The 52469-nt window shown below is 54.2% G+C and carries 55 protein-coding genes and 1 tRNA gene; 31 read left to right on the top strand and 25 right to left on the bottom strand.

All coding sequences use genetic code 11. From position 1 onward, the window contains the following. The first annotated feature begins 407 nt into the window (after positions 1-407). From IGQ15_RS00980 to nagA, 5 genes are read left to right on the top strand one after another with little or no spacing between them, the layout of a single operon-like run. A complete protein-coding gene (locus IGQ15_RS00980; RefSeq protein ID WP_297047767.1) occupies positions 408-614 on the top strand; it encodes a DUF2839 domain-containing protein in 207 nt (68 codons plus the stop codon). A 7-nt stretch (positions 615-621) separates the two neighbouring features. Beyond that, positions 622-1869, top strand: coding sequence for a D-alanyl-D-alanine carboxypeptidase (locus IGQ15_RS00975; protein ID WP_297047766.1), 1248 nt, complete (start codon positions 622-624; stop codon positions 1867-1869). Between the two features lie 3 nt (positions 1870-1872). After that, a complete protein-coding gene (locus tag IGQ15_RS00970; RefSeq protein ID WP_297047764.1) occupies positions 1873-3504 on the top strand; it encodes a DUF87 domain-containing protein in 1632 nt (543 codons plus the stop codon). Between the two features lie 50 nt (positions 3505-3554). After that, positions 3555-3782 (top strand): ferredoxin family protein, encoded by a 228-nt coding sequence (locus tag IGQ15_RS00965; RefSeq protein WP_297047763.1) that lies wholly within the window; start codon positions 3555-3557, stop codon positions 3780-3782. Next, positions 3779-4942, top strand: a complete 1164-nt coding sequence (gene nagA / locus IGQ15_RS00960; RefSeq protein WP_297047762.1) for an N-acetylglucosamine-6-phosphate deacetylase — start codon at positions 3779-3781, stop codon at positions 4940-4942. The genes IGQ15_RS00965 and nagA overlap by 4 nt, the downstream gene beginning before the upstream one ends. Here the strand turns inward: nagA and IGQ15_RS00955 are convergent. Beyond that, entirely contained in the window at positions 4901-5170 is a 270-nt protein-coding gene (locus tag IGQ15_RS00955) for a CD225/dispanin family protein (RefSeq protein WP_297047760.1), read from the bottom strand. The two genes, nagA and IGQ15_RS00955, sit on opposite strands and share 42 nt — an antisense overlap. Before the next feature lie 226 nt (positions 5171-5396). Here IGQ15_RS00955 and IGQ15_RS00950 point away from each other — a divergent pair, with 226 nt between their 5' ends. Both IGQ15_RS00950 and IGQ15_RS00945 read left to right on the top strand, forming a co-directional pair. After that, a complete protein-coding gene (locus tag IGQ15_RS00950) occupies positions 5397-6263 on the top strand; it encodes a tetratricopeptide repeat protein (protein WP_297047771.1) in 867 nt (288 codons plus the stop codon). A 1-nt stretch (position 6264) separates the two neighbouring features. Next, positions 6265-6804, top strand: coding sequence for a GNAT family N-acetyltransferase (locus IGQ15_RS00945; RefSeq protein WP_297047759.1), 540 nt, complete (start codon positions 6265-6267; stop codon positions 6802-6804). Here IGQ15_RS00945 and recA read toward each other — a convergent pair. Further along, the gene (recA, locus tag IGQ15_RS00940; RefSeq protein WP_297047757.1) at positions 6771-7829 is read right to left on the bottom strand and encodes a recombinase RecA; all 1059 of its coding nucleotides are present in this window, start codon (positions 7827-7829) and stop codon (positions 6771-6773) included. The two genes, IGQ15_RS00945 and recA, sit on opposite strands and share 34 nt — an antisense overlap. A 78-nt stretch (positions 7830-7907) precedes the next feature. After that, entirely contained in the window at positions 7908-8675 is a 768-nt protein-coding gene (locus IGQ15_RS00935; protein ID WP_297047755.1) for a hypothetical protein, read from the bottom strand. Between the two features lie 122 nt (positions 8676-8797). Here IGQ15_RS00935 and IGQ15_RS00930 point away from each other — a divergent pair, with 122 nt between their 5' ends. Continuing rightward, complete coding sequence (locus tag IGQ15_RS00930; RefSeq protein ID WP_297047753.1) at positions 8798-9166, top strand: thioredoxin domain-containing protein; 369 nt, start codon at positions 8798-8800, stop codon at positions 9164-9166. 14 nt (positions 9167-9180) lie between these two features. Then, positions 9181-10338, top strand: a complete 1158-nt coding sequence (locus tag IGQ15_RS00925; RefSeq protein WP_297047752.1) for a DUF58 domain-containing protein — start codon at positions 9181-9183, stop codon at positions 10336-10338. Here the strand turns inward: IGQ15_RS00925 and IGQ15_RS00920 are convergent. Then, positions 10335-13025 (bottom strand): CHAT domain-containing tetratricopeptide repeat protein, encoded by a 2691-nt coding sequence (locus IGQ15_RS00920; protein ID WP_297047751.1) that lies wholly within the window; start codon positions 13023-13025, stop codon positions 10335-10337. The two genes, IGQ15_RS00925 and IGQ15_RS00920, sit on opposite strands and share 4 nt — an antisense overlap. A gap of 397 nt (positions 13026-13422) precedes the next feature. On the opposite strand from IGQ15_RS00920, the gene IGQ15_RS00915 reads away from it, so the two are divergent. Beyond that, the gene (locus tag IGQ15_RS00915) at positions 13423-13683 is read left to right on the top strand and encodes a hypothetical protein (protein ID WP_297047749.1); all 261 of its coding nucleotides are present in this window, start codon (positions 13423-13425) and stop codon (positions 13681-13683) included. A gap of 164 nt (positions 13684-13847) precedes the next feature. Next, a complete protein-coding gene (locus IGQ15_RS00910; RefSeq protein ID WP_297047747.1) occupies positions 13848-14063 on the top strand; it encodes a hypothetical protein in 216 nt (71 codons plus the stop codon). Here IGQ15_RS00910 and IGQ15_RS00905 read toward each other — a convergent pair. Then, entirely contained in the window at positions 14060-15517 is a 1458-nt protein-coding gene (locus IGQ15_RS00905) for a DUF58 domain-containing protein (protein ID WP_297047745.1), read from the bottom strand. The genes IGQ15_RS00910 and IGQ15_RS00905 overlap by 4 nt on opposite strands. Continuing rightward, positions 15514-16455 (bottom strand): MoxR family ATPase, encoded by a 942-nt coding sequence (locus IGQ15_RS00900; RefSeq protein ID WP_297047743.1) that lies wholly within the window; start codon positions 16453-16455, stop codon positions 15514-15516. Before IGQ15_RS00900 ends, IGQ15_RS00905 begins: the two co-directional genes overlap by 4 nt. Positions 16456-16585: 130 nt before the next feature. Here IGQ15_RS00900 and IGQ15_RS00895 point away from each other — a divergent pair, with 130 nt between their 5' ends. Next, a complete protein-coding gene (locus IGQ15_RS00895; RefSeq protein ID WP_297047740.1) occupies positions 16586-17317 on the top strand; it encodes a hypothetical protein in 732 nt (243 codons plus the stop codon). Between the two features lie 128 nt (positions 17318-17445). Then, positions 17446-19974, top strand: a complete 2529-nt coding sequence (locus IGQ15_RS00890; RefSeq protein ID WP_297047738.1) for a glycogen/starch/alpha-glucan phosphorylase — start codon at positions 17446-17448, stop codon at positions 19972-19974. Between the two features lie 69 nt (positions 19975-20043). Here the strand turns inward: IGQ15_RS00890 and IGQ15_RS00885 are convergent, their stop codons facing one another. Next, positions 20044-20406 carry a DUF6464 family protein gene (locus IGQ15_RS00885; RefSeq protein WP_297047770.1) on the bottom strand — a complete coding sequence of 121 codons (363 nt, stop codon included), beginning with the start codon at positions 20404-20406 and terminating at the stop codon, positions 20044-20046. A 112-nt stretch (positions 20407-20518) separates the two neighbouring features. Between IGQ15_RS00885 and IGQ15_RS00880 the strand changes: the two genes are divergently transcribed. Beyond that, a complete protein-coding gene (locus tag IGQ15_RS00880; RefSeq protein ID WP_297047736.1) occupies positions 20519-21169 on the top strand; it encodes an exopolysaccharide biosynthesis protein in 651 nt (216 codons plus the stop codon). A gap of 34 nt (positions 21170-21203) precedes the next feature. Next, the gene (locus IGQ15_RS00875) at positions 21204-21830 is read left to right on the top strand and encodes a hypothetical protein (protein WP_297047734.1); all 627 of its coding nucleotides are present in this window, start codon (positions 21204-21206) and stop codon (positions 21828-21830) included. A 43-nt stretch (positions 21831-21873) separates the two neighbouring features. Here IGQ15_RS00875 and IGQ15_RS00870 read toward each other — a convergent pair whose 3' ends face one another. The 4 genes from IGQ15_RS00870 to IGQ15_RS00855 all read right to left on the bottom strand — a co-directional run bounded on the left by IGQ15_RS00870 (position 21874) and on the right by IGQ15_RS00855 (position 25171). After that, a complete protein-coding gene (locus IGQ15_RS00870) occupies positions 21874-22731 on the bottom strand; it encodes an aminotransferase class IV (protein WP_297047733.1) in 858 nt (285 codons plus the stop codon). A gap of 12 nt (positions 22732-22743) precedes the next feature. Continuing rightward, positions 22744-23067 carry a DUF1825 family protein gene (locus IGQ15_RS00865; protein ID WP_011057879.1) on the bottom strand — a complete coding sequence of 108 codons (324 nt, stop codon included), beginning with the start codon at positions 23065-23067 and terminating at the stop codon, positions 22744-22746. An 84-nt stretch (positions 23068-23151) separates the two neighbouring features. Then, positions 23152-24177, bottom strand: coding sequence for a 4-hydroxythreonine-4-phosphate dehydrogenase PdxA (pdxA, locus tag IGQ15_RS00860; protein ID WP_297047730.1), 1026 nt, complete (start codon positions 24175-24177; stop codon positions 23152-23154). A gap of 1 nt (position 24178) precedes the next feature. Continuing rightward, the gene (locus IGQ15_RS00855; protein ID WP_297047728.1) at positions 24179-25171 is read right to left on the bottom strand and encodes a 30S ribosomal protein S1; all 993 of its coding nucleotides are present in this window, start codon (positions 25169-25171) and stop codon (positions 24179-24181) included. A 223-nt stretch (positions 25172-25394) separates the two neighbouring features. Between IGQ15_RS00855 and mscL the strand changes: the two genes are divergently transcribed. Together mscL and IGQ15_RS00845 are read left to right on the top strand one after the other, a co-directional pair. Then, on the top strand, positions 25395-25811 hold the full coding sequence (gene mscL, locus IGQ15_RS00850) for a large conductance mechanosensitive channel protein MscL (protein ID WP_297047726.1): 417 nt from the start codon (positions 25395-25397) through the stop codon (positions 25809-25811). Between the two features lie 12 nt (positions 25812-25823). Next, on the top strand, positions 25824-27095 hold the full coding sequence (locus IGQ15_RS00845) for a sugar ABC transporter substrate-binding protein (RefSeq protein ID WP_297047724.1): 1272 nt from the start codon (positions 25824-25826) through the stop codon (positions 27093-27095). A gap of 187 nt (positions 27096-27282) precedes the next feature. Here IGQ15_RS00845 and IGQ15_RS00840 read toward each other — a convergent pair whose 3' ends face one another. From IGQ15_RS00840 to IGQ15_RS00820, 5 genes are all read right to left on the bottom strand, one after another. After that, positions 27283-28500, bottom strand: coding sequence for an aspartate aminotransferase (locus tag IGQ15_RS00840; protein ID WP_297047722.1), 1218 nt, complete (start codon positions 28498-28500; stop codon positions 27283-27285). After that, positions 28501-29622 (bottom strand): iron-containing alcohol dehydrogenase family protein, encoded by a 1122-nt coding sequence (locus tag IGQ15_RS00835; protein WP_297047720.1) that lies wholly within the window; start codon positions 29620-29622, stop codon positions 28501-28503. A 78-nt stretch (positions 29623-29700) separates the two neighbouring features. Continuing rightward, positions 29701-29811 carry a photosystem II reaction center protein PsbM gene (gene psbM / locus IGQ15_RS00830; RefSeq protein WP_099799548.1) on the bottom strand — a complete coding sequence of 37 codons (111 nt, stop codon included), beginning with the start codon at positions 29809-29811 and terminating at the stop codon, positions 29701-29703. Positions 29812-29836: 25 nt separating this feature from the next. Then, complete coding sequence (locus IGQ15_RS00825; protein WP_297047714.1) at positions 29837-30928, bottom strand: FAD-dependent oxidoreductase; 1092 nt, start codon at positions 30926-30928, stop codon at positions 29837-29839. A 23-nt stretch (positions 30929-30951) separates the two neighbouring features. After that, a complete protein-coding gene (locus IGQ15_RS00820) occupies positions 30952-31305 on the bottom strand; it encodes a hypothetical protein (RefSeq protein WP_297047712.1) in 354 nt (117 codons plus the stop codon). Between the two features lie 191 nt (positions 31306-31496). On the opposite strand from IGQ15_RS00820, the gene tmk reads away from it, so the two are divergent. Then, the gene (gene tmk, locus IGQ15_RS00815; protein WP_297047710.1) at positions 31497-32216 is read left to right on the top strand and encodes a dTMP kinase; all 720 of its coding nucleotides are present in this window, start codon (positions 31497-31499) and stop codon (positions 32214-32216) included. Here tmk and dnaE read toward each other — a convergent pair. From dnaE to IGQ15_RS00800, 3 genes are read right to left on the bottom strand one after another with little or no spacing between them, the layout of a single operon-like run. Beyond that, positions 32136-35288 (bottom strand): DNA polymerase III subunit alpha, encoded by a 3153-nt coding sequence (gene dnaE, locus IGQ15_RS00810; RefSeq protein ID WP_297047708.1) that lies wholly within the window; start codon positions 35286-35288, stop codon positions 32136-32138. The genes tmk and dnaE overlap by 81 nt on opposite strands. A 30-nt stretch (positions 35289-35318) precedes the next feature. After that, entirely contained in the window at positions 35319-35777 is a 459-nt protein-coding gene (gene psbQ / locus IGQ15_RS00805) for a photosystem II protein PsbQ (RefSeq protein WP_297047707.1), read from the bottom strand. Between the two features lie 39 nt (positions 35778-35816). After that, positions 35817-37577, bottom strand: a complete 1761-nt coding sequence (locus IGQ15_RS00800; RefSeq protein WP_297047705.1) for an NFACT RNA binding domain-containing protein — start codon at positions 37575-37577, stop codon at positions 35817-35819. Positions 37578-37667: 90 nt separating this feature from the next. On the opposite strand from IGQ15_RS00800, the gene IGQ15_RS00795 reads away from it, so the two are divergent. From IGQ15_RS00795 to IGQ15_RS00775, 5 genes are all read left to right on the top strand, one after another. Further along, entirely contained in the window at positions 37668-38204 is a 537-nt protein-coding gene (locus IGQ15_RS00795) for an RDD family protein (RefSeq protein ID WP_297047703.1), read from the top strand. A gap of 35 nt (positions 38205-38239) precedes the next feature. Then, complete coding sequence (rpmG, locus tag IGQ15_RS00790) at positions 38240-38434, top strand: 50S ribosomal protein L33 (RefSeq protein WP_297047701.1); 195 nt, start codon at positions 38240-38242, stop codon at positions 38432-38434. Positions 38435-38447: 13 nt separating this feature from the next. Continuing rightward, positions 38448-38663 carry a 30S ribosomal protein S18 gene (rpsR, locus tag IGQ15_RS00785; RefSeq protein WP_297047699.1) on the top strand — a complete coding sequence of 72 codons (216 nt, stop codon included), beginning with the start codon at positions 38448-38450 and terminating at the stop codon, positions 38661-38663. A 122-nt stretch (positions 38664-38785) separates the two neighbouring features. Next, positions 38786-39835 (top strand): metal ABC transporter substrate-binding protein, encoded by a 1050-nt coding sequence (locus IGQ15_RS00780; protein ID WP_297047697.1) that lies wholly within the window; start codon positions 38786-38788, stop codon positions 39833-39835. Next, entirely contained in the window at positions 39832-40548 is a 717-nt protein-coding gene (locus tag IGQ15_RS00775; protein ID WP_297047695.1) for an ATP-binding cassette domain-containing protein, read from the top strand. Before IGQ15_RS00780 ends, IGQ15_RS00775 begins: the two co-directional genes overlap by 4 nt. 5 nt (positions 40549-40553) lie before the next feature. Here IGQ15_RS00775 and IGQ15_RS00770 read toward each other — a convergent pair whose 3' ends face one another. Further along, on the bottom strand, positions 40554-40994 hold the full coding sequence (locus IGQ15_RS00770; protein WP_297047693.1) for an NUDIX hydrolase: 441 nt from the start codon (positions 40992-40994) through the stop codon (positions 40554-40556). A gap of 342 nt (positions 40995-41336) precedes the next feature. Between IGQ15_RS00770 and IGQ15_RS00765 the strand changes: the two genes are divergently transcribed. Further along, positions 41337-41657 (top strand): DUF1815 family protein, encoded by a 321-nt coding sequence (locus IGQ15_RS00765; RefSeq protein ID WP_297047691.1) that lies wholly within the window; start codon positions 41337-41339, stop codon positions 41655-41657. Positions 41658-41742: 85 nt separating this feature from the next. Then, entirely contained in the window at positions 41743-42618 is an 876-nt protein-coding gene (locus IGQ15_RS00760; protein WP_297047689.1) for an alpha/beta hydrolase, read from the top strand. A 57-nt stretch (positions 42619-42675) separates the two neighbouring features. Here IGQ15_RS00760 and IGQ15_RS00755 read toward each other — a convergent pair whose 3' ends face one another. Further along, a complete protein-coding gene (locus IGQ15_RS00755; RefSeq protein WP_297047685.1) occupies positions 42676-43914 on the bottom strand; it encodes a DUF4912 domain-containing protein in 1239 nt (412 codons plus the stop codon). A gap of 303 nt (positions 43915-44217) precedes the next feature. Between IGQ15_RS00755 and IGQ15_RS00750 the strand changes: the two genes are divergently transcribed. Continuing rightward, a complete protein-coding gene (locus IGQ15_RS00750; RefSeq protein WP_297047683.1) occupies positions 44218-45468 on the top strand; it encodes a SufS family cysteine desulfurase in 1251 nt (416 codons plus the stop codon). Here IGQ15_RS00750 and IGQ15_RS00745 read toward each other — a convergent pair. The 4 genes from IGQ15_RS00745 to IGQ15_RS00730 all read right to left on the bottom strand — a co-directional run bounded on the left by IGQ15_RS00745 (position 45465) and on the right by IGQ15_RS00730 (position 48556). After that, the gene (locus tag IGQ15_RS00745) at positions 45465-46823 is read right to left on the bottom strand and encodes an OB-fold nucleic acid binding domain-containing protein (protein ID WP_297047681.1); all 1359 of its coding nucleotides are present in this window, start codon (positions 46821-46823) and stop codon (positions 45465-45467) included. The genes IGQ15_RS00750 and IGQ15_RS00745 overlap by 4 nt on opposite strands. Positions 46824-46850: 27 nt before the next feature. After that, positions 46851-47420, bottom strand: a complete 570-nt coding sequence (locus IGQ15_RS00740; protein ID WP_297047680.1) for a hypothetical protein — start codon at positions 47418-47420, stop codon at positions 46851-46853. Between the two features lie 59 nt (positions 47421-47479). After that, positions 47480-47665, bottom strand: coding sequence for a nucleotidyltransferase substrate binding protein (locus IGQ15_RS00735; RefSeq protein ID WP_363315753.1), 186 nt, complete (start codon positions 47663-47665; stop codon positions 47480-47482). Between the two features lie 363 nt (positions 47666-48028). Then, positions 48029-48556 (bottom strand): Npun_F5560 family protein, encoded by a 528-nt coding sequence (locus IGQ15_RS00730; protein ID WP_297047678.1) that lies wholly within the window; start codon positions 48554-48556, stop codon positions 48029-48031. A 59-nt stretch (positions 48557-48615) separates the two neighbouring features. Here IGQ15_RS00730 and rsmH point away from each other — a divergent pair, with 59 nt between their 5' ends. The 5 genes from rsmH to IGQ15_RS00705 all read left to right on the top strand — a co-directional run bounded on the left by rsmH (position 48616) and on the right by IGQ15_RS00705 (position 52452). Next, entirely contained in the window at positions 48616-49488 is an 873-nt protein-coding gene (gene rsmH, locus IGQ15_RS00725; RefSeq protein WP_297047676.1) for a 16S rRNA (cytosine(1402)-N(4))-methyltransferase RsmH, read from the top strand. Between the two features lie 88 nt (positions 49489-49576). After that, complete coding sequence (locus tag IGQ15_RS00720; RefSeq protein WP_297047674.1) at positions 49577-50017, top strand: hypothetical protein; 441 nt, start codon at positions 49577-49579, stop codon at positions 50015-50017. 9 nt (positions 50018-50026) lie between these two features. Further along, positions 50027-51793: a penicillin-binding protein 2 gene (locus IGQ15_RS00715; RefSeq protein WP_297047672.1), complete on the top strand. Its 1767-nt coding sequence runs from the start codon at positions 50027-50029 to the stop codon at positions 51791-51793. A gap of 24 nt (positions 51794-51817) precedes the next feature. Then, positions 51818-52369: a photosystem II reaction center PsbP gene (psbP, locus tag IGQ15_RS00710; protein WP_297047670.1), complete on the top strand. Its 552-nt coding sequence runs from the start codon at positions 51818-51820 to the stop codon at positions 52367-52369. 10 nt (positions 52370-52379) lie between these two features. Beyond that, positions 52380-52452 (top strand) — tRNA-Ala (locus tag IGQ15_RS00705). The last annotated feature ends 17 nt before the right edge of the window (positions 52453-52469 follow it).

Here is a 52469-nt window from a genome sequence, read left to right as displayed (position 1 = left end):
TGCAGATCCTGAAACCGTGGATCCATGAGATCCAGCACTGCTCCTGAACAGCCCCAACACCATCGCTGGGATTAAAGCCACTCGGAACCGCATTGTTGGTTCATCAATATCAGAAGTGTTGAATCCTGCAAAAAAACTTAACATTCTAAGCCACGCGTAGCTCTGGCGGCCCATTAAAGCTCCAGTGCACTATTGAACACCGCCGACTCAGTTTTAGCGGCACATGTCGTAACTGATCCAACCGCTGCCTCCCAAAGGATTCCGGTACATCCTCTAAGGAGAGTGCAGCTAGGGCATTGCAAAAGCTGCCGGAGTTGGCTGTGGTGTGCTCAATTGTTGAGTCCTAGGGGGTCGATCGCTCTCCAAAAACGTCTAGGATAAGGACTGTAACCGTTCAAGCAGCAACTATGGGTGAGGCAAAACGGCGCAAAGAGACCCTCGGTGATGCCTACGGTCAAAAGAAGGGGGGCTGGTTCAAGAAGGAGCAACTGCTGCTGATTCAACAGTGGGTGACCCGCGGCACCTGGGTGGGTATCGGCCTGCTGGTGGTCATTTGGCTCACGGTTCGTTTTATTGGTCCCAGTCTAGGATGGTGGCAATTGACGGCCAATTAGGACGGAGATGTTAGAGCTTTTGGCAACGCTGGCATGGTACTGGGGGCAACCGCGCATGGAGAAACTCCAGTTCCTGCTTTTTCCCCCAGAAGTGGCATTACAGCAGTATCGCGATCGCTACCTGCAAACACTGGCTGAAGAAGGCTTCTCCCCCAGTCAACAGGGGATTTGGGTCCAAAGTGCCCAACAGTTACTCGTGAATCACCAGGGCGATCGCCCCCTTTCCGCTGCCTCGGTCACTAAAATCGCTACGAGCCTCGCTGTTCTGGATAAATACCCCTTTGACTATCAGTTCCTGACTCGCATCGGCACCACAGGCACGCTACAAAATGGTGTCCTCAGGGGGGATTTGGTCTTGATTGGCGGCAATGATCCCCTCTTTGTCTGGGAGGAGGCGATCGCCATCGGTAATGCCCTCAATCGCTTGGGAATTCGTCAAGTGCAGGGGAATTTAGTCATCGTTCCCCCTTTTGTAATGAACTTTTACCCTGAACCCCAGACCGCCGCAGAGCTATTCAAACTCGCCCTAGATCACCGCCGTTGGACGCCCGAAATTCAAACGGCCTATGAACAGTACCTCAAGGGGCAACCCCGCCCCCAACTCAGTATGACGGGTGAAACACGCTTCCAAAGCACGATCCCTGCTAGTGTCACCCTTCGCCTCGAGCATCGCTCACTTCCCTTGAGGGAAATTGTGCGGCAAATGAATATCTACAGCAACAATGAGATTGCGGAAACGCTAGCAAAACTGGCAGGGGGTGCTGCAACCGTGGCTCAAGTGGCCGCCCGTAAAGCCAATGTGCCCCCCAGTGAAATTCAACTGATCAACGGCTCGGGTCTGGGGGAGGAGAATCGAATTTCTCCCCGGGCGGCTTGTGGGATGCTTTTGGCGCTTCAGGAGATGCTCGCCCAGAAAAACCACAGTCTGGCGGATGTGCTACCTATGGCGGGGCGCGATCGCGGTACGTTAGAGTATCGTCAATTGCCTGCGGCAACGCTAGTGAAAACTGGGTCTCTGTGGAATGTCAGTGCGTTGGTCGGCGTCTTACCCACAGCGAAATATGGCACCGTCTGCTTTGCGCTCCTCAATCGCGGTGGCAACCCAGAAGGGTTTCGGCAAAGCCAGGATCGCTATGTGCAGCACCTCAGTCAAACGCTACAACCGACTCAAAAACCGGGGGCAGAATTCCACAGCCAAGCTGCTTCTCCTCGCCTGGGGGATCCGCAGCGGATTCAACTTCTGACGGCTCAATAGGCAATGACGGCTCAACAACTGGGAATTGTTGTCCAAGGTTCCCTCAGTCAAGGCCTTGAAGTGCGGCTCAGTGGTAACGTCTCCGTTGAGGAACTGCGGGTTGGTCAATTTTTGGTGGTGCAAGGCCAGCGATCGCGCTTCTTTTGTCTGCTGACGGATGTTGTGCTGGGTACGGCTAATCCCCGCATTCTCCTCAATCCCCCGGCTCTTGAGGATACCTTTTTACAGGAGGTACTGGCGGGTACGGGCACGTTTGCGACGCTGAGTGTGGCACCAATGTTGATGATCCTCAACGATGAGCAGGATTTACTGCCCGTAAAAACCATCCCTGCCCATTTCAGTCCTGTCTATGAGGCCAGTGAACGGGAGTTTCGCGCCGTATTTGGCTGGGAAGACGATCCGCAGCGGCGCAATTTTGCCATTGGTACTCCCTTGGATATGCAGGTGCCCATTTGCTTGGATTTGGATCGCTTTGTCGAGCGGAGCAATGGCATATTTGGCAAATCGGGTACTGGCAAGTCCTTTTTGACGCGGCTGTTGCTGTCAGGGATTATCCGCAAACAGGCGGCGGTGAACCTGATTTTTGATATGCACTCAGAATATGGCTGGGAGGCGACCCGCGAAGGCAAGCAACTGAGTACCGTTAAGGGATTGCGGCAACTGTTTCCCCGCCAAGTAAAGATCTATACCCTTGACCCTGAATCCACCCAACGGCGAGGGGTGCGCGATGCCCAAGAACTCTACATTGGCTTTGATCAAATTGAGGTGGAGGACTTGGCTTTGGTGCAGGCGGAACTGAACCTCTCGGAGGCCAGCCTTGAAAATGCAATTATTCTGCGAAATGAGTTTGGCAAGGGCTGGATTAGTCGCCTCTTGGTGATGACGAATCAGGAGATTCAGGAGTTTTGCGAAACGAAGATGGGCAGCAAAGCCTCGATCATGGCGCTGCAACGCAAACTGACACGGCTAGAACAACTGAAGTATCTACGCAACACCTGTACCAAGAACTACATTGGCCAGATTTTGGACACCCTTGCGGCGGGTCAACATGTCGTGATTGAGTTTGGCTCCCAAGCGAATCTGCTCTCCTACATGCTGGCGACGAATATTATTGCCCGCCGCATTCACCAAGCTTATGTGCAGCAGTCAGAGGTATTTCTGCAAACGAAAAATCCCAGCGATCGCCCGCGTCAACTGGTAATCACAATTGAAGAGGCTCACCGCTTCTTGGATCCAGCGACGGTGAAGCAGACGATCTTTGGCACAATCGCCCGCGAAATGCGCAAGTACTTTGTCACGCTCCTTGTTGTTGATCAACGGCCTTCGGGCATTGATAGCGAGATCATGTCGCAAATTGGCACCCGCATCACAGCGCTCCTCAACGATGAAAAGGACATCGAGGCCATTTTCACTGGGGTGGCGGGTTCGCAGCAGTTGCGATCAGTATTGGCCAAGCTGGATTCCAAACAACAGGCGCTTGTGCTGGGACATGCGGTGCCGATGCCTGTGGTGATCCAAACCCGCAGCTATGACGAAACCTTCTATGCCGAGATTGGCGATCGCGATTGGGAGGAACTACCTACACCAATGTTACTGGAGGCGGCTCAAGCGGCAAAGTCAGATCTGGGAATCTAGCCTAGAGCTTTAGAATTGATCCTGAATCAACTCTCAGTGAGGACAACACTGTGGCCCACACCATTGTCACGAATACCTGCGAAGGGGTTGCCGATTGCGTTGAGGCGTGTCCCGTGGCCTGTATTCATCCGGGGCCGGGCAAAAATGCCAAGGGCACCGATTGGTTTTGGATTGATTTTGCCACCTGTATTGACTGTGGCATTTGTTTGCAAGTGTGTCCTGTAGAAGGGGCAATCATCCCTGAAGAACGGCCTGATCTGCAAGCAACGCCGGCATGATCACTGAGCAATGGCTCGATCGCGTGCGGCTTTTGGGGAGCGATCGCTGGCAACAAGTACAACTCACGAATGGCAAAGTGACGGCGATCGGCACTGATCTGATTCCCCCCGATTGCTCTGAGGTGCTGGACTTCGGCGGCGATTATCTCTCCCTTGGGGGCGTCGATCTGCAAATTAACGGTGCATTGGGTATTCCCTTTCCTTGGTTAAAAACAACCGAACCACTGCCAAAAATTGGCCGCTATCTTTGGCAAGAGGGGATTGATGCCTACGCCCCGACGATTGTGACCGCTCCCCTCGCTGAAATTCACACTGCCTTGAGGGTGATCCACGAATACGCACCCAATGGAGAAGAACCTGAAGCCAAGATTTTGGGTGTGCATTTGGAGGGGCCTTTCCTCAATCCTCAGAAGCGCGGTGCCCATCCCCAGTCTCATCTTCAGCCCTTGAACCTAGAAAGGGTGCAAACGGTTCTAGGGGAGTTCAGTAACACCGTTCAGATTCTCACCCTTGCTCCGGAATTAGATGCCAGTGGTGAAGTCCTGCCCTATGTGCGGCGGTTGGGGATCACCGTGAGTTTAGGTCACTCTTTGGCCACAGTGGCAGAAGCGCAGGCGGCTTTTGATGCCGGTGCCACAATGATCACCCATGCCTTTAATGCCATGCCCCCTCTGCATCATCGCGAGCCCGGGTTGTTGGCGGCGGCCTTGACAGATCAGCGGGTCTGGTGCGGTGTGATTGGCGATGGGGTTCATGTGCATCCACAAATGCTGAAGGTGTTGTGGCAGTGTGCGGGCGATCGCCTGTTTTTGGTCAGTGATGCCTTGGCACCCCTTGGCTTGGGGGATGGCATCTACCCATGGGATCAACGGCACATTGCAGTGAAAAATGGCACTGCTCGCCTTGAGGATGGAACCCTCTGTGGCACCACGGTTCCCCTCTTAGCAATGGTGGGGCGCTTGGTGGATTGGGGCGTGTGTGATTTTGAGGCGGCTCTTGCCTTGGCAACACTGAACCCTCGCCGTGCCGTTGGCTTGACGACGGCGTTACTTGGGCAACCGGTGAGTCATCTCCTGCGCTGGCGATCGCCCCACCACTACGAGCGATTGGTCAATGATCTACATGCCACCTTGATCGGCAACGATCGCAAGAATCATTAGGATGGCATAAATCGCTGAGCCAAGAAATCCCAAGATAAAAGCAATCAATGTGAATAGCTTTGCTTTATTTGAGGCATCCAATGCCCCAGCGCGATCGCCTGCCGCTAACCTTGAATTGACTTGGGAAGCAAAAATAATAGCGACAATACCAAAAGGTAAACAGCAGCAAATCGTGGACAGAATTGCTGGAACCATATAATTGGGAATATTTTCATTTGAAGGGTTCATTATTAAATTTCCTTAAAAATGGGGTTTGAATAGGGTTTAGAAAAGTGACAGCAATTGATGAGCTATCTTTGAACAAGCATAGGCTAGCCTATTTTCTCTCTAAAGGCAATCATCTCCCTTCCACTTTTGCCAAAAGCCGCCCTCAGTCACCGCAAACGTCGGTAGGGTATGGCAAACTAAAGAGGAATTCCCTTAGCTTGCAACACGGAAACAGATCGTGCCTAAAATGCTTGCCCGTTTAACCCTGAGTCTGGGTCTTGTTCTCCTGAGTGGCAGTCTGGCAACGGCACAAGTGGTGTTACCACGCACCCTTGAACTCAATGCCAAGGAGATGGAGCAAAATGGCTTTATCGTGGCGCAAGAAGCTCTGCAACTGGCGCAGTTCCAGCAATTTCAAGATGCTTTGGTGCGGGCAAAACTGGCAGTGCAGTTGGCACCCCAAGCCCACGAAATTTGGGCATTGCTGGGGGGACTCTACCTTACCGTCAATCAACCCAAGGATGCAGTGCCAGCCCTAGAACAGTCTTTGAAACTCAATGATAAAAATCCGGCGGCTTATTTCAACTTAGGCTCTGCCCATTTTCGCCTAGGGCACTATGGAGCCTCAGTGCGGGCGATCGAGCAGGGATTGGCACTCAAACCCGACGCCACAGAGGAATGGTTCAACCTTGGCAATGCCTATCTCAAATTGGGACAACAGGATCGGGCGATCGAGCAATACCGCCGCTCATTGCGCTTGGATCGACGGTTTTGGCCGGCCTATACCAACATTGGCCTCGTGCTCTATGAACAAGGCAATATCCGTCAAGCCGCCAAGAACTGGGAAGAGGCGGCAGCCATTGACCCCAAGGCAAGTGAACCGAAACTGGCTCTAGCAACCGCCCTGCTGCAATTAGGGAATGAAGCAAGAGCACTCCAACTGGCCGAGGAAGCCCTGCGCCTCGATAGCCGCTATGGCACTGTGGAGTTTCAACGGGAAAATCTCTGGGGCGATCGCCTAGTGGCCGATACACAAACCCTATTGGCCAAGCCCCCCCTGCGGGCACTGATGAGCCAGCTCCAGCCTGAGCAATCTGCCCTTCCTCAGCCCTAAGATGATTGAGATTCGTGCGGCAGAGATCATCGACCTGCCCAGTGTGGCTCAACTCGTGGCACTGAGTTTTCATCCCGGTGGCGGTTGGCAAGCCCTTTGGCGCAGTTTTGTCCAGCTGGGGATTGAGCAGGATTTGCGCGATCGCTGGCAGCGCGAGCGGCCCTACTACCACTGTTGGCTAGCCGTCCTATCCACAGGTCGATCTGCTCTATGTGTGGGGAGTGTGGAAGTGCAGCTCCGCGAGATCAAGGGTGCACCAAAACCTTATCTGTCCAATTTGGCTGTACATCCCGACTACCGGCGGCGCGGCATTGGTCGTCGCTTGCTGCACACCGTAGAGGGCAGCCTTTGCGCCACCTATTACGATCTCTATCTTCACGTCCTTGCTCGCAATCAAGCGGCGCAACAGTTATATGCCCGCTGTGGCTTTGAAGTCCTTGAGGAAGGCTTCACATTTTGGGGAGAGCGGAAATTGCTCCTACGGAAGTCCCTCGCGGGCGATCGCCCCTATTCCCCGTCACCCATTTCCTCGTGGGTATGAGTCACCGTATTGGCAGAGACGGCTACCCCTTGATCTAGCTTTTGCCGCACCTGCTGTTCAATCTCTTGGGCAAAGGCAGGGTTCTCCTCCATATATTTAATTGTGTTGTCGCGGCCTTGGGCAAGATTTTCGCCGTTGTAGGAATACCAAGCCCCTTTGCGGGTAATCACACCAGTTTCCTCGGCCATATCGAGAATGCAGCCAAGATTGGAAATGCCCTTACCAAAAATAATGTCAAACTCAGCAATGCGAAAGGGCGGTGCCACCTTGTTTTTGGCCACCTTGACTTTGGCGCGAATGCCAAATTCTTCCGTTCCCTTCTTCAGGGTTTGTACCCGCCGAATATCTAGGCGCACTGAGGCATAGAACTTGAGGGCGTTTCCCCCTGTCGTCGTTTCTGGGTTACCGTAGGTGACGCCAATTTTCTGCCGCAATTGGTTCAGGAAAATCAGGGTGCAGCCTGTTTTACCGATATTGCCGGTAATTTTGCGCAGGGCTTGGCTCATGAGGCGGGCTTGCAATCCCACATGGCTATCCCCCATGTCTCCCTCAATTTCGGCGCGGGGCACCAATGCGGCAACGGAGTCCACCACCACAATATCGACGGCTGTCGAGCGCACCAGTTGATCAACAATTTCTAGACCCGCTTCCCCGGTGTCTGGCTGGGAAACCAGTAGGTTTTCAATGTCCACGCCGAGGGCAGCCGCATAGGTGGGATCAAGGGCATGTTCAGCATCGACAAAGGCAGCTACCCCACCCGCTTTTTGGACTTCGGCCACGGCATGGAGGGCCAAGGTGGTTTTCCCCGAACTTTCAGGGCCATAAATTTCAATGATCCGCCCCTTCGGCAGTCCACCACCCAAAGCAAGGTCAAGGGTGAGTGCGCCACTAGAAATGGTCTCCACCTTCATGCGGGTGGCATCCCCAAGGCGCATAATGCTGCCCTTACCAAAATTGCGTTCGATTTGGGAGACGGCAAGCTCAAGGGCTTTGCGCTTTTCGGGGGAAAGGGTGGTGTCACTCATAGAAAGGAAAGCTGAAGAAGTTGGCACTTTTCTAGGTTAGCGGATTGGCGAAACTGATGGCTGAGCTGCGAGGGTGAGTTAGATCAGCTTGCGACGGACAACGATGGCATTGTCACCCACCACTGGATCGCGGACAAGCAAGCGACCCTCGGTATCCACCACCATGATGGTCTGATACCCCAAGTCATGGGCGGTTTGCCACAGGTTCTGGGCTAGTTGATCCTGGGTTGTAGGACTGAGATCATACCAACTGTCGGCCAGCATCAGTTCCAATCGCTGTTCGCTGGGGGTGAGGGTCAGGGTGGGATCAAGGGCATTGCTGTAGCGATCGCAAAGGGCCAGCAATTGCTGGCGGACGGTGAGGCTGTCACTGACGAAGGTGGAAGGCGCGATCGCCCCTGGTGACGGAGGGGGTGTCGGTGTCGGCTGTGGTATTGGGGTGGGTGCTGGGCGGGGTTGCACAAGGACACTGGGTTGGGGACGCTGGGTTGCTTTTACCGTTGGTTGAGGGGGAGATTGAAACCAAGTAAGGGGATTTAACCAGAGCAAAATGAGAAGTAAAGTGATCGCGATCGCCGTCAATGTGGCGCGGTTATAACGCTCCTGTAGATGGTTTGGCAGCCGTTGCTGCACCCAGCCCATTCCCTGCCACCATAGGGCTGCCCCTCGACTGACCCATGAACGTTCCGGATTCAACTGCTCTGGGGCGATCGCCCGTTGTGTGGCCACCCCCTTGAGTTGCTCTGTGGCCTTGCTGAGCAGTTCACTGATCCCCTGAAGGATGGCGATCGCTTCTCGTAACAGTAGGGGGAAAAGTTTTTGCCAAAGGGTGGGCTTGGGGGTCATTTGGGAGCGCCAATCGATCGTATGAGCTATTTTTGATCCTACGGCATCACATCGCCGCAAATCGCTGCTGCAAAACCGCCGCTGACTGCTACCATGATCCCAAGACAAAATGAGATAACAACGTGAAGGGCATTCAGCAGTTTAATATTGAAGGATTCCAGCGGCAAATTCGCAGTGCTCCCGTGCCTGTGATCGTGCATTTTTGGGCCCCTTGGTGTGGCCTGTGCCGCCTGATTGATCCCCTGCTGGATCAACTGGAGCAGTCGCTGCCCCAACGGTTGCAAATTCTCAGGATCAATGCTGATGAAAACTTTGCCCTCAGTCGTCACTTCCAACTGACGAGTCTGCCAACCCTTCTTTTTTTCGATCGCGGTGAATTGGTGCAGCGGTTTGATCCTGCCCTTGTCAAGGGGGACTTTCGTCAAGCCTTGCAGCAACTGCTGGCCCACTCCTTTCCTAGCCTATTGCCCGCTGAGTCCCACCGCTCCTAAGACCCGAATTTGCGATGACCAAGCTGCGTCGCCTCAGTCAGTTTTTAGAGGAACGCTGGGTGACCCCCGCCTATGGGGGACTGCTGCTATTGGGCATGAATCTGTTTCTTTTTGCAGCAGCCATTAATTCGATGGCGGGTTGGCTGTACGTGATTACAGGGATCATTTTTAGTCTCCTTTTGGTGGCCGCGATTCTACCGCCGCGCTATTTGCGGGGATTGGTGCTGGAGCGAGCCAAAGTGGATCCAGTTCATGCGGGCGATCGCCTCCGCCTGACCGTCTTGCTCAGCAATGCCACTCAAACGCCTCACCACAATTTGCAAGTGATTGATCCCGTTCCCCGTGGCCTCTGGTCAGCCACCCAGCGCGAATGTCCCCAACAGGCGATTGAGCGGCTGCCACCACAGGAAACAATCACTTGGCAGTACGATCTCATCCCACCGCGTCGGGGGATTTATGAGTGGCAACACCTGCGGCTGCGCACCGCCGCCCCCTTGGGACTCTTTTGGTGTCAGCGCGCATTTCCCGTGCCGCAACAGGTAGTGGTTTATCCCCAAGTTTTGCAATTGCAACAGTGTCCTTTGCTGGATCAACTGGGGCAAGAGATTTCCCAAGAGTGGCGCGATCGCCAACATCATCTTCACGTCGCCCAAGAGGGCATCACCCGTGCCTTACGTCCCTACCGTTGGGGAGACCCTTTGCGTTTGGTGCATTGGCGCACCAGTGCCCGTTATGGAGAACTGCGGGTACGCGAGTTTGACACCTTTAGCGGTGGTAATGCCGTGACTGTTGCCCTAGATACCCATTCCCACTGGAGCGGTGAAGACTTTGAGCAGGCGGTGATTGCGGCGGCTAGCCTCTACCTTTACAGTTTGCAACAGCAAATTCCTGTCCAGTTTTGGAGTCCCGCCACGGGGATGCTCCACGGTCAGCCAACGGTACTGCGAGCACTGGCGGCGATCGCTCCGTGCGACACCTATGCTAAGTATCCCCTTGATTCCCTTGTTTGGCTCACCAGTCAATGGCCTAGCCCTGAACCTTTGCCCCCCGGTAGTATCACTGTGCTCTGGGGAGAGCCCCCCTCGCGGCGGCAAGGAGCCATTCTTTGGATTGATCGCGATCGCCCCCTCGGCATCCAATTACAAACCCCTATCAGCTACCCCCTGTCTTAGGGCAGCGGGCGCCACTCGCCACTGCTAACAAAAGCAGCCCAAAAATAGGGAGTGTGCTTACTGGGGTCATTCATTAACTGCAACTGCGCTTGCCGTAGGGCTTCACTGCGTCCCTTACCAGCCGCCAGATTTTGGTAAAAGGCAACCATGAGTTGTTGGGTTGTGGTGTCATCCACCTTCCAGAGGGAACTCACTTGGGTACGTGCCCCCGCCAAGGTAAAGGCTCGCCGCAACCCATAGACACCCTCACCATTGAGAATATCACCGCGTCCCGTATCACAGGCGGACATCACCACCAACTCGGTGCCATCGAGGTTGATGCCGGTGACTTCAAAAGCCGTTAACACGCCATCATCCACCCCACTCTGCCGTTGATTGAAACCGGCCAACGCAAGGCCAGAGCGCAAGAGGGGATTTTCACCACCAAAGGGGACATAGGCATTAAGACCACGGGTATTTTGCAGGACTTGGGGAGAGACGGGCGGACTCTCCAAGAAAAATCCATGGGTAGCCAAGTGGAGCACCCGGGGGCGGCGGGTTTCTTTGATCGCGGTTTCGGTGGCATCCCTGCCCGTGAGCACTTGGGCTTGGGGCAACAGCGTACTCAGGGTTTTCACCTCAGTGGCCGTCCCTGGCAATTCTGTAAATGTCAGGCTGCGCAAATCCAGCGATCGCGGGTTGATCCCCCGCTGACCACCGGCCACGGCACGACCACTCCCTTGACTAAACGTGGGATTACCCACCACCAAGGGTGGATTTGGCGGTTTGCCCCGCTGTTGTAGCCGCAGCAAGTCGCGTCCTGAGGTCAACAGTGTGATTGTATAAGACTGCACCAGATAGCGATCCTGCCGATCCACCAAGGCCTCAAAGGGCAGGGTATTCAACTGGCCATCGGGAGCCACTAGCAGATGGGTACTGCCCGTTAGGAAGGGTTCGAGAGGAGCCAAGAGACGCTCATAGGCCGCCTTCAAAGAGGGCTTCGTTACGGTAGCGGGCAATCTTGGATCCGCTATCCGCTGGCGTGCTGCCTTAATGACCGTATCGAGATCAGCGACGGTACCCAAGTCTCGCCATTGGGGGGGACCACTATTCTTCAGGGCATAGAGGGCGTAACGGGGAGCTTCCCAGCGGTTGGTTTTCGGGTTGTAGGGCACATACTCAATAAATTCCAGCAGCACGGCATTCGCGGGAATCGCTTGCTGCACCGCACTGAGGGTGACGGGGGTGACTTCCAAACGGAAATTGGCATTTTGGTTCACCAGTTGCGCTTCTAGTTGGTTGGCACGCTGTTCTAGTTGGCTAATTTGGCTGGCCGGCGGTGGGCGATCGCGCACAAAGGTGAGGCTGGCAATCTGTGTTCGCACACGCATTAATTCATCCAGTTGCTGCTGCCCCGAGGCATCCAGTTGATTGCGTAGGCGGCTGGCCGTTGCCGCTAAAACATCCAACAACCGACCTTTACGGCGCAAAATGGTGGTTAAGGCTAGGTTGGCCACTGCTGGATTCTGGGGATTCCCCTGCAAATGGAAGGAAATAGCGGTGTTGGTGGAGTCTTGAAACGTGGCCAGATAGTTGCGTTTATATTCCTCGGAGCCAACCACGAGGTTACGGCTGAGGTTGACCTCTTCAATGTCAAGGGCACGGTTGAGAGCCGTTAAGGCCTCATTGATCGTCCCCTGCCCCCAGTAGGCTTTTGCTAAATTGGCAAGACTCAGTGCCAAATAGGGATGCTCGCCACCGAGGGTACGCTGCCGCAGGGCAATACTGCGTTGATAGAGGGGAAGCGCCGCCCCGTAATTCCCCTGCACCCGGTAGAGTTCAGCCAAGTTGTTGAGGCTAGTGGCAACATCGGGGTGATCTGTCCCCAGCACCTTTTCACGGATCGCCAAACTGCGTTGGTAAAGGGGAAGCGCCGCGCCATAATTGCCCTGAGCACGATAGAGTTCAGCAAGGTTATTCAATACCGTTGCCACTAAGGGATGTTCCGCCCCTAAGGCGGGTTCGAGCAGGCCAAGACTGCGCTGGTAGAGGGGCAAGGCTGTGGTTAGGCTGCCCTGCAAATGGTACATCACTGCCAAGTTGTGCACACTCAAGCCCACATCGGGATGGGTCTTGCCAAGGGCTTGTTCACGGATGGCAAAGGCGCGCTGATAGAGGGGCAGCGCCTCGCCGTAGTTGCCTTGATCGCTGTAGAGGTTGGCGAGGTTATTGAGGCTGGTGGCAACATCGGGATGATTTGCGCCAAGGGCTTTTTCACGGATGGCTAAGCTGCGCTGGTAGAGGGGAATCGCCTCACTAAAGTTACCCAGTTCCTTGTAGGTGACAGCAAGATTATTCAAGGTTGCGGCAAGGGTGGGGTGATTGGGGCCTAGAACCCGCTCGGCGATCGCCACTAATTCCCGTGAGGGGGCCACTGCTGCGCCATAATTCCCCTGTTTTTGCAACTGCTCAATCTGATTTGTGAGGGCAATGACATTATTACTATCGCCGCCAAAAGAGGTTTTGCGAATCACGTCTAGTTCACTGACGGCAGCACTATAGCGCTGTTGCAGGGCATCCAACCGCTGCATAATATCGCGCAACTGTTGGGCTTCATTTTGTGCGAGTCCCCGCTGGTCAAGTCCTGTGGTTGTGGCGATCGCCAACAGAATCGCAAAACAACACCAATGGCTCAACAACTGTTTCATAGGGCACCTGCCGCTGTTGCTACTTCCATCCTAGATAGTGACGCTTGAAATGCGTTCTGGTGTAACAACAAATTACAGTTATCCCGCAATTCATGGCGGTTGCTTATAATAGGAAGTGTTACGGTTGTTAACAATTTCCAAAAATCTCTCAGCTTGATGCGGTCTCAGCACAATCAATCACAGCCCTCAGCCCGTTTCTCAAACTTCCTAAACGTTAGGATATGGTCTTCAGCAGGGGGATACGAAGGGCTTTGTACAGTATTGATTCCAAGTTCAATTCTTGTGCACAAGCTTGTCAATACCGACTCATTTAAGTCTGTTCCATACCTATGAAACAGACTGTATTTAAGCTGTATTGAAGATTATTTTCTGCGTCAACCTATCTGAGAACACTGTTATGGAAAGTGATGGTTATTTATCAGAGATTTTTAGCCTGCTGCGGCAGTTGTTGCCTTTGCTGATTAGTCTTTTGGATGATGCCTTTGCTGTTGTCCTCACGCGCCTCGGTTGCCATCTTCCTTGGCTGGAGAAGATCATGCCTTTTGTCCTCAGTGGAGTGACGCTCTATGTGATTATTCATGGTGGTAAGGTGATCTACGCGTTTTGCCAGCAGAAATGGGAATCCCCCCAATCCCCGAATGTATCCCCGTTGCAATAGTGTTAGGAAATCCCCACAAATCCCCCTGCATTTTGGTAGTTATTTTTACAATCGCGGGCGATCGCCGTTAAGATCAAGTTAAGGCCTATGACCAGTTGAATGTGAGTGTGGGAAGCGCACGGAAGCCTGTGTTGCCGTAAACAACGGTGGATTGGAGGCAACCTATGGAACTGCAACGTTTAGTCCCCCCAGCCATTGAGCAAGAATTTATTCGACGTCAGGTGGTGAGTCAACTCCTGCAAGCGCGTTTGCGGGCAACTTGTGGGCTGACACAGACCTCGACACCCCTTCCCCTGGGGACGCCACCGGGCGATCGCCCGCCCCTATGGCCATTGCAGGAACCAAGGAATACCAGTGTGATCGAGGCTAGCCAGCCCTAAAGTCGGCCACGGGCTTTCAGCAGCAAATAGCGATCCACCAGTTGCTCACTCATTTGATCCGCAGGAGCGTCGAGGACAAGAACCCCCTGTTGCTCCAAACGGGCAAAGGCACGTTGTCGCTGATGGAGCAGATCGAGGGCGACAGCCTGTTCATAGAGGCTGGTCACTTGATCCACGGCAGCCAAGGGCTGTGGCATCAACGGGCGGTGGGCAAGGGTTTCAATCTGGCGATCGCGCAAAGCGACACAGAAGGGTAGAAAACGCGGCGTGAGGCGAGCCATGGCGGCGAGGAGTTCTTGGGAAGCCACCTCATCAATCACCTCTGTCAGAACCACCACAAGGGCACGGCGGGTATAGTGTCCCAAAATCGCGCTGACGGTGCCCACATAGTCGGATTCTTCGAGAATGGGTTCACAGCGATACACCTGACTAAGAATCTGCCCCAGATGGGAATCCCCACTTTGAGGCGCAATCCACGTGTGCAGTTGCTGATCAAAAATCCCCAAGCCCACCTTATCCCCCCGTCGCAAGCCCGTCAGAGCCAGTGCCAATGCCGCGTTTAAGCCCCAGTCAAAGCGTTTCAAACCTGCCACCGTAGCGGTCATCAAGCGGCCTCGATCCAGCAGAATGATCAAGGGTTGATCCCGTTCTGGCTCCATGGCGCGCACAAGAGGCCGGCCGCGGCGGGCACTCGCTTTCCAGTCCATGAGGCGCAGATCATCCCCCAAATGGTACTCTCGCAATTCGGCAAATTCGGTGCCCCCCAAGGCATAGCGTCGCCGCCGCAAGCTGCCACTGGATTCTAAACTGAGGCGAATTGAGAGCGATCGCAACCCAATCAAATCGGGATAAACTTCCACTGCAGTCACAACGGGTGCAAACCAGCGTCGCCACGCCAAGCCCCAAGAACTGCGCAGCCGCACATCACAGCCTGACCATTGAAAGGCACCCCGTCGCGGTGGGAATACATGGTACAGCAATTCCAACGTACTCTGGGCTGAGGCGGTAAAGGCAAAGTAGGGGGTTTCACCCGTAAACTCAGCAGGCACATCGTCGTAGAGTTCAATCCAAATCTGCGCATTCAAGGAAACCTCACCACGGGTGTGGAGCCTGAGGCGAATCGGGTTTTGCCGACCAATGGAGAGCCGTGACTCACAGGCGCGATCGAGGGTCAGTTGCCAGCGACCAATGCAGATGTAGTCCCACAGGGACAGGCCGAAAACAACCAGATTGTACAGCCCCATCAGGAGCAATCCCAGCCCCAGAGGCCAGTAGCGCAACCATTCCCGCAGATTCCCTTGGGGAACCGCCTCGGCGATCGGCCATAGCTCTGCTGGCAGCAAGCTGGTCAGCGCTGGCAAGAGAACCCCCAGCAGCAAGAGGCCATAGAAGCGAACCGTGGGCACCCAGCGGGGGCGATGGCGACCAAACTGATAACTAGCAGGTGCTTTCATCGGGGAACAGCAACTTTAGCGAGAATACCTTGGATCACTTGGGGCAGCGTAGTGCCGTCTAACTGGGCTTCGGGCTTGAGGATCAAACGGTGTTGCAGTAGCGGGGTGGCGATCGCCTTCACATCTTCAGGGGTAACATAGGGACGATCCTCTAACCACGCCTGTGCTTGGGTGGCGCGTAACCAGCCCACCGCCGCTCGTGGGGAAGCCCCCAACAGCAGTTCAGGATGTTGACGACTGGCCTGCACCAACGCCAAAAGATAATCCAGCACCGCAGGCTCCACATGGACTTGCCGCACTTGCTGCCGTGCTACCAAGACTTGCTCAACGGTAATCAAGGGCTCCAAATTGAGTTGATCGAGATCCCGTGCCTCAAAGCCCCCAAGGGCATTTTCAAGCATTTGCCGTTCTGAGGTTGGCTCTGGGTAGGGCACGACCAGCTTAAATAGGAAGCGATCCAGTTGGGCTTCTGGCAGCGGATACGTCCCTTCAAATTCCAAGGGGTTTTGAGTAGCCACTGTCCAAAATAGACCAGAGAGAGGGAGGGTGGTGCCGTCGAGGGTCACCTGCCGTTCTTCCATGGCTTCGAGGAGAGCTGCTTGCGTTTTGGGCGGTGTGCGGTTAATTTCATCCGCCAGCAGCACTTGGGTAAAAATCGGCCCCTTGCGCAAGCGAAATGTGCGGCTGTTGAAGTCAAAGATACTCGTACCGAGAATATCGGCGGGGAGGACATCGGGGGTGAGTTGGATACGGCGAAATTCCGCTGCAATCAGGCGAGCGAGGAGCTTTACAAGGAGGGTTTTGGCAGTTCCCGGCACCCCCTCGAGGATGACATGGCCTTCGGCGAGGAGGGCCACAATTAACCCCTGGGCGATCGCCCCTTGACCGACAACAATCTCATTGAGACGCTGCTGAACGCCACGAAAAAGCTCTTTCACACCTGTTTTGTCACTGCTAGACTCTCCCAATGCTAGCAGAGGTCTTTACAATCCCCCCTTGACTACAATCAATAAATTATCGTCTAGGAAAATTGGCTAAAATACAGATCGAGGGACTTTTGGCAAACCTGTGACGACAACGACTTCTCCAATTGCCACCGCTGCCCAACAAATCGTCCAGCACCCGCAGCACAACCGTCTTTTTAAGCTACTGTATGCCCTGCAGCAGAATCAGTGGCCGACCCAAGCACCGCCGTGGACCGTGAGTGAGGTGCAACAGGCCGTGATCCAAATCCTTGAGCGGCTGAAAAGCCCCACCCTCTTGGGACAACGCCTAACGACCATTGTCAATAGTCTCAACAAAGCACAGGCCTATCAGGTTCTCTCAGCGGCACTGCTGCAAATTTTGGTGCCCCTCTACACCCAATCCCCGACGGCCACACTGACCATCGAGGCGCCGACCCTCAGCACCGCCGATCTCTACGATTTGCGCTTGGAAGTCACCCGCTACTGTACGCCCCTGCATATGAAGCTCCTCGTGGCCGCGCTGTTGACCAACAAACCGGTGCATGCCCAAGGCCTAGAGCGGTTTACCCTCATCGATTTACTGCAACGGCTGACCCGTCGCTATGGGGATTTAGAGATCTTGCAGACGCAGATGTCCGCTGCTTTGGCGCGTTTGCCCGATGATCCTCTCTATGCCAGTGGCGGCGATCGCCTGATCAAACTTCTGATTACGCTCTATCAACGCTATCAACAAAGCCCAGCCCCAGAGGTGCCCCTTGGCACCACCCCACCCACCGTTGCCCCACCAGAGGCCGAGGAAGAACTGACCTGCCAACTGTTCCCCCACAGTCAATGAACGCTAGGGAAAGACTTGCCTGCTGGTAAAGAGATTCTGTACTTAGCGGGGGATTCTGGGCGATCGCGGTAGAACAGAAGGGAGGGGCTAACTACTAATCGCGTTAATTTTTTGCGAGGATTCCCACAATGACTAGTCTCATTCCGCCCGGTTGTCCCACAGTGCTCACGGAAGACGATCGCACCGGTACGAGTATTGAAACGCTGCGCCGCGCCTTTATGGATAATCTCTTTTTTATCCAAGGGCGATTCCCCGAAGTGGCGACGAAAAATGATTACTACTTGGCCTTGGCCTACACCGTGCGCGATCGCCTGCTGTTGCGCTGGTTGAATTCTGCCAAAACCTATCGAGAGCAAGAAAGCCGCACTGTTTGCTATTTCTCCGCCGAATTTTTGCTAGGGCCCCACCTCGGCAATAACCTGATTAACCTTGGACTCTATGAGGCTGTTGAAGAAGCCATACGGCAAACAGGCTTGAACCTCAAGGAACTCCTCGATCAGGAGGAAGAGCCGGGCTTGGGCAATGGTGGCTTGGGTCGCTTGGCCGCCTGCTACATGGATTCCCTCGCCACATTGGAAATCCCCGCCATTGGCTATGGCATTCGCTACGAGTACGGCATCTTTGACCAAGAGATTCGCGATGGCTGGCAAGTTGAGATTACGGATAAGTGGTTACGCTACGGCAACCCTTGGGAAATTCCGCGACCAGAGTTGATTTTGCAGGTGAAGTTTGGCGGCCATACCTACAGCTACACCGATGATCAGGGTCGCTATCGGGTCGTTTGGGAACCCCACCAAGTGATTCAAGGGGTAGCCTATGATACCCCAATCTTGGGCTACAAGGTGAATACCGCCAATCTTTTGCGCCTGTGGCGGGCAGAGGCGGTGGAGTCCTTTGACTTTCAAGCCTTTAACACGGGCGATTACTACGGTGCCGTCAACCAAAAAATTGCCTCAGAAAACATCACCAAAGTTCTCTATCCCAACGATGAGCAATTGCAGGGCAAAGAACTGCGGCTGATGCAGCAATATTTTTTCTGCTCCTGTGCTCTTCAGGACATGATCCGCCTTTACAAGCAGTCGGGGAATCAGGATCTCAGTCGCTTCCACGAGAAGTTCACGGTGCAGTTGAATGATACCCACCCGGCGATTTCGGTGGCAGAACTGATGCGCCTGTTGGTGGATGAGCATCTCATGCCTTGGGAGCAGGCGTGGGACATTACCTGCAAGACATTTGCCTACACCAACCACACCCTCTTGCCCGAGGCACTGGAAAAATGGCCGCTGCATCTCTTTGGCTCACTCCTACCCCGCCACTTGCAAATCATCTACGAAATTAACCAGCGCTTCCTCGATCAGGTGCGCCTGCAATATCCGGGGGATAACGATCGCCTGCGGCGGCTGTCGATTATTGATGAAAGTGGCTGTCGTTATGTGCGCATGGCACACTTGGCAGCGGTGGGGAGTCATGCCATCAATGGGGTGGCGGCGCTGCACTCAGAACTCTTGAAACAAACGGTGCTCAAGGATTTCTATGAACTGACGCCGGAGAAATTTTCCAATAAAACCAATGGCGTCACCCCTCGACGCTGGATCGTGCTCAGCAATCCCGGATTAACTCGTCTGATAAGCGAACGCATTGGCGAAGATTGGGTGAAGCACTTGGAGCAACTGCGACAATTAGAACCCTTGGCAGAGAATCGTGACTTTGCTGCCCAGTGGCGATCAGTGAAGCATGGAAACAAGGAACGTCTGGCGGAATACATTCGCAATCGCGTGGGAGTAACGGTGGATCCCCATTCCCTCTTCTCCATCTTGGTAAAGCGCATCCACGAATACAAACGGCAGCACCTGTGTGTCCTCAATATCATCACCCTCTATCAAATGTTGAAGGACAATCCGCAACTGGAGATGGTGCCCCAAACGTTTATTTTTGGCGGTAAGGCGGCGCCGGGCTACTACATGGCCAAGTTAATCATTAAGCTCATCAACTCGGTGGCGGATGTGATCAATCGTGATCCAGTGGTGCGCGATCGCCTGAAGGTGGTCTTTTTGCCCGACTACAACGTGACACTGGGGCAGCGCGTCTATCCTGCAGCAGATTTGTCCCAGCAAATTTCAACGGCGGGCTACGAGGCCTCAGGCACAGGGAATATGAAATTTGCCCTCAATGGGGCATTGACGATTGGCACCCTCGATGGTGCCAATGTGGAGATTCGCGAAGAGGTGGGGGCAGAAAACTTCTTCCTCTTTGGCCATACGGTGGAGCAATTGCAGGAATTGTGGCGCAACGGCTACCGTCCGTGGGAGTTTGCCAATAGTAACCCAATGCTGAAGCGGGTTCTTGACCTCATCGGCTCTGGTTACTTTTCCCATGGGGATACGGAACTCTTTCGCCCGATTGTGGAACACCTCTGGCAAAATGATCGCTATTGCCTCTTGGCAGACTACCAAAGCTACGTGGACTGCCATCAACAGGTGCTTCAGGTGTATCAAGATCAAGCCCAATGGTCAAAAATGTCGATCCTGAATGTGGCACGGATGGGCAAATTTTCTAGCGATCGCGCCATTCGCGAGTATTGCCAAGACATCTGGCACGTTGAACCGGTGAAAATTGTTCTACCGCAAACGTCCTATATGACGCCTGCTGTGCAGTAGGCTGGCCATCTCTGGCTCAATCTCAAACCACCCCGCTGCTCCCGCGAGGGGATTTTTGACAGTAGAAGGCTATGGTTCTCGAGGCCGGTAATCTCGACAGTTTTGGCAGGAGCCTTGAGGGTTCACAGCACAGCGCAACAAGGGTGAAAGCGCATTCCAGCGACAGGTGGGATCTCCAATCACCCACTGTCCATTGACGAGATGGCGATCGCTCGTGGTGTCACTATGCTGCACATAGAGGGCAATTTTTTCCAGTTGATAGCGTCCGCCACGAAAGCAGTAGCGATGCCGGCGTTCTAACACTGTATAGGTTTCCCCTTCATGATCCACATGGCAACCGGGTTGGGGTGTCCAGTCGAGATAAACATGCCCCAGCGATCGCCGGGGGTTGATCAGGTGCAACTCTGTCGGTAAGTCAGATGGGGTTGCCATGGCTTCAGGTTGATCGCGGCCTTGGGATCGCCTGTCAACTGTGTTGGGCATAACTAACGATCAATCTATCGTATCCTAGCAGTGGCAACATTTTCACCTCCCGTCATTTTTTATGGCAAAACTGTCCACTGACCTCGAACGTGCCTTTTTGAGTCCTGTGCCCAGCCCCAGCGATGGCGAGGTTTTAAGGCAGCAACTGGTATCCTTAGGGGATATTCTGCAGTTGGCGGGAGAGCGAACCTTCGGCTTTTTGCTGGCTGTGCTTTCGTTGCCATCGGCGCTGCCTATTCCAGCCCCCGGTTACTCCACTCCCTTTGGCATTGTGCTGTTACTGTTGGGCTGGCAATTGCTCGTGGGTGTCTCAACCCCTTGGTTGCCTCCCCAGCTGCTCAAGCGCACGATGCCGCGATCCCAGATTCAAAAGATTGTGCGCACGGCTTTGCCTTGGCTGCGACGGATTGAAGTTATCTCCCGTCCCCGCTTGCACCCCATTTGCACCACCCGAGGCGGACGTTTGGGCTTGGGAGTTGCCGTGTCGCTGATGGCAAGCTCAATGATTTTGCCAATTCCTGGCACGAACACGATTCCAGCGATGGGCATTTTTACGATTGGCTTTGGTCTTTTGGATGACGATGGTTTGATTAGTCTAGCGGGAGTCGTCATCTCTCTGCTGGGTTTAGCGGTGACCACCTCGATTCTTGTTGCCCTTGCATGGGGGGGGAATAGTCTCCTCGATGTATTGAAGGCTTGGCTGCATTCGTAACATAGGGATGAATCTCCTTCACGACTCAAAGCAAATGAGAACCCTATCCCCTCTCAAGTCCTGTGGCCGATGGTTGAGTGCCGTGGGGACGATCGCTCTATTAGGGTTGCATCCCCTCAAAACAGCCGCCAATACCTCGACAGAAGACTTACCGCCAGCAGTTGCGGGGGCGATCGCGCTGCCCGTCAATGAAAAGCAAGCTGTGGTTAGCGAGCAACCCTCGGCAGTGGGCTTAACGGTACCCAGCCTATGGTGGGCTGTACAGCAGTTTGGTGACGAGGTGATTCAACGCTGGCAGGCCTTTCCAGCCATTACAGCACCGGGAGGCAGAATTGAAGCCTTTGTCTCCCCCGCCGCTTGGGGACGCTTGCCCTATTTACGGCGTTTTGCCCTGATCAATCAGTTGGGCAATGCCAGTCGCAGCTTTGGCTATCAGTTGATCCTGCGCGATCGCGGAGCGCGCCCTTCGGGCGATCGCCCTCAGGTCATTTATGGTGCCTACACCTGTCAATTTGATACCCTGCCCCTTGAATACCTGCCAGACGTCACCGATGCAGCAGGCAACCCGATTCCTTTTTTCCCACCCAGCACGGAACTCGAGTGTCAAGTATGGGTCAACCCCAATATTCCCGTCACGTTCCCAACTCGGGGACTTCGCTAACTTTCAAATACTGACTCGAGACTTGCGGCTGAAAGGACTGTATCTAGGCCAGAGCGGCCTTTTCCATCACTGCTAATAATTCCTGCCATAGCTTTTGGGTCACAGGTCCCGGACAGGCTGGAAAGATGACCTCATCCACTTGGCGAATCGGCATTAGAAGGCGCACCGATGAACTAAGAAAGCCCTCACTGGCCGTCGCTAGATCCGGTGGGGTGAGCATCACTTCGCGATGGAGCATGCCCAAGTCTGAGAGGATCTGCAACAGCGTCGCTCGCGTAATTCCGTGGAGTATACCAACAGCGGCGGGGGGTGTCTCGACCACACCCTCACGGACAATCCAGAGGTTACTGGTCGTGGCCTCGGTCATTTGCCCTTGGGCATTGAGAAGCAGGGCGTCGTCAAAACCAGCCTGCTGCGCCTCCAATAGCGCCAAGAGATTGTTGAGGTAATTGCCCGTTTTGGCCGCTGGATCAAGGGCAGCGGTGCTCGTGCGTTGCCGCTTGGCAATGGTCAGGCGAATTCCCTGTTCACTCAATGTTGGTTCGGGGGCGATCGCCATCAACATAATCAATAATCTGGGCTGGGTCGTTGGTTCTGGCAATAGCCCAATGCGGCGATCGCTCCCACGGGTCACGACAATCCGAATGTAATATTCTCCCGCTGGGGCAGCCGCTAACGTGCGTTGCACTTCTTGGGTAATGTCCTCATCAGACCACGGCACGGTCATGTAGAGATAGGCCGCTGAGGCGCGCAACCGTGCTAGGTGCTCTGGTAGGGCAAAGGGAATCCCTCGATAGGTACGAATCACTTCATAAACGCTATCGCCGTAGAGAAACCCGCGATCAAAAACAGAAATCGAGGCCTCTGGCGTAATCACCCCATCCAAATTGCAGAGCAACACCCGCTGTCTCCCCTAGGGTTGGCGTTCCACTTCGGCTTTCATGCGCTCAAGGGTCTGATGCATTTGATCAAACATAGTTTGGGGAGACATACCAAACTGGCTGAGTTGTGTTTCCAGTTGTTTGATGGTCATCTGCGCCATAAAGTCATCGGACAACTCAAACCGCTTCATAAAAATACGGTAGCGGTCCATGAGTTCTTCCATTTTTTCGATATAAATTTTCTTCCCTTCGCGGTCAAACTTGCCGTACTCGGAGCCAAGCTGCATCAACTGCTGGTAGTCCTGAAACAGGCGTTGTGCTTCCTGTTGAACAATTTCTGAATCAAAGAATCCCATAGACTCTGCCCGATACAGCAACAACCAAAATGCCAATGATTGACCATTTGGTTTGTTATCTAGTTGCATTCTATCAAAGGCACTTTAGGCGCGGGTAAGAGGGAAAACCGATCCTTCACTCAGGGTCTGTGCCCAAGCAATCGCCGCCAGAAAACTCTGTGGGTCTGCCATCCCTGTACCCGCAATATCAAAGGCCGTACCGTGATCCGGGGACGTGCGAATAAAGGGCAGGCCAATTGTGGTATTCACCGCTTCCCGAAAAGCGAGCATCTTCACGGGAATCAATCCCTGATCATGGTAAAGCGCGAGGTAGGCATCGTAGGCAGTTGCCGGGGCAGGGCGTCCCCACCATGCATCGGCAGCCCCAATCCAGAGGGTATCGGGGGGCACAGGGCCAATCAGTTCAACTTGAGGGTACTGCTGCTGGGCTGCTGCGAGCCATGGAATCAGCCAAGTCACTTCCTCTTGGCCTAAGTGTCCCTGCTCACCACTGTGGGGATTCAAGCCAGCAATGGCAATGCGAGGCCGCTCCAAATGCCGCTGCTCCCTCAGAAACTGCACAAGGAGCGCCAGTTTTTCATGAAGGCGTTCGGGGGTCAGTGCTTTGGGAACGTCTTTCAAGGGGATGTGGGTAGTCGCGAGTAAAGTGGTCAGTACCCAGTTGGTTACGGGCGATCGCCCCAAGAACACCATGCCCACATTGGCAGTGCCTGTGAAGTGAGCCAGCACTTCTGTTTGGCCGGGAAAAGCATAGCCTGCCGCCTGCCAACTCGCTTTAGAAATGGGTCCAGTAACAATGCCTGCTACGTCGCCGGCGATCGCCCGCTGAATTGCTGTTTCTAAGTAAGCAAAGCTGGCGGCCCCACTGGCAACACTAGGCTGCCCCGGTACAATCCTCTCATCGAGGGGATGCTGCCAAATCTGAAGCTGAGTGGGATCAATGGCCACCTGTTCCTGCTGACAGAGGCGAGCGTAGGTGTCCTGCAATACCTGCTGCGTCCCCGCAATAAAAAACTGCCCTAACATTTCTGAGGGCAGGTGAGCTAGGGCTTTCAGGAGAATTTCTGGGCCAATGCCCGCTGGATCCCCAAGGGTGAGGGCAAGGGACATCCTAGGCTTCTTGAAGAATCGGCTCAGCCGTATCGTCTTCAGTGGCTTCGGGAATGTCTTCAATGACTGCCTCAGTGGTCTCTGCGGTGGCCTGCTGCTGTTGTTGCAGGAGTTGCTGACGATAGCGCTCTGCCATCTCTTCAGCCTTTTCGTAGACCAACTGCGGATTTTTCACCATGTCACCGGGTTCTGGCTCCAGTTGCTTGGTGGAAAGGGAAATGCGACCCCGCTCAGCATCAAGGTCAATAATCATTACCTTGACTTGGTCATTGACATTGAAAACACTGTGGGGAGTATCGATGTGATCGTGGGAAATCTCAGAAATGTGCAGCAGACCGCTGACACCCCCAATGTCAATGAAGGCACCGTAGGGCTTGATCCCACGCACAGTTCCAACCACCACTTCGCCCACTTCCAGTTTGTTCATCTTGCGCTCGACAAGGGCACGGCGGTGGCTGAGAACAAGACGGTTGCGCTCTTCATCCACTTCTAAAAACTTCAGGGGCAGCTCTTCACCCACCAATTCTTCCTTGTTAACACGGGTGCTGATGTGGGAACCGGGAATAAAGCCGCGCAGCCCTTCAATGCGCACAAGGGCACCCCCACGGTTGGTGGCAAAGACCTGAGAACGAACGGTGGCATCTTCCGCTTGTAGTTGGCGAACGCGCTCCCAAGCCCGCATGTACTCAATACGACGAATCGAGAGGGTAAGCTGTCCTTCTTCGTTTTCATCCGCCAAGATAAAGAATTCGCGGGTTTCGTTCGGTTGCAGCACCTCTTCCGGACTGTCAATCCGGTTGATAGACATTTCTTGGATGGGGATGTAGGCAGCGGTTTTCGCACCGATGTCAATCAGGGCACCCTTCGGTTCGATACTAAAGACGGTGCCAGCAACAATGTCGCCGGGGTTGAAGTGGTAATCGTACCGGTCCAGTAAGGCTGCAAAATCAGCATGCGTAAAGCCCACGTCTAACGTTTTTTCCTGATTGACCATGCGAGTGTTTTCCTAGCTCCTTTAACGAAAATGGGGGTGTATAGTGAGTTATCAAGCGGGCAAAAGTGGGTGCCATACGCAATCATACCAGCGATCGCTCGAACACTTTCTGACTGGATCTACAATGTTAGCCTAGAGTTTGCCCGTTGGCTAGCGGCATCGATAAAATTTTGGTCATTGATGAAGATAAATGTTAATTTTTGTGTACTACTGAGGAGTGGGCATGGGGCGATTGAACCGCCGACAGGCCAAGAAATATTGGCAGGAGTTCCGCGAATTTGCCTTAAAAGGGAATGTGATTGATCTGGCGATCGCTGTCGTGGTGGGGGGTGCCTTTGGCCGCATTGTCACTTCCGTTGTTGAGGACCTCATCATGCCCTTGGTCAATCCTCTAATTCCAGGGGGCGACTGGCGTGAACTCACTGTCGGGTCAGGCATTAGAATTGGCAAGTTTTTGGGCAGTTTGCTCGACTTTGGGGTGATTGCCCTTAGCTTGTTTATTCTCCTGAAACTAATTTTGCCCTTGCTGCCCAAGAAGCCCCCTGCACCCGAACAACGGGAGTGCCCCTACTGCTTAGAATCCGTGCCCCTCAAGGCGAGCCGCTGCCGTGCCTGCACCTCTGAACTCCCCCCCCTGTAGGAGTCCTCAGCAATGCGATCGTGGCCACGCTGGATCTTTGGGCTGTTGGTGGGGCTATGGCTGGCCATCCTAACCAGTTGTGGAACAGCGCCGCCGACCCAAGGCACCCAGATTGAATTCTGGACAATGCAACTGCAACCGAAATTTACTGATTACTTCAATCGCCTGATTGCGGAATTTGAAGCTCAACATCCCGATGTCCAGGTGCGCTGGGTGGATATTCCTTGGACTGCAATGCAGACCAAAATTCTCATGGCAGTATTAGCAGGCACTGCTCCCGATGTGGTGAACCTGAACCCCGACTTTGCGGCCTTGTTGGCAGGACGTAATGCGTGGCTCAATCTCAATGACTATGTGCCGCCAGCCGTGCGTGAGCGTTATCTACCCAATATTTGGCAGGCAACGACGTTAGAGGGCAAGAGTTTTGCCGTGCCCTGGTACCTCACTTCGCGGATAACGATTTATAACAAGGCGATCCTTGCCGCCGCTGGGGTTGATCGCCCCCCCCAAACCTTTGCCGAACTTGCCAGTGTCGCTAAAGCCGTGAAGGAGAAAACGGGCAAATACGCCTTCTTTATCACGATGGTGCCCGAGGACTCTGCCGAGCTGCTGCAGGCCATGGTGCAGATGGGGGTGAAGCTTGTAGATGATCAAGGCCGTGCTGCCTTTAATTCCCCGGTGGGCAAAGCCGTTTTTCAGTATTGGCTGGATCTCTATCGTCAGGGACTCTTGCCGCCACAGGTGCTGACTGAAGGCCACCGCCAAGGCATCGAACTCTATCAAGCAGGACAAACGGCTCTACTGATGACGAGTCCGGAATTTTTGAACGCGATCGCCACCAATGCCCCCAGTATTGCCGCCGTTTCAGCCCCCGCCCCCCAGTTGACCGGAGCCACTGGCAAGAAAAATGTCGCCGTGATGAATTTACTTGTCCCCCGCCAGAGTCGCCATCCTGACCTGGCCGTAGAATTTGCCCTCTTTGTTACCAATAACGAAAACCAACTGGCCTTTGCTAAGGAAGCGAATGTCCTACCTTCTACACAAGCAGCCTTAGGGGATCCCTACTTCCGCACCATTGGCGAAAATGCCACCCCTGTAGACATTGCCCGATCCGTCAGCGCTGCTCAAATGAACCAAGCAGAGGTTCTCATTCCCCCCCTGCGGGATATTAAGGAGCTACAACGACTCCTCTACGAGAATTTACAGGCAGTTCTCTTGGGACAAAAGACAATTGATCAGGCGCTCAAGGATGCGGAAACCGCATGGAACAGTCGTTTGGGATAAATGCTCCCACGATCCACTCTCTCCCTGTATGCCCAGCTCCACGCCTTGCTCAGGTGGCAGACGAGAGTAAGTCATGGCCTCCTCGGCATTGCGATATAGCCAAGCAAAGACGACCTTTTGCCAGTAGGTCATGCCGGGGGCGGGGGTGGCGATGATTGTCCGATAAGCAGGGCAGTATTCGTTTTTGTCATGGCTGGATGGAGTGAGTTGAGCGACTTAAGCTATCGAAGCGAATATTGGCTTGAGTCATGCGTTTGAGGGCTTCACCTAGGCGATCGCGATCGGCAATGAGGCTAATGCGCACGTATCCTTCACCGCCTTCCCCAAAAGCATTGCCGGGCGTCACAACAACACCCGTTTCCTGCAGCAGTTTGAGGGCAAAATCTGTCGAACTCATGCCCACGGGCACGGGCACCCACAGGTACATGGTTGCTTGGGTTGGGGTGAGTTGCCAGCCCAGTTCATTCAAGCCTTGAATCAGAAAATCCCGCCGTTGGCGATAGCGATCGCACACAGAGGCAATGTAGCTATCGGGTAGGCTCAAGGCCACCTCTGCCGCTTTCTGTAAGACGGAAAAAACCCCATAATCTAAGTTTGTTTTCAGGGTACGCAAGCCCTGAATAATGTGGCGGTTGCCCACCACAAACCCAACCCGCCAACCGGCCATATTGTAGGTTTTCGAGAGGGTATGGAACTCAACGCCGATTTCCTTGGCACCGGGAATTTCCAGCAAGCTCGTGGGTTGATAGCCGTCAAAGGCCAGTTCGGCGTAGCAAAGGTCATGCACCAGTAGGATTTGATATTCGCGGGCAAAGGCAACGACTTCTTCAAAGAAAGAGCGAGGGGCGATCGCCGCTGTGGGATTGCTGGGATAGTTGAAGTACAAAACCTTCGCTTGGCGAGCAATGTCACTGGGAATTTCACTCAGATCAATGAGCCAGCCCTTTTCCCGTTTGAGAATGAGGGGATAGATGTTGGCACCGGCAATCGCGGGTCCACGAAAATGGGCAGGATAGGCTGGGCTAGGCACAAGGACGACATCCCCCGGATTCACATAGGCAAGGGCGAGGTGCGTCAATCCCTCTTTTGATCCCAATAGAGGTAAGGCTTCACCATCGGGATCAAGGGAGACATTGTAGCGGCGTTGATACCAACGGGTAATGGCTTGACGGAAAACCGCTGTGCCTTCAAAGGGGGGATAACCATGGTAGCTGGGTTCCTCAAAGGCGGCGATCGCTGCTTCAATGACTGGACGCGGGGCGGAGCCATCGGGGTTGCCCATACCCAAGTCAATTAAGTCCAGTCCCTGCTGGCGGGCTTTCAGCTTCAGTTCATCCAGACGCGCAAAGACGTAGGGCGGCAATGACCCAAGGCGATCAGCCGGCTGAATCCACTCTAACCCCATCTAACGGGCACTCCCATCCACGACTTTGGCACTGTAGCCGACCACGGTGGACACCATTGCTTCTAGCACCAGATTAGGCGTCACGGGAAAGGGCAGATAGTGAATATCGGAGTGGGGCGCACAGGCAACCGTAGCAGCGTGCTGAAGCTGAGCTAGGCTGGCCTCTTGGAAGCCTAAGTCCTCTAAACTCAGGGGCAAACCCACCTGTTCATAAAACTGACAAAGTTGATGGCGAGCGCTGGTGGCCAGTTGACTGCCCTGAACCATTTCTTCCAAGCGTAGTTGAACAAGAATGCCGTAGGCCACTTTTTCGCCGTGGAGTGTGCCCTTGCTTTGGGGCAGTTGGGTCAAGCCATTGTGAATGGCGTGGGCTGCTACCGTGCGGCATTGGGCACCCCCCAATCCACCAATCATGCCTGCCATCAGGACACTGGCATCAACGACATTTTCCCAAATGGGACTGCCCACAGTGGCCAAGGCTTCGGCAGACTGCTGCAAGAGAATATCGCGCAATACTCGGGCTTGCTGTACCGCAGCGACAATCAGGGTTTCTTGCCGGTGACCACTACTCACCGAGGCCTCATACCACTTGGCAAGGGCATCGCCAATACCGGCAAGCAGGGTTCGCCGCGGCGCCGTTTGAATTAGGGCGTAGTCCAGGAGCAGCAGATCTGGGCAACGGGGGAGTGCCACATCATAGGCAAAGGCACCGGCCTCTGTATAGATATTGGAGAGGGCTGTCCAAGCGGCACAGGTGGCTGCCGACGTGGGGATCGTCACTACGGGCAAGTGCAGTTGGTGCCCCAAGAGCTTAGCGGTATCTAGGGCTTTACCACCGCCAATGCCAATGATCAGATCGCTGCCCTGCGCCTCTTGGCGGAGCTGGGCAAGGGTGGATTCACTGCACTCGCCATGGAATGTTCCCACAGCAAAGGTGAGATCATGGGAGTGGGCGATTGCCTGCCACTCCTGCTCAAGCTGCTGATACCGCTGCGGTGAAACCACTAAAAGGGGACGCTGCCCCAACTGAGCAATGGCTTCTCCCGCTTGGGAGAAAATTGACCAACCGCGATAGATGTGGGTAGGTGCAATACTAAGGGGTGAAAACGAAGCAGCAGTCACAGGCTGTACAAACAAGGATTATTTAGGGACTCTCTAGCACAATAGAGCTATTTTCGCTCTGAGCTATAGAGATCCATCTTAATTACTTTTCTGCTGACTCTCCGTTTGCACGTACAAAATAATCAAGAACACCGTTGGCACCAAGACAAACATAGCCGTTGCCACTAAGCCGAGATCATTGACTTCCATGGTATCTATCCCACAACGCTGAGATTTATTTTATCAATGCTGTGCCCCCCTTGCGGCGATCGCGCTCCGCCAAGGTCATGATCACAGAGTGAGCAATCTTTTGGGCGGTTACGGGAGCCAGCAAAATACCGTTGCGGTAGTGGCCAGTGGCCAGCCAAGTGTGGTCGTCTATTTTTTCGATGATGGGGGCCGGGCGATCGCTCGGGCGGGGTCGCAGTCCTTGCCACTGTTGGGTTAAGGGAGCCGTTTTCAGAACTGGCCAAAGCTCGATGGCTCTTCCATGCAGTTGAGCAAGAGCTTGCGGATTCCCGGTGAGGGTGTTGAACTCCACGGTGGCACCCACCCACACCCGTCCCCAAGGCAAGGGGACAAAATGAATCCCTTCCGCCGTCATCACTGGCGTATTCGCCTCACAGGCAAACTCTAGGGCTTGTCCCAAAACCGGTTCGACAGTGACAGAGCGATCGAGGGCTTGCGTCAGGGGTGTTGTCCCTAGACCTGCCGCTAAGATCAGGGATTCGGTCTCGATGGCTGTTTGACCGAGCTGTAAAGTCCATCCCCCTTGGGGCGATCGCTGGAGCTGTCGGACAGGGCTTTGATAAAAGAACTTTACCCCCCGTTGACGAGCGGCTTGGCGCAGAGCTCGAGTGAAGGGTTTTGGTGTCACTTGGCGATCGCCGGTTGCCCAGAGGGCGCCGTGAACAAGCTGAGTATTGATCAGGGGCAATTGATGCTGTACTTCCTCTGGAGAAAGCCACTGCACCCCTTGGGGAGCCTCTGCTTGTAACCATGCTCGGGTGGCGATCGCCTCCGCTTCCGTGGTACAAATTTCAACAATGCCTTGGCGCTGGTAGGGAATCTTAACCCCTGTTTCTGCTTCCAGCTCCGGAATCAGGGTCTCATAACGTGCTAGACTCGCTTGCCGTAGTTGAAAGTTGCGTCCACGTCGCCGCCGACTGAGGTGGACAATGAGCACACCAAGGGCCGCACCCGTCGCTTGCCAATCTTCCTCCCCCTGCACCTCAAGGACAAGAATCGGTGTTTCCGCTGGGTCAAGAACACGACTCAGTTCGTAGGCGATCGCTGAGCCAACCACCCCGGCACCCACAATGGTCACTGTTGCATTTGCTGGCAGCGCTGTCACAGTGTGGCAACTGTATTAACTAATTCCCAGTTTTCATTTTCGGCAATGGCGCGGCTCACACGGTCAAACCATTCATAGCAGTGATTCTTTTTCTTGAGGGTCAGTTCCTTATTCTTGAGCACCAGATCAAACTTGGTGACATCGTTTTGGGGCGTGGTTTTGTCAATGAGAATTTCAACTGTAACCAGTTGGGACATTGAAATGGCATCGAGCGCGCTCTCCCGTGCCACGACATAATCATCCCCCACATGGGTTACCGTCAAATCGCAGGCTTCTAGGGTTTGAACCAGCTCTTCCTTTAGCCGTGCCCGGGGGAGTGCAATAGTAACAACACGAGCATATCGAGCCATAACCGCCAAGTGGTAAACTAATTATTCGCGAGCAATGCTCCTAGTGTAATCCCGCAACAGATGGGGCGCTGTCACTGCTAGTGTTCCTAGGAAATCACAGGGAATTGAGCATTATCCCCATTGTAAGGTGACCTGCATCGTATGGCAGGATGCCGCAATTGTATCAAACTTTCTTCAAAATTGCTGGATTCATGCATCCCTACACTGGTTTGTTTATTGTCCTAGAGGGGGGAGAGGGTGCCGGTAAAACCACTCAAATGGGGGCGATCGCCACATGGCTAGAGGAACGTGGCTGGCTAGCAAAATTACGATCCGCTGACATTGATCCGCCCCTGCTCCTCACCCATGAACCAGGGGGAACGCCCCTTGGCCAAGGTCTGCGGCAATTGCTGCTCCATAGTGATTTAGAGATTGATCCTCTAGCGGAACTGCTTCTCTATGCCGCCGATCGCGCCCAACACGTGGCTACTAGCATTCGTCCCCAATTGCAACGGGGGGGCATTGTTCTATGCGATCGCTATACGGCTTCTACCGTTGCCTACCAAGGGTATGGGCGAGGGCTGAACTTGCAGATAATTCAGCAAATCAACCAGATTGCTACGGGAGGTCTAGGAGCAGATTTAGTTCTCTGGTTAGATCTCCCCGTCAGTGTTGGCCTTGCCCGTACCCAACGGCGGGGGACAGCGGATCGCCTAGAGCAGAATGCGGTGGCCTTTCATGAGCGAGTTCGTCAGGGATTTATCGCCTTGGCTGAGGCAGGGGGCGATCGCTGGCAGCGAATTGATGCCGATCACCCCTCAGATCAGGTCAGTAAAGCTATTCAAGATTGCCTAGCAGCTCATCTGCACCGCTGGTTTCAGACTTTGAACGACCGCCGGCGGATGACTGGGGGCGATCGCGAATTGGAATAGCTCCAGTCCTTCCTGAAAAATTTGCTCAATGGGCAGCATCTGGCCACGGGTGGTCATAAAGCGGTGATCGGGTGTCGCACAAATGGTTGAGCCATCCTCAAGTTCATACTCATACACGGGACGGAAGCCCTGAAAGTGCCATTGGGCAATGGGCTGGGTATAAAGATGCCCTTGGAGATCAAGGCTGTACACTTGACAGGCCAACTGTTCCTGCACCAAACGGCGAATGGGGACAGCACCATATTCCACCGTCATTACCGCTGTCTCACCACTCAAACAGTATTCAGCAAAATCCAGCATCTGCTTAAAGAGTTCTTGGGCGACGGCGCTGGGCACTCCATTTTTAGCCGCTCCCTCAATAAAGCGGGCTTCATGTTTTTCCATTTCCTCTTTTTTCTTTTTGCCCATTGCGCGGCGCAGCAGATCCGCTTGACCAAGGGAGTAGCCCGCCAAGTCCTGTGCCATCCGCATGATCTGCTCCTGATAGCAATTGTGAGTCACAATGCCATTGGCAAGAAAGTAAGGAGAGGCTTGGTCTACCATTTCTAAGTCAAAGCAGTCTGCTTCTCCCCAAGGTTCGACGGCTACTACAAAGACTGGACGGACATCCTGTCGGTCAGTTGCAACACCTACCTCTTGAGCCACCCCAACCGCTCCTGCCAACTCCTCTCTCATTCTCTGAGAAGTCAAGTACGCGTTCTTACTGTGTTGCCATGCCTCATAAACGATTGAAACCTGTAAACGGGCATTCTTAACATTACTCACGGGTTTCAACTCAGAAGCTGGGCGATCGCCATCGGGTGTGAGAAAACGATGCTCTGGCGTGCAGTAAATTTGAGTCCCACTTGCAAGAGTCATCTTTACAATGGATTTTTTACCGCTGTACCATTGCTTTGCGACTTTGGCAGGCCAAACCCGTTGACCATCCGAAGAGAGTACCCAATCACCTGCGCGGATCCCCTCGATGGGAGTTTGCGTTCCATCGGGCCGGGCAATCAAAGTCCCCTTGGCAAGACAGAGAACGCCGTAGGTTTCCTGCAAAATGGGCTTCAAAAGCTCATGTTGGTATTGAATCGGTTCCCGACCATGCTTGCGGTTAATGAATTTGGGGATCAGGCCGGCATCCAAAGGCCCCGGTCGATAGAGCGCCAGCACCGAGGAAATGTCTTCCAGATTTGAGGGCTTGAGATCTCGGACAATTTGGCGCATCCCCGAAGATTCCAATTGGAAGATGCCCTCCAGTTTACCTTCCGCCAGAATTTGGTACGTCTTGGCATCGTCGAGGGGCAATGCATCCAGATCAAGGGTTTTGCCGTGGTTTTTCTGGATCAGTTCCCGCGTCTTTTGGATCATTGTCAGGTTCTTGAGACCCAAAAAGTCCATCTTCAAAAGGCCAAGGGATTCCAGATCCTCCATGAAATACTGGGTAATCACGGCACCATCGTTGTTGCGTTGCAACGGCACCAGTTGATCCAAGGGTTCTGAGGCAATGACGACGCCGGCCGCATGAACGCCATAGGTTTTGTTGGTGCCTTCAAGGCGCATCGCCATATCAATCCAGCGGCGCACCCTCGGATCGCTGTCGTACTTTTCCTTAAACTCCGGCGAGGGGGTGTCCTCGGAGATCATTACTGCCAATTTAACGGGTTTGCCCCGCACCACCGGAATCAGCTTTGCCATTTGATCCGCTTGGCTATAGGGAATATCCAGCACCCGTGCCACATCCTTGAGCACTGCCTTTGAGGTCATGCGGTTAAAGGTGATGATCTGGGCGACGCGATCGCTGCCGTATTTTTCGGTAACGTACTGGATCACTTCCTCGCGGCGGTCAATGCAGAAGTCCGTATCAATATCGGGCATGGACTTGCGCTCAGGGTTCAAAAACCGCTCAAAGAGCAAGCCGTGGTGTACAGGGTCAATGTTGGTAATGCGCAGGGCATAGGCCACAAGGGAACCCGCCGCCGATCCCCGCCCTGGCCCCACGGGAATATTATGATCGCGGGCATATTTGATGTAGTCCCAAACCACAAGGAAATAGTTCGAGAACCCCATCTGTTGCAGCATTTTTAGTTCATATTCCAGTCGCTGCCGATAGGTGACCTGCAACTGCTGGCGATCGCTGAGGTGAAATCGTTCCAACAGTCCTTGCCAGGCTACTTGCTCTAGGTAGGTATCCGCTGTATGACCAGCAGGTACCGGAAACTGTGGACTTTGGGGTTCACGAAAGATGTTATAGGGTTCAATCTTGTCGGCCACTTCAAGGGTATTCGCCAAGGCCTCTTCAATGACCTCAGCGGGCAAGTGATCCCGAAACAGCCGAGCCATTTCAGCAGCAGATTTCAGGTACTCCGTACCGCTATAGCGCATCCGCTTGTCATCGGTGAGCAGCTTGTTGGTCTGGATACAAAGCAGGGCATCGTGGGCTTCAACGTCATTGCAGGAGATAAAGTGGGAGTCATTGGTGGCAATAATTTTGATCCCCAACTCGCGGCCAATGCGCACCAGTTCAACGTTGACCACCCGATCCTCTTGACTGCCGTGGTCTTGGATCTCAAGATAAAAATCCTCCCCAAAGGTCTCTTGATACCAAGCAGCCACACTGCGTGCTAAATCCGGCTTGCCCTGCAAAATCGCTTGGGGAATCTCACCGCCAAGGCAAGCACTGGTGACAATGAGTCCGTCGCGGTATTGTGCCAAGAGTTCTTTGTTGATGCAGGGGCGAGCAAAAATTCCTTTGCCTTGGAAGCCTTGCAGGTGGGAGATGGTGGTGAGTTTGCAGAGATTGTGGTAGCCCTGTTGATTTTTGGCCAGCACTACTTGGTGAAAGCGAGGTTTACGCTCCTGCTTGGTGATGTCGCCATTGATGACGTACATCTCATTGCCGATGATTGGCTTCAGGGGTTTGCCGCGACACAGCTTTAACAGTTCAACGGCACCATACATGACCCCGTGATCCGTGAGGGCGATCGCGGGCATTCCCAATTCCATTGCCCGTGCCACTAGGTCGGGAAGCTGGCTTGCACCATCAAGAAGACTGTAATCACTATGAATATGCAGACCGACGAAGGACATGGGCAACGGCTATCCACCTAGCGCAGGGAACTAGGACAACTCAGGCAAGCTATTGAGATAGGCCTTGAAGTCCGCTTCAGCATCACGGAAGCCCTCTTGAGCCACGGTGACACTATTAAGATCCGCCCCCTGATCAATTTTCAGGAAGTCATCCGTCAGGGCACGGGTCAAGGCCGTGGGGGTGGGTTGATCCTTTGCCAAGAGATTGCGGTTGAGGGCACGCATATCCATCAGCATTTCACCGAGAGGGCCGCGCATAATGTTGCGGGCTTCCTGCCAATCACCTTTGGCTATACTGACCTCTAGGTCGGCAAAGCGTTCGGCATTTTTCTCAATGTCACTCAGGTAGTCTTGAATGCGAGTAATTTGCAACTCACTATAGGTGGGTGGGGGGGTGGTTGTGGCACTGGGGCCGCCACAGCCGACTAAAATAATGGCAACAATGCTGAATAAGATTGAAATTAGGGACTTTCGATTTAGGCGCAACATAGAACCTCAGCAGTCAATGGTGTCGTAAAAAACACGGTTCTATTCTGCCATGATCTCGTGGCGATCGCCGCCAGCACTGCCTTGGGGCAGATTTGAAGGCCCATCACTGACCCTCAAAGGGCATCCCCACACCACTGTCGCCTGATCATAAATGACCATCCCCGGATTGGCGCCCTTCGGTTTTTGTACATACTTGCGGCGAGTATAGACCACAGGCACTTGAGCACTGGCACGGGCTTGACTATGGTAGGCCGCTAAATCCGCCACGTATTGAATATCTTTGTCACTGGGCACCTCCCCCGCTTCGAGGCGGAGAATCACATGGCTACCGGGAATCTCTTGGGTGTGAAACCACCAATCGTAGGGACTGGCAACGCGAAAGGTGAGATCGTCATTCTGACGGTTGTTGCGCCCCACGAGAACAGTGAAGCCACTCGGTGTCGTATAGCGTAGGTAGGGACTGGGGGTTGTGGGGGGACGATAGTAATCGGGCGCCGTCAGGTATCCCTGTTGAATCAGTTCGGCGCGAATCTCCTCAAGGACATCCAAGGATGTGGCCGTAGCAAGGGTGGCCGCTACCTGATCCAGATAGGCCAGTTCCCCTTCAGCAGCCGTGAGGAGTGGCGTAATGTGCTGCTGGGCGCGTTTAAGTTTTTGCTGTTGCTTGTACAACTCCTGAGCGGTTTGGATGGCGCTTTTTTCGGGGGAGAGGGGAATGGCAAGGGGTTCTTGGGTGGTAAAGTCCATCACAATCAGTTCGGTCATGCCGGGTTGCCACAGGTGGGCATGGGCCATGAGTAAATCTGCTAGGTAGCGCTGGCGATCGCCCCCAGCAGCGGCAGCCAATCGTTCTCGAAAGCCCTCAATTTTAGCGATGAGTTTTTGCCGTTGTGCCTGTAGGCTCTGGTGCAACTGTTGCTGAAGCTGCTGCGTTTGCTGTTGCTGTAGTTGGTTTTGGTAATAGGTGGCGAGAATCTCATGGATGCTGACGGTTGTGGGGCTCTGCGTCCCAAGGGGGGGAATGACGCGATAGCCCGTTGGTGTGAATTGGGGAACAAAATGCCCGCTCTCTAAACACGCCAGCCAGTGCTGCCAATGGTCAAATAGCCGCCGCCACTCTTCAGCGGTTAGCGCTGGGGTGCAAATTTCTAGGGGCAGTGCGGCATCCGCCAGTAGTTGCTGTACCAAGGCTGGACTCAGTCCCCGATAGGCCTTCAGGAGTTGCTGCCGCAGCAATCCGGGAATCACGCTCACCTGTTGTTGCCACTGCTCAAAAGGAATCTCGCGACTGGGCAGCGCGGCCGTCAGGGGGGGTGGGGGCACATAGGGTTGACCGGTCAGAATTGGCCGCAAGCGTGACTGTTGGGCATTGACTTGGTGGGCGGCAGTAACAATTTCCCCCGCAGCGTTAACCAGAATCACGTTGCTGTACTTGCCCATGATCTCGGCATAGAGACGCCACTGGGTTGCTTCCTGCGGACGAGGGGCAAATTCCAAGACGACGACGCGCTCCCAAGGGTTGACTAACCCCACCCGCACAAGGGCAAGGCGATTGAGTTGCGCATGGAGTTGCTGACTAAAGGTAAATGTGTCTGGTTGGCGGGGGGGCGGTGGTTCAAAGGCGATGCGTGCCGCTTGGGCATGCCAACTGAGGGTCAGCCAACTCTGTTTTTGCAGCGTGCGTAGAGCCAAGGCAATCGTGTGGCGATCGCGCTGGTAAACGGTTTCGAGCCGCGCCGGTAGCCAATGTTGGAGATCGACACAAACAGCACGCAGGGTAGTCAAATCAACGGGTTGCACCGTCCAAACTCCGCAGAATTTTTTGAGGGAATCGGCATCAAGCTATACTAGTCTAGCCACTCTTTGGCCTTTTGCCACCGCGTGTTTGCTATGGCACTTTCCCGCCAATATCCACCCCCCTTACCATTGGCTCAGCCTTGGCGACGGGCGATCGCCACCAGCATTGACTTTATCCTAATCTGGCTGACGAGTGTTGTCGGTATCACGCCGGGGGCAACCCTTCAGTGGGGGCAACTGTTTGTTTTTGCCATCGTTTGGTGGTTGCTGCGGGTGGCGATGGTTAACCGCAATAAGGGGCAAAGCCCCGGCCATTGGCTGATGAATGTGCGCCTTTTGGATCAGCGGCAGCGGACACCGGATCTGCTTTCCCTCAGCAAGCGAGAACTGGTAATTGGCGTCGGGGCACTGTTGACATTGGCGGGCTTGGAGTCCCATGGCCTTAGCATGGCCCTGATGATTTTGGCACTGCCTTTGGCCGTTGACTGTAGCTTGGCGTGGATTGACGAAGAGCACCGCACGCTCCACGATCGCTTGGGCGGCACAAAGGTATATCGCTGTCGGCGGGGCTTTGCCCTCGATCGTAAGCTGATTGAATTGGTGAGCAAAATCCGCAAAGATCTGCCATAATTAGAGATCGGCTCACTGGATAGGTAGGCAAGACCATGGCTAAAGCAAAAGGCGCCAGAATCATTATCACCCTAGAGTGCACAGAGTGTCGCACCAATCCGACACAGCGATCGCCCGGTGTCTCTCGCTACACCACAACCAAAAATCGTCGCACCACCACAGGGCGGTTAGAACTGAAGAAATTTTGCCCCCACTGCAACAAGCACACCGTTCACAAAGAAATCAAGTAATTAGAGGACAGCTATGGCATTTTATCGGCGACGCATTTCCCCCATTTCCCCCGGCCAACCCATTGACTACAAAGACGTGGATTTGCTGCGACGCTTCATCACTGAGCGGGGAAAAATTTTGCCTCGACGGGTAACCGGTCTGACCGCCAAGCAACAGCGGCAACTGGCAGTGGCCATTAAGCGAGCACGGATCATGGCACTCTTGCCCTTCTTGAACCTCGAAGGCTAGGTACTCGCGATCGCCAATTGGTTTTTGCGCAGGGGTAGGTTGAAGCTTACCCCTTTATTTTTGCTTGCTCTCCCTGCCTAAGTGTGCAAATATGAGAATGGTTATCATTTATTTATTTCTCTATGGCCATCCAAGCCCACCTTAAGCGCTGGGGGCTGCTGGTAATTCTGGGGGTATTTTTGGGCAATTGTGCCCCCCAAGCCCAGCCGCCCCAGGAGCAGGAGACCTCACAGGCAGCAGCGCAATTTACAATTGTGACGACTTTCTTACCCATCACTGCCTTTACAAAAGCGGTCGCGGGCGATCGCGCCACTGTCGAGCAACTCTTGCCGGCCAATATTGACCCCCATGACTTTCAAGCGCGGCCTGAGGATGTCCGGCTGCTGGCAACAGCAAGGGTTTTGGTCAAAAATGGTCTTGAGATGGAAACCTTTTTAGACAAACTGATTGAAAACGCCGCCAATCCCAATCTCAAGATCATTGATACCAGCGCGGGGGTGGTCACCCTTGCTAGCAAAAAGGATGATCACGCGCACGCCCACGACGACCACGATCATAGCCACGGTGAATTCAATCCCCACATTTGGCTGGATCCCCAGCGTGCTATGCAGCAGGTGAAAAACATTCGCGATGGTCTGATTGCCGTGGATCCTGAGGGGACTGCCATCTACGAGCAAAATACTGCCGCCTTTATTCAAGAGTTAAACGCCCTAGATGCCCTCGCCCGGGAAAAACTCGCTCCCTTTGCGGGCAAAACATTTGTGGTTTATCACGATGTGGCGCCCTATTTTGCCGAGAGTTATAACCTGAAAGCGATCTATCTGGTTGGTATTCCGTCGGTTAACCCCTCACCAGCGGATGTGCAGCGGGTGATGCAAGCGGTGCAACAAAGTGATCTGAAAACGCTCCTGACGGAACCGGGTCAAGAACAGGTCTTTGAGAGCTTAGCGCAGGATTTGGGTGTAAAAGTAAGTGTGTTTGATCCCCTAGAGCGTGCTCCCACGGCTGCTGATCTCACACCGACCTACTTCCTGCAAAGGATGAAGCAAAACATTCACAATCTGGCTACTGCCTTCGGAGCGCAACAACAAGCCTATCGTCGTCCCGATGCAATCGCGGTGGTAGGGATAGGGTGGATGCCCGTGAATAGACCGTTAGGGGCAGCACTGTGAACGAATACCTGCTAGAGGTGGAAAACCTCTCTGTGCGGCGGGGCGATCGCTGGGTGGTGGAAAATGTCTCCTTTACCCTCGCCGCCAATACGAATATGGCCATCATTGGTCCCAATGGGGCGGGCAAAAGTAGCCTGATTCAAGCCATTTTGGGCATTATTCCCTACCAGCAGGGACGGGTTACCCTCTTGGGCTATGGTATGGGCTATCACCGCACACTCCCTTATGTCCGCCAACAGGTGGCTTATTTGCCGCAAAATTTTCAGTGCGATCCCCGCATTCCGATCACCGTGGCTGAATTTGTCGGTTTGGGCTGGGGACAACCCACGTGGCAGTGGCCTTGGCAGCATCGACAGCAGCGCGATCGCGCCATCTTTGAGAGTCTCCAACGCCTGCACCTAGAGCATCTTGCCGCACAACCCATGAGTTCTCTCTCTGGGGGCGAAACAAAACGTGCCCTTTTGGCCTATTGCTTGGTGCAACCCCGTCGTCTCCTCATCTTGGATGAAGCTCCCGCTGGCTTAGATCTCCGAGCTGAGCAACAGTTTTACGACCTATTAGAAACCCTCAAGGTGAGTGAGGGCTGGGCGATTTTACAAATTTCCCATCACTGGGAGCGGGTAAGGGCAAGCTGTGATCAGGTGCTGTACCTCGATCGCTCTGTCCAAGGCCTGGGAACGCCCGAACGGGTGCTGCAACAGTTTGCCGCTTAAACAGGTCACTCGTTCCTGAATTGAGCAAAGAAATCCAGCAGAATGCGCTGGTGGATGGCTCCTAAGGGCCGATCTTCGCCGAGGGTTTGGACATGGTGAACCCCAGCCACCACAGAATCGTAGGGGACCAAGTCCATCCCCTGGCCTTCATTGAGGACTAAGGTTCCCAGTTCACACGTCAAAGGGGCTGTGAAAATATAGCGATGCACCTGGGGATCGCTATACTCTCCAAAAAAGGTCAGGTGAGGTGGGCAGTAGCCAATCTCCTCATAGACTTCTCGCTGGACGCCCGCGAGTGGTGCTTCTTCGGGTTCAAGATGACCGCCAAAAAGTCCCCAGTGGCCGGCATACAAGATATGGGGATAATCATCTCGCAGTTGCATAAGAACGCGATCGCCCTGGTAGAGAATGGCAAGGGCAACGGGAACAATCGTGGTTGCTGGCATTGTCTTGCAAAATATGTCCTTAGGGCTAGAGTACCCTAGAAACAGAAATCTTAAAGTAAAATGAAAAACATAGCCCTTAAGAAATATGGCAAGCTGCCATTGCGACGACAATCGACACGGCAATCAATAGTGAACTAGACGTAAAGGTAGGTTTTTAGAGCGTCTTGCCGTTCCAGCTGAGCACAACTAAAGTGGCTCATCCCTATAGCAAATTTTAGATTCTTACATTCTTTTCATAAGATTTTACAAATTGGTACATGGTGGCACATTCTTAAGATTGTCTTAATATTTTCCTTGGGAACTCTTCAACCACTTGATTTCTTTTGTGGAGTTAATTGTCCTATGTTTTACCGCCTAGCTGAACAACACCGCCAGTTTATTCGCGACTTGGTGCTGAATCTTCAAGCCCTAGCGATCGCCTTGGAAAATCGAGGCTACATGGCCTCCTGCTACACCTGTGGCGGTGAACTCAACAGTGCCTCCTTCATGGTCAGCTTGGCCGACAACCACTTGATTCGCTTCTTGGTCTCTGACTATGGGATCACTTGGACTGAAATGCGCGATGACCGCGAACTCATGAAACTCGAAGGGGCAGAGGCCATCAATCAACTGCAAGAACTGGCCAATCTCCTCAAGGAAGTCCGTATCCCCACTGCGGCTTAACCCTATGGGGCTATCCCTCAATCTTTTGTCGGTGCTAGCTTAAAAGTAGAGCTGGACTTTCCTTCTACTTTGCTCCCCACCCTCAATGACTGAAGCGTCCCTTAGTTGGCAACACCAGTACCTCAGCGTTAACCAAGTACGCCTGCACTATGTCACCCAAGGCAGCGGTGATCTTGTGATTTTGTTGCATGGCTTTCCAGAGTTTTGGTACTCTTGGCGATTTCAAATTCCCGTACTAGCTCGTCATTTCAAGGTTGTAGTGCCAGATCTGCGGGGCTACAATGACTCCGAGAAGCCTGCCCACGGCTATGATCTCGATACCCTTAGCCAAGATGTCACGGCGCTGATCCAAGAACTGGGCTATGAACGAGCACACATTGTCGGTCATGATTGCGGTGGCCTGATTGCTTGGCACGTAGCGGCACGCTTTCCCCAGATGGTACAGCATTTAGTGGTCTTGAATACCCCACACCCCTACCGTGTGGGACTGGAACTCTGGCAGCAGTTGGAGCATTTTTGGCGCAATTGGCCACTGCTGGCCTGTCACATCCCCGGCTTAGCAGAATACTGGCTAGGGCATAATCTGCGCAGTTTTTTGCAGGATCTCTTTCAACGCTACTCCATTCGCAAGGCTGCCTTCTCGGCAGAAACCGTGCAACTCTATCAAGCGGCTCTGGAAAAAGCGGGGGCAATCGCTGCGGTACTCAAAAGTTATCGCCATCTTTTTTCACCCCAACAGTGGTGGCACCTACTGCAACAGCACACGGAAGCCATTACCAGCCCCACCCTGATCCTCTGGGGCGCCGATGATCCCCTCGCCCAACCCAGCCTTGCCAATGGCATCGAAGCGTGGATCCATGCACCGTGGCGGCTGAAATCTCTGCCCGACTGTGGCCATTGGGCGCAACAGGAAGTGCCGGGGCTAGTCAATCGCGAACTCCTTGCCTTTTTGCGTGCCTAAAAAAATCCCCCCACCAATCGGCAGAGGGAAGCGAGTTTATCGGTTGAACCCACTAGTTTAGGCCAGCCACTCCAACACCGCTTCTTCCTTGGTATTGGTGCGACGTTCGGGGGTTTCGCGGGTGAACTTCATGTGAATGGCGCGGTTTTGTTCGCCATCTGCTGCCACTGCCAGGATCGGGAAGTCGATGAGGCCATCTTGGAAGGACATCTGGAAGCGGAATGTGCCATCGGGATTGAGTTTGATGGGTTGCCCACCAATCGTGACGGTGGCATCTGGCTCGGTAGCGCCATAGACAATGAGTTCAGCATCGGCCACCAACCAGAATTTGCGCGGACGAATGGGAGCCGCCGAAGCTGAGAAGCCGACGCCCGACATCGTCAGACCCGACACCGTCGGCACAGCCCATAACCCAACCCCAGAGGGGAAGACGTAGGAACTAATGGCCATTGCCGGCAGCTGGGAGATGGAGCCGGGGACTTGGTGCATCGAGCCAAAGAGAGAACCCGCCACGCGCTGCGCTTCGGCCCCTTCGGCCATGGCAAAGATACCTTCGTAAATGGGATTGGGTTCGGCAGTGCCCGCCAAGGGTGCCCCCAGATCAAAGAGGGTTTTGCCCCGCAAATCCATATCCCAATCCACCGTAATGAATTGATCCCAGACCCAATCTGAGGGGTAGGTGGGGGGAATATGCACAGGGGCAGAACGGGCTAGAACCAACCAGCGGCCATCAGCACAGCGGTAACCAATTTCCACCACATAGTCGCGATCGCTCACAGGAATTGGTAGATACCACTCCCGTGCCAACTCATCGCAGGGGTACTCCTGAACACTGTGGGGAATTTGGCTGTCGAGGTTGATATTGGTGGCATCGTAGAGCCGCAGAGCCAGTTGCTGACCCCCTTGTCGCCGCAGTTCTTCGCGGTGCTCGTTGGGTACATCCCAATAGGCATAGGCCCACTGCGGATCTCGGGGCATCAAGACAATGCGGCTTTCACCATAGCCGCCCGGCAGATCTCCAAGGCCTTCATCTACAGAGGCCAAGAGCACATCATCTTGAGCAGGACCGAGGTTAAATTTTGCTGCTTCCACTTTTTCTTGCGACTCCAGACTAGAGGGGACAGGTTGGACAGAAATGGTGGTGGTGGATCCGTTGGCTTGCGCCTGTTTTTCACGAATAGCAGCGAGGAGTTGATCTTTGCGCATCCGGCTATAGCGGGGCACTTGCAGTTCACTGGCGACGCGCCGCAACTGCCGCAAGGTCATTTCTTCTAGAGGGGGGCGATCTTTCGGCATGGGTGCCTCCTTATCGTGGGTTGATAGACCGAGCTATCCTTTGCCCTTGATCTTTGGCAAAAAAGTCTTGGGGCGTCAAGGGAATTGCGGGACATCCCTAGGGATTTATACGCAGTTTATCCCTTTGCGGAGATCAAATGTCAGGTTTTCATAACAATTATTCAGTGCGGAGATCAAGAGCGGGGTTGGCATTCCTGATCTCCGCCGCGTTCTCTAGGAGGCAAGGGAGTATATTTAATTAAGGATATATTCCTGCAATCTCCCTAAGAGTTGCGTCACGTAACTGATACTCTCCCAAGCGCTATGACGATCGCCCCGAGCTGCTCCCTCGCTGACCTTTGCCGTGCTGACTTTCCGATTTTGGCGCGACAGGTACACGATCGCCCCTTGATTTATTTTGACAATGCGGCCACCTCCCAGAAGCCCTTGGCGGTTCTTAATACCCTTGAGGACTACTATCGTCGCTACAACGCCAATGTCCATCGGGGCGTACACACCCTCAGTGCTGAGGCTACCACCGCCTACGAAGGGGCACGGGAAAAAGTGGCGCGTTTTGTCAATGCCACCCATTCCGAGGAGATTATCTATACCCGCAATGCCAGTGAAGCGATCAACCTCGTGGCCTATAGCTGGGGCATGAATACGCTGCGGGAAGGGGATGAAATCATCCTGACAGTGATGGAGCACCACAGTAATTTGATTCCGTGGCAGTTTGTTGCCCAGAAAACCGGTGCTCGCCTCAAGTTTGTCGAACTGACGCCAGAGCAAACCTTTGATCTCAACCACTACGAAAGTCTGTTGAGCGATCGCACGCGGTTAGTGGCCGTCGCCCATGTATCCAACACGCTGGGGTGCCTCAACCCGATTCCCGAGATTGTGCGTCTTGCCCATGCCAAGGGGGCATGGGTACTGGTGGATGCCTGCCAAAGTGTGCCTCACCTCCCCATTGATGTGCAACAGTTGGGCTGCGATTGGCTGGTGGCCTCCGGTCATAAAATGTGTGCACCCACGGGCATTGGCTTCCTCTGGGGACGCGGGGAACTCCTGCGGCAGATGCCCCCTTTCTTGGGCGGTGGGGAAATGATTGCCGATGTCTTTCTCGACCATGCCACGTATGCGGATATTCCCCATAAGTTTGAAGCGGGAACCCCGGCTATTGCTGAGGCGATCGCCCTTGGCGCAGCGGTAGATTACCTTAGCCAGTGGGGGATGGAGCGCATCCATGCCTACGAACAGGAACTTACGGCCTATCTCTTTGAACGCCTCCAAGCGCTTCCCGAGGTCACGGTCTATGGCCCGAAATCGGGCGATCGCGCTGCCTTGGCCAGTTTTACCGTTGGTGAGGTGCATCCCCACGATCTCTCGACCATCCTTGACCAGTCGGGGATTGCGATTCGAGCAGGACACCACTGCACACAGCCCTTGCACCGCCATTTAGGGGTTCAGTCCACGGCACGGGCCAGCCTCTATTTCTACAACACCCGCGCTGAAATTGATCAGTTTATTGCTGCCCTTGGGGAAGCCATTGCCTTCTTTAGTGATGTCTTTGCCTAGAGCTTGAGGCTGAGGAGTTCACTGGCTTGGGCGTGAAAACCAGCACTGGTGAGGGCATGGCGGGCGCGATCGGCATCCTCAACGCGAAACTGCGGTCCTAGGCGCACGTACTGGGCATGGTAGCCATCGGTAACTTTGACGACTACTGGTACCTTGGGCATGTCTCCCACCTGCTGTTTGAGCACTTCCGAGAGGCGACTTTGGGCTTGAATGTCCCCCGCTTGCTCGACGGGCAAATCCACGAGCACCAGTTTCACTTCTTCAAGGGGTTCGGCATCTTCAATTAGGAGTTGGGGGCGATCGTCGCGCATCTCTAGGGTGCCCCACAGCAGTAGCCGATGATCAAGCTGCAATTGGCCATGAATGCGTTCGTAGGCTTTGGGAAAAACCACGGCCTCTGCCTGCCCCGTGAGGTCTTCCAACTGGACAATGGCCATGCGCTCGCCGCGCTTGGTGGTAATGGGCTTGAGTCCAGTCAGCAGGGCAATCACACTCACCATCCCTTGGCCCGTATGCTGCTCGAGATCCGCCAAGCTAATGGGGGCAATCATGGCCGCTGGTCGGTGAATATCCTTGAGGGGATGGTTCGACACATAAAATCCCAGCAGGTCTTTTTCTTGGCGGAGTTTTTCGGCATCGGGTAAATCATCAACCGGCGGCGCGCTGGGGGCTGGGTCATAGCTGTCGCTAGGTTCATTGCTGGAGCCACCCGCCAACATATCAAAGAGGTTCACTTGCCCCACCGCCCGATCCTTAGCGCGCGTCTGTGCCCACTCCAGCACGAGGGGGAGATCCTGCATCAGTTGGTTGCGGTTGCGCTGGGGATGGAGACTATCCATGGCACCACAGGCAATAAGGGATTCAAGGGCACGGCGATTGAGAATGCGACTATCGCCCCCCGCACGCGGAACCCGTTCGCAAAAATCCGCCAAACTTTGAAAGGCGCCCTCCTCTGCCCGTGCCTGTAAAATGGCCTCAATCATCCCCTGACCAACATTGCGCACCGCCGACAGACCAAAAAGAATTTTGTCCCCGACTGGGGTAAAGTCAATATCCGAGCGATTCACATCGGGGGGAAGTACCTCAATTCCCATGCTCAGGCAGGTGGCAATATAGCGCTGCACCTTGTCTTGGTCGCCACTATTCGCCGTGAGCAAGGCTGCCATGTACTCGACGGGAAAATTGGCCTTGAGAAAGGCGGTTTGATAGGTCACGTAGCCGTAGGCCGTAGAGTGGGACTTGTTGAAGCAATTGGCGGCGATTGCCCCATTGGCCAAAAGAAAATTGTGATCTCCGGCTAAACCAATGTCATAGACCGCTTGCCAACCCACCAGCCGGCGGCCAACAATCTTCACGCTTCACCTTTCCAAACGCTGCGCTCTCTATTCTAATCGTCGCACGGTATCACGAGCGGGAATCCGTACATCCCGCAGTGGGATCCCCCTAAGACACTGGTAGTGAGCGGTCAACCAGTCGGGGGTTTGCACACCAATACTCGCTAGAGCCGCCACGGTTGGAAAAGGCCACAGCCGCTCAAAGATCACTTCCCCCTGCCAGCCAAATTGCAGAAAATAGCAGCCCACGGGTGCCTGCAAGTGATCTAGGAGTCGCCGTCCGAGGGCATAGAGGGTTTGTCGTTGGCGATCGCTGGCATGGATGGGTAAGTGCCATGTTCCTTCAAGGCAGCCAATCATTTCGCCAAAGAGCGTTCCCTTTGCCGTTTGCGCCAGTGGCAACTGATAGAGGCCCCCTGTGCCAGTTCGTATCCCCCACTGGGAAACCAAGGTACGCAAAGCTTGACACTGCTGCCAAAGGTCGGATGATGCCCAATGGGTGAGACTATAGTCCAGCACCTGCGGTTGGGGGGTGATCGCGATCGGGGCATCAAGGGGACAGACGGCAATCTCGGCTCTGTCTTGACAGTGTTGCAGCAGGGGTACCACCTGGGTCACGACTTGATCTGCAGATAGTTCGGCTTCCCTTGGCTGTGCCGCACACCAAATCCGTATTTTCAATCCTCTAATCCTCCTGCTGTGAGGGCAGCTAACCAGCGATCCATGGGCATGGCGTGCTGTGCTAACCGCGAGAAAAGCGCCTCTGCCAAGGTTTCATTGTAGGTGTGGACGGTCAAGTTGCGATCGTCCACCATTTTTAGCGCTAAGCGGCCTTCCTCTGGAGTAAGGAGGCCAACGGCCAAGCAAGCACGGATCGCTGTAAAGGGATGTCTAACCTTCGCGTTCCCGTAGATATAGCTGTGCTGCTTTCCAGACCGCTTCTAGGGTGTATTCAAATCGCTGAATTGCAGCATCAGGAATAATCATATCTGTGCGCTCACCTAAGGGCAGTTCTTGCAAAGTAGCTAGCGCTCTTTGGGCAACGACTCATCGTTCCCTGAGCCGTTCCACTCAATTCCCTGTGCAATCACTCGCGATCGCCAGTCGGGGGACACTTCTGATCAGTCTACGATATCGACTGGATAGAAAATTGAACATCTCTAGGTGCTCCCGCAACTCACTCAACAGCCCCACGGGCAGTGGTGCAAGGGGCAAAATCCCAACATCTAAAAGCCAACGCGGGCAGGTTGTAATGAGGGTAATCCCTGCTGCTGTTGCTGGCGGGCTTGGACGGCCAAGAGGGTTTGCAGATTCCGCAGTTCGGCACGCAGTTGCGCGTTTTCTTTTTCGAGGCTTTCAATCTTCAGTTTGACTTGACTGAGCCGCTCACTAAATTTTTGGCGATAGACTTCGGGCATTTGTTGAAGGACGCGCTCTAGCATCTCATTGCGATCGCTCAATTCAATCACTTGAGCCTTTAAGTTATTCATTTCCGCTTCGCGGCTTTGGGCCTGCTGCTGGTAAGCCAGAATCTGTTCCTGATAGGCCGTGATTTGCGCTTCCACCTGTTGCACTTGTGCTTGCAACAACTTCAGGGCTTCGGCATTGGCGGCCTCGGCTTTGCGGGCTTGGTAAAAGCGCACAAATAACTCAGGATGCTGCACCATGAGTTGATAGAGTTCCTCTGAGAGTTGCTGCACGAGTTGATCCCGTACCAGCAGTTCATCGGCTAAGTTGAGGGAAGTATCGTTCACGGCGGCTGCTCTCCAAGGGACTGTGCTGTGGCAAATTTTACGCTGCTTCTGATCCGCTCATGCAAGATTTGGAATTTTCCACCTACCATCAACCGGTGCTCGCAACTGCGGTGCTTGCGGCACTCCAGCCTAAAGCCGGGGGACTGTACTTGGATGCAACGGTGGGGGGTGGTGGACACACGGCGCTGCTCTTACGGAGTGAACCCACTTGTCGCGTTCTGGCGATCGATCAAGACCCAATGGCCTTAGCGGCAGCTCAGGAGTTCCTCGCCCCTTTTGGCGATCGCGTGCAGTTTTGGCACGGCAACTTTGCTGATCTGCCTGTGGCTGAGCCGATGTTTGACGGCATTCTCGCAGATTTGGGAGTGAGTTCCGCCCAGTTGGATCGTCCAGAGCGGGGCTTTAGTTTTCGCTTTGATGCCCCCCTCGATATGCGCATGAATCCCGATAACCCTTTGACAGCGGCAACGGTGATTAATCATTACAGCGAGCGAGAACTGGCGGATATTTTCTATGAGTATGGCGAAGAACGCTTTGCCCGCCGCATTGCTCGCCACATTGTTGCCCATCGTCCCCTTGCCACCACCCAAGAACTGGCACAGTTGGTTGCCCGCTGCCTCAAAGCTTCTCCTCGGCAACGCATTCATCCGGCAACGCGGGTTTTTCAGGCCTTGCGTATCTATGTGAACCAAGAGCTAGCGGTGCTCGACCAATTCTTGGGGCGATCGCCCCAATGGTTAAAGCCCGCAGGGCGCATTGCTGTCATTAGCTTCCATAGCTTGGAAGATCGGCGGGTGAAGCAGGCGTGGCGTGGCAATCCCCTCTTGGAAGTTGAGACTCGTAAACCGATTGTGGCGGATGCAGCGGAAGTTGCTCTCAACCCGCGATCGCGATCGGCAAAGCTACGAATTGCAGCGCGTACTTTTGCATGAATTGCCCGAATGATGGTTTATTTATGGGTATCTTTACAGTGCGTCATAATCTTTTAGGGTAATAAATTGCTGAGGAGTGCTGGAGTCTATGGTTGCTGCCCCTAAAATCAAATCCCGACTGATTCCCCAATCGTCGCCAAGGCTGACGGAAATTCGGCCCCTCCCCAAACCGCAAATGCCCCTTTGGCAAAAAACTGTGCTGGGGATTCAATGGGTTTCTGGGGTGGCGGCCACCAGTGCCCTCGTGGCTGTGCTGCCTCTCTATGGTTGGTCAGCCCTTTCTGAGCAGCAGTGGAGTCAAGCCTATGACCGCTTGGAAACCCTCAAACGGCAGGAGCGGGAGCTACTGGTAAGCAATGAAACCCTACGCTATCGGGTGACGCAGCAAGTACAGCGGGCGCCCCAAGGTCTCGTGCCCCAAACACCGCAACACATTCTTTTTGTGCCCAACGAGGGCAAGATTGCTGCCAAACCTCATTTTGAACGCCCCCCCGTGACACCACCGCCTCAACGCACTGTCAATTACTGATCGGTATCGATGACAACGGCTCGCCCCCAAAACCGATCCCTGTCCCCCTTGCGGGTTGGCCTGATCTTTGGCTTTTTGCTGCTGGTGATGGGGGGTGTGGTTGCTCGTCTGGTGTATTTGCAAGTGGTTCAGGGGAAAACCTTAGCGGCACGGGCACAGCAACAACAACGGCGCTATACTCCGCCAACCTTGGCACGCTACCCAATTACGGATCGCCGAGAAACGGTTGTTGCCCTAGATCGGCCCGTATTTACCCTCTTTGTCCATCCGATTCAATTCAAAGTGGAGCGGCCGGCGATCGCCCGCGCTCTGGCTCCTTTACTCAAGCAATCCCCAGAGCAACTGTTAGCCAAATTCAGCACCTACCCCACAGGCGTCCCCATTGCCTACGACATTGACGAAGAAACTGCTGCCAAAATTCGCGCCCTCAACTACGATGGTTTGGAACTGAACCAGGCGTGGCAGCGCATTTATCCGCAACAGGAACTCATGGCGGGCATTGTTGGCTATGTGGATCGAGAGCACCAAGGCCAAGCGGGGATTGAGTTTAGCCAGAATCAATTTTTACAGGTGCCCAGTAGCCGCCAACTGCTCTCAATGAATGCCTTGGGGCAGTGGTTGCCGGCGCTTGCCCCCGCGGATCCGCGTGCTTTGAGTCAGGGATACCATGTCCGCCTCACGATTGATAGTCGTCTGCAACAAACGGCACGCCAAGCCCTGCAACAGCAGTTACGCAAATTCAACGCTAAGCGGGGCACCGTCATTGTCCTAGAAGTGAAAAGCGGCGCACTGCGGGCACTGGTCTCAGAGCCTTCCTACGATCCCAATCATTACTACCGTGCTGATCCAGCGCTGTTTCGCAACTGGGCGGTATCGGATCTCTATGAGCCGGGATCAACCTTTAAGCCGATCAACACAGCGATCGCCCTTGAACTCAATGCCATTACTCCCGATACGGTGCTCCCCGATGAGGGTCGGATTACGGTGGGGGGCTGGCCCATTCAAAACAGTGATTTTAGCCAACGCGGCGGCCGGGGTGCCCTGAATATTGCCCAAATTCTTGCCTACTCCAGCAATGTGGCCATGGTGCACATGATGAACCGCATTTCAGCCCGCCACTACTATCGCTATCTGCATCGCTTGGGACTCACGGAGAAGGTAGGCAGTGATCTCCCCTTTGAAACAGCCGCTCAGTTAAAGCCCCCAGAGCAATTCATTAACTATCCCATTGAACCGGCAACAACGGCCTTTGGCCAAGGCTTCTCCCTGACGCCTCTGCATCTGGTGCAACTGCTGGGGGCGATCGCCAACGGCGGCGAGCTGGTCACTCCCCATGTCATTGATGGCCTCTACGATGAAAATGGCCAACTGCAAAAACGCCTTGAGCAACCTCCCCCTCGACGGGTCTTTTCGCAGCGCACCAGTCAAGCGGTAGTCAAAATGCTGGGAGAAGTTGTGCGCTTTGGTACGGGAAAACCTGCCCATATTCCCGGCTACCGCTTGGGGGGCAAAACGGGCACGGCTCAAAAAGCAATTGGCGGTACCTATAGCAATCTACGTATTACCAGCTTTGTTGCTGTCTTTCCCCTAGAACAGCCGCAATATGTGATTTTGGCAGTGGTGGATGAACCCAAAGGGGATGATGCCTATGGCTCAACGGTGGCGATTCCGATTGTGCGAGCGGTGACGGAATCACTGATTACGATTGAGGGCATTCCCCCCTCACATCCAGAGGAATTGCGACGCCCCGCTGCGCCAGCTTCAGTGTCACAATAGGGGAGAACAGTGCAAAAGGATGGTATGGTTCAACGTTTTTTTGCCACAGCGTTGGCGATTCTTGTGGTGTTGCTGGGGGGGTGTTCGGCCACCAGTGGGCTACAGGCCTATGTCGATAGCTACGATGGCTATGAATTTCTCTACCCGCGCGGCTGGGTACAGGTACCAGTTGAAAACCCAGTGGATGTCGTCTTTCACGACATTATCGAGACAACAGAAAACGTCAGTGTGGTCGTGAATACGGTTTCCAGCGCGAAGTCCCTTGAGGAATTGGGATCACCAGAGGATGTGGGCGATCGCCTGCTGCGGAATATTGTTGCCCCCAGTGAAAGTGGGCGCAGTTCTGCCCTGATTTCCGCTAGCTCCCAAAAGGCGGATGATAAGACCTACTATATTCTGGAGTATGCTGTCACGCTGCCAGGAGATGGGGACAATGCTCAGCAGCGGCACAATTTATCGAGTATTGCTGTGAGCCGAGGGAAGGTCTATACCTTGAGTGTGTCAGCTCCCGAAGAGCGCTGGCCAAAGGTGGAAGACCAATTTAAGGCCATCGTGTCCTCGTTTACCGTATATTAGAAAAAGAATCGGGGAGTTAGCTCAGTTGGTAGAGCGTCGCGATCGCACCGCGAAGGTCAGGGATTCGAGTTCCCTACTCTCCATCGTTTTGCGCCGTTAT

The sequence above is a fragment of the Thermosynechococcus sp. M98_K2018_005 genome (assembly GCF_015295825.1).
Lineage (GTDB): Bacteria > Cyanobacteriota > Cyanobacteriia > Thermosynechococcales > Thermosynechococcaceae > Thermosynechococcus.
This window is presented reverse-complemented; position numbering and strand designations above follow the sequence as displayed.

Excerpts from the sequence above, each read along its gene's own strand:
- IGQ15_RS00980 (WP_297047767.1), top strand. The coding sequence starts at position 408 with ATGGGTGAGGCAAAACGGCGCAAAGAGACCCTCGGTGATGCCTACGGT.
- IGQ15_RS00975 (WP_297047766.1), top strand. The coding sequence starts at position 622 with ATGTTAGAGCTTTTGGCAACGCTGGCATGGTACTGGGGGCAACCGCGC.
- IGQ15_RS00970 (WP_297047764.1), top strand. The coding sequence starts at position 1,873 with ATGACGGCTCAACAACTGGGAATTGTTGTCCAAGGTTCCCTCAGTCAA.
- nagA (WP_297047762.1), top strand. The coding sequence starts at position 3,779 with ATGATCACTGAGCAATGGCTCGATCGCGTGCGGCTTTTGGGGAGCGAT.
- IGQ15_RS00955 (WP_297047760.1), bottom strand. The coding sequence starts at position 5,170 with ATGAACCCTTCAAATGAAAATATTCCCAATTATATGGTTCCAGCAATT.
- IGQ15_RS00950 (WP_297047771.1), top strand. The coding sequence starts at position 5,397 with ATGCTTGCCCGTTTAACCCTGAGTCTGGGTCTTGTTCTCCTGAGTGGC.
- IGQ15_RS00945 (WP_297047759.1), top strand. The coding sequence starts at position 6,265 with ATGATTGAGATTCGTGCGGCAGAGATCATCGACCTGCCCAGTGTGGCT.
- recA (WP_297047757.1), bottom strand. The coding sequence starts at position 7,829 with ATGAGTGACACCACCCTTTCCCCCGAAAAGCGCAAAGCCCTTGAGCTT.
- IGQ15_RS00935 (WP_297047755.1), bottom strand. The coding sequence starts at position 8,675 with ATGACCCCCAAGCCCACCCTTTGGCAAAAACTTTTCCCCCTACTGTTA.
- IGQ15_RS00925 (WP_297047752.1), top strand. The coding sequence starts at position 9,181 with ATGACCAAGCTGCGTCGCCTCAGTCAGTTTTTAGAGGAACGCTGGGTG.
- IGQ15_RS00920 (WP_297047751.1), bottom strand. The coding sequence starts at position 13,025 with ATGAAACAGTTGTTGAGCCATTGGTGTTGTTTTGCGATTCTGTTGGCG.
- IGQ15_RS00915 (WP_297047749.1), top strand. The coding sequence starts at position 13,423 with ATGGAAAGTGATGGTTATTTATCAGAGATTTTTAGCCTGCTGCGGCAG.
- IGQ15_RS00910 (WP_297047747.1), top strand. The coding sequence starts at position 13,848 with ATGGAACTGCAACGTTTAGTCCCCCCAGCCATTGAGCAAGAATTTATT.
- IGQ15_RS00905 (WP_297047745.1), bottom strand. The coding sequence starts at position 15,517 with ATGAAAGCACCTGCTAGTTATCAGTTTGGTCGCCATCGCCCCCGCTGG.
- IGQ15_RS00890 (WP_297047738.1), top strand. The coding sequence starts at position 17,446 with ATGACTAGTCTCATTCCGCCCGGTTGTCCCACAGTGCTCACGGAAGAC.
- IGQ15_RS00885 (WP_297047770.1), bottom strand. The coding sequence starts at position 20,406 with ATGGCAACCCCATCTGACTTACCGACAGAGTTGCACCTGATCAACCCC.
- IGQ15_RS00880 (WP_297047736.1), top strand. The coding sequence starts at position 20,519 with ATGGCAAAACTGTCCACTGACCTCGAACGTGCCTTTTTGAGTCCTGTG.
- IGQ15_RS00875 (WP_297047734.1), top strand. The coding sequence starts at position 21,204 with ATGAGAACCCTATCCCCTCTCAAGTCCTGTGGCCGATGGTTGAGTGCC.
- IGQ15_RS00865 (WP_011057879.1), bottom strand. The coding sequence starts at position 23,067 with ATGGGATTCTTTGATTCAGAAATTGTTCAACAGGAAGCACAACGCCTG.
- pdxA (WP_297047730.1), bottom strand. The coding sequence starts at position 24,177 with ATGTCCCTTGCCCTCACCCTTGGGGATCCAGCGGGCATTGGCCCAGAA.
- IGQ15_RS00855 (WP_297047728.1), bottom strand. The coding sequence starts at position 25,171 with ATGGTCAATCAGGAAAAAACGTTAGACGTGGGCTTTACGCATGCTGAT.
- mscL (WP_297047726.1), top strand. The coding sequence starts at position 25,395 with ATGGGGCGATTGAACCGCCGACAGGCCAAGAAATATTGGCAGGAGTTC.
- IGQ15_RS00845 (WP_297047724.1), top strand. The coding sequence starts at position 25,824 with ATGCGATCGTGGCCACGCTGGATCTTTGGGCTGTTGGTGGGGCTATGG.
- IGQ15_RS00840 (WP_297047722.1), bottom strand. The coding sequence starts at position 28,500 with ATGGGGTTAGAGTGGATTCAGCCGGCTGATCGCCTTGGGTCATTGCCG.
- psbM (WP_099799548.1), bottom strand. The coding sequence starts at position 29,811 with ATGGAAGTCAATGATCTCGGCTTAGTGGCAACGGCTATGTTTGTCTTG.
- IGQ15_RS00820 (WP_297047712.1), bottom strand. The coding sequence starts at position 31,305 with ATGGCTCGATATGCTCGTGTTGTTACTATTGCACTCCCCCGGGCACGG.
- tmk (WP_297047710.1), top strand. The coding sequence starts at position 31,497 with ATGCATCCCTACACTGGTTTGTTTATTGTCCTAGAGGGGGGAGAGGGT.
- dnaE (WP_297047708.1), bottom strand. The coding sequence starts at position 35,288 with ATGTCCTTCGTCGGTCTGCATATTCATAGTGATTACAGTCTTCTTGAT.
- psbQ (WP_297047707.1), bottom strand. The coding sequence starts at position 35,777 with ATGTTGCGCCTAAATCGAAAGTCCCTAATTTCAATCTTATTCAGCATT.
- IGQ15_RS00795 (WP_297047703.1), top strand. The coding sequence starts at position 37,668 with ATGGCACTTTCCCGCCAATATCCACCCCCCTTACCATTGGCTCAGCCT.
- rpmG (WP_297047701.1), top strand. The coding sequence starts at position 38,240 with ATGGCTAAAGCAAAAGGCGCCAGAATCATTATCACCCTAGAGTGCACA.
- rpsR (WP_297047699.1), top strand. The coding sequence starts at position 38,448 with ATGGCATTTTATCGGCGACGCATTTCCCCCATTTCCCCCGGCCAACCC.
- IGQ15_RS00780 (WP_297047697.1), top strand. The coding sequence starts at position 38,786 with ATGGCCATCCAAGCCCACCTTAAGCGCTGGGGGCTGCTGGTAATTCTG.
- IGQ15_RS00770 (WP_297047693.1), bottom strand. The coding sequence starts at position 40,994 with ATGCCAGCAACCACGATTGTTCCCGTTGCCCTTGCCATTCTCTACCAG.
- IGQ15_RS00765 (WP_297047691.1), top strand. The coding sequence starts at position 41,337 with ATGTTTTACCGCCTAGCTGAACAACACCGCCAGTTTATTCGCGACTTG.
- IGQ15_RS00760 (WP_297047689.1), top strand. The coding sequence starts at position 41,743 with ATGACTGAAGCGTCCCTTAGTTGGCAACACCAGTACCTCAGCGTTAAC.
- IGQ15_RS00755 (WP_297047685.1), bottom strand. The coding sequence starts at position 43,914 with ATGCCGAAAGATCGCCCCCCTCTAGAAGAAATGACCTTGCGGCAGTTG.
- IGQ15_RS00750 (WP_297047683.1), top strand. The coding sequence starts at position 44,218 with ATGACGATCGCCCCGAGCTGCTCCCTCGCTGACCTTTGCCGTGCTGAC.
- rsmH (WP_297047676.1), top strand. The coding sequence starts at position 48,616 with ATGCAAGATTTGGAATTTTCCACCTACCATCAACCGGTGCTCGCAACT.
- IGQ15_RS00720 (WP_297047674.1), top strand. The coding sequence starts at position 49,577 with ATGGTTGCTGCCCCTAAAATCAAATCCCGACTGATTCCCCAATCGTCG.
- IGQ15_RS00715 (WP_297047672.1), top strand. The coding sequence starts at position 50,027 with ATGACAACGGCTCGCCCCCAAAACCGATCCCTGTCCCCCTTGCGGGTT.
- psbP (WP_297047670.1), top strand. The coding sequence starts at position 51,818 with ATGGTTCAACGTTTTTTTGCCACAGCGTTGGCGATTCTTGTGGTGTTG.